At 66.6% G+C, this 56,515-nt stretch carries 53 protein-coding genes (1 of these 53 cut by a window edge); 32 read left to right on the forward strand and 21 right to left on the reverse strand.

The genetic code is table 11. The features are described 5' to 3' along the window. Positions 1-314 precede the first annotated feature (314 nt). Positions 315-1,091 (reverse strand): DUF4352 domain-containing protein, encoded by a 777-nt coding sequence (locus tag BSP109_RS11815; protein WP_101600850.1) that lies wholly within the window; start codon positions 1,089-1,091, stop codon positions 315-317. A 187-nt stretch (positions 1,092-1,278) separates the two neighbouring features. Between BSP109_RS11815 and BSP109_RS11820 the strand changes: the two genes are divergently transcribed. The 4 genes from BSP109_RS11820 (at position 1,279) to BSP109_RS11835 (ending at position 5,685) form a co-directional block, all read left to right on the forward strand. Further along, positions 1,279-2,670: a histidine kinase gene (locus BSP109_RS11820; RefSeq protein ID WP_257944674.1), complete on the forward strand. Its 1,392-nt coding sequence runs from the start codon at positions 1,279-1,281 to the stop codon at positions 2,668-2,670. 93 nt (positions 2,671-2,763) lie between these two features. Then, entirely contained in the window at positions 2,764-3,432 is a 669-nt protein-coding gene (locus BSP109_RS11825) for a response regulator transcription factor (RefSeq protein ID WP_101600854.1), read from the forward strand. Positions 3,433-3,516: 84 nt separating this feature from the next. Beyond that, positions 3,517-4,467 (forward strand): VOC family protein, encoded by a 951-nt coding sequence (locus BSP109_RS11830; protein WP_101600855.1) that lies wholly within the window; start codon positions 3,517-3,519, stop codon positions 4,465-4,467. 39 nt (positions 4,468-4,506) lie between these two features. Beyond that, positions 4,507-5,685 carry a hypothetical protein gene (locus BSP109_RS11835; protein ID WP_180959716.1) on the forward strand — a complete coding sequence of 393 codons (1,179 nt, stop codon included), beginning with the start codon at positions 4,507-4,509 and terminating at the stop codon, positions 5,683-5,685. A gap of 9 nt (positions 5,686-5,694) precedes the next feature. Here BSP109_RS11835 and BSP109_RS11840 read toward each other — a convergent pair whose 3' ends face one another. Beyond that, positions 5,695-6,438 carry a response regulator transcription factor gene (locus BSP109_RS11840; protein ID WP_101600857.1) on the reverse strand — a complete coding sequence of 248 codons (744 nt, stop codon included), beginning with the start codon at positions 6,436-6,438 and terminating at the stop codon, positions 5,695-5,697. Next, entirely contained in the window at positions 6,426-7,805 is a 1,380-nt protein-coding gene (locus tag BSP109_RS11845) for a sensor histidine kinase (RefSeq protein ID WP_101600859.1), read from the reverse strand. Before BSP109_RS11845 ends, BSP109_RS11840 begins: the two co-directional genes overlap by 13 nt. A 111-nt stretch (positions 7,806-7,916) precedes the next feature. Here BSP109_RS11845 and BSP109_RS11850 point away from each other — a divergent pair, with 111 nt between their 5' ends. From BSP109_RS11850 to BSP109_RS11860, 3 genes are read left to right on the forward strand one after another with little or no spacing between them, the layout of a single operon-like run. Continuing rightward, on the forward strand, positions 7,917-8,879 hold the full coding sequence (locus BSP109_RS11850; protein WP_101600861.1) for a CPBP family intramembrane glutamic endopeptidase: 963 nt from the start codon (positions 7,917-7,919) through the stop codon (positions 8,877-8,879). After that, positions 8,872-10,179 carry a dipeptidase gene (locus tag BSP109_RS11855; RefSeq protein WP_101600863.1) on the forward strand — a complete coding sequence of 436 codons (1,308 nt, stop codon included), beginning with the start codon at positions 8,872-8,874 and terminating at the stop codon, positions 10,177-10,179. Before BSP109_RS11850 ends, BSP109_RS11855 begins: the two co-directional genes overlap by 8 nt. A 41-nt stretch (positions 10,180-10,220) precedes the next feature. Beyond that, complete coding sequence (locus BSP109_RS11860; protein WP_101600865.1) at positions 10,221-10,766, forward strand: CPBP family intramembrane glutamic endopeptidase; 546 nt, start codon at positions 10,221-10,223, stop codon at positions 10,764-10,766. 4 nt (positions 10,767-10,770) lie between these two features. On the opposite strand, the gene BSP109_RS16985 is transcribed toward BSP109_RS11860, so the two are convergent. Together BSP109_RS16985 and BSP109_RS11865 are read right to left on the reverse strand one after the other, a co-directional pair. Continuing rightward, the gene (locus tag BSP109_RS16985) at positions 10,771-10,947 is read right to left on the reverse strand and encodes a helix-turn-helix domain-containing protein (RefSeq protein ID WP_143275868.1); all 177 of its coding nucleotides are present in this window, start codon (positions 10,945-10,947) and stop codon (positions 10,771-10,773) included. Positions 10,948-10,982: 35 nt separating this feature from the next. Further along, the gene (locus BSP109_RS11865) at positions 10,983-11,339 is read right to left on the reverse strand and encodes a metalloregulator ArsR/SmtB family transcription factor (RefSeq protein ID WP_087007820.1); all 357 of its coding nucleotides are present in this window, start codon (positions 11,337-11,339) and stop codon (positions 10,983-10,985) included. Positions 11,340-11,422: 83 nt separating this feature from the next. Between BSP109_RS11865 and arsB the strand changes: the two genes are divergently transcribed. From arsB to BSP109_RS11890, 5 genes are all read left to right on the forward strand, one after another. Continuing rightward, the gene (gene arsB / locus BSP109_RS11870) at positions 11,423-12,544 is read left to right on the forward strand and encodes an ACR3 family arsenite efflux transporter (RefSeq protein ID WP_101600866.1); all 1,122 of its coding nucleotides are present in this window, start codon (positions 11,423-11,425) and stop codon (positions 12,542-12,544) included. Continuing rightward, entirely contained in the window at positions 12,541-12,960 is a 420-nt protein-coding gene (locus BSP109_RS11875; protein ID WP_101600868.1) for a low molecular weight phosphatase family protein, read from the forward strand. The genes arsB and BSP109_RS11875 overlap by 4 nt, the downstream gene beginning before the upstream one ends. A 26-nt stretch (positions 12,961-12,986) precedes the next feature. After that, positions 12,987-13,406, forward strand: coding sequence for an arsenate reductase ArsC (locus tag BSP109_RS11880; RefSeq protein WP_101600870.1), 420 nt, complete (start codon positions 12,987-12,989; stop codon positions 13,404-13,406). 76 nt (positions 13,407-13,482) lie between these two features. Next, positions 13,483-14,832 (forward strand): FAD-dependent oxidoreductase, encoded by a 1,350-nt coding sequence (locus BSP109_RS11885; protein ID WP_101600871.1) that lies wholly within the window; start codon positions 13,483-13,485, stop codon positions 14,830-14,832. A gap of 113 nt (positions 14,833-14,945) precedes the next feature. Continuing rightward, positions 14,946-16,109, forward strand: a complete 1,164-nt coding sequence (locus BSP109_RS11890; RefSeq protein WP_101600873.1) for an MFS transporter — start codon at positions 14,946-14,948, stop codon at positions 16,107-16,109. Between the two features lie 40 nt (positions 16,110-16,149). On the opposite strand, the gene BSP109_RS11895 is transcribed toward BSP109_RS11890, so the two are convergent. Next, positions 16,150-17,787 carry an AbgT family transporter gene (locus BSP109_RS11895; protein WP_257944675.1) on the reverse strand — a complete coding sequence of 546 codons (1,638 nt, stop codon included), beginning with the start codon at positions 17,785-17,787 and terminating at the stop codon, positions 16,150-16,152. 70 nt (positions 17,788-17,857) lie between these two features. Continuing rightward, entirely contained in the window at positions 17,858-18,367 is a 510-nt protein-coding gene (locus tag BSP109_RS11900; RefSeq protein WP_101600877.1) for an SRPBCC family protein, read from the reverse strand. A 221-nt stretch (positions 18,368-18,588) separates the two neighbouring features. Between BSP109_RS11900 and BSP109_RS11905 the strand changes: the two genes are divergently transcribed. Beyond that, the gene (locus BSP109_RS11905; RefSeq protein ID WP_101600878.1) at positions 18,589-19,728 is read left to right on the forward strand and encodes a serine hydrolase; all 1,140 of its coding nucleotides are present in this window, start codon (positions 18,589-18,591) and stop codon (positions 19,726-19,728) included. A gap of 67 nt (positions 19,729-19,795) precedes the next feature. On the opposite strand, the gene BSP109_RS11910 is transcribed toward BSP109_RS11905, so the two are convergent. Beyond that, positions 19,796-20,353: an OsmC family protein gene (locus BSP109_RS11910; protein ID WP_101600954.1), complete on the reverse strand. Its 558-nt coding sequence runs from the start codon at positions 20,351-20,353 to the stop codon at positions 19,796-19,798. Positions 20,354-20,456: 103 nt separating this feature from the next. On the opposite strand from BSP109_RS11910, the gene BSP109_RS11915 reads away from it, so the two are divergent. Next, a complete protein-coding gene (locus tag BSP109_RS11915; RefSeq protein ID WP_101600880.1) occupies positions 20,457-21,611 on the forward strand; it encodes an FAD-binding oxidoreductase in 1,155 nt (384 codons plus the stop codon). Between the two features lie 22 nt (positions 21,612-21,633). On the opposite strand, the gene BSP109_RS11920 is transcribed toward BSP109_RS11915, so the two are convergent. The 6 genes from BSP109_RS11920 to BSP109_RS11945 all read right to left on the reverse strand — a co-directional run bounded on the left by BSP109_RS11920 (position 21,634) and on the right by BSP109_RS11945 (position 28,239). Then, positions 21,634-23,025 (reverse strand): amidase, encoded by a 1,392-nt coding sequence (locus BSP109_RS11920; RefSeq protein WP_101600882.1) that lies wholly within the window; start codon positions 23,023-23,025, stop codon positions 21,634-21,636. Between the two features lie 89 nt (positions 23,026-23,114). Next, complete coding sequence (locus BSP109_RS11925) at positions 23,115-23,645, reverse strand: SRPBCC family protein (RefSeq protein WP_146001145.1); 531 nt, start codon at positions 23,643-23,645, stop codon at positions 23,115-23,117. Between the two features lie 84 nt (positions 23,646-23,729). Further along, complete coding sequence (gene dctP, locus BSP109_RS11930; protein WP_146001146.1) at positions 23,730-25,019, reverse strand: TRAP transporter substrate-binding protein DctP; 1,290 nt, start codon at positions 25,017-25,019, stop codon at positions 23,730-23,732. Positions 25,020-25,153: 134 nt separating this feature from the next. Beyond that, entirely contained in the window at positions 25,154-26,308 is a 1,155-nt protein-coding gene (locus BSP109_RS11935; protein ID WP_180959717.1) for an MFS transporter, read from the reverse strand. A gap of 134 nt (positions 26,309-26,442) precedes the next feature. Continuing rightward, entirely contained in the window at positions 26,443-27,234 is a 792-nt protein-coding gene (locus tag BSP109_RS11940; protein WP_101600890.1) for an SDR family NAD(P)-dependent oxidoreductase, read from the reverse strand. A gap of 24 nt (positions 27,235-27,258) precedes the next feature. Beyond that, on the reverse strand, positions 27,259-28,239 hold the full coding sequence (locus BSP109_RS11945; RefSeq protein WP_101600892.1) for a 3-hydroxyacyl-CoA dehydrogenase family protein: 981 nt from the start codon (positions 28,237-28,239) through the stop codon (positions 27,259-27,261). Positions 28,240-28,405: 166 nt separating this feature from the next. Here BSP109_RS11945 and BSP109_RS11950 point away from each other — a divergent pair, with 166 nt between their 5' ends. From BSP109_RS11950 to BSP109_RS11975, 6 genes are all read left to right on the forward strand, one after another. Next, entirely contained in the window at positions 28,406-29,452 is a 1,047-nt protein-coding gene (locus tag BSP109_RS11950) for a LacI family DNA-binding transcriptional regulator (RefSeq protein WP_257944676.1), read from the forward strand. Then, positions 29,445-30,206: an SDR family oxidoreductase gene (locus tag BSP109_RS11955; protein ID WP_101600894.1), complete on the forward strand. Its 762-nt coding sequence runs from the start codon at positions 29,445-29,447 to the stop codon at positions 30,204-30,206. The genes BSP109_RS11950 and BSP109_RS11955 overlap by 8 nt, the downstream gene beginning before the upstream one ends. A 102-nt stretch (positions 30,207-30,308) precedes the next feature. Then, positions 30,309-31,241: a 3-keto-5-aminohexanoate cleavage protein gene (locus BSP109_RS11960; RefSeq protein WP_101600896.1), complete on the forward strand. Its 933-nt coding sequence runs from the start codon at positions 30,309-30,311 to the stop codon at positions 31,239-31,241. 51 nt (positions 31,242-31,292) lie between these two features. Further along, on the forward strand, positions 31,293-32,345 hold the full coding sequence (locus BSP109_RS11965) for a DctP family TRAP transporter solute-binding subunit (RefSeq protein ID WP_101600957.1): 1,053 nt from the start codon (positions 31,293-31,295) through the stop codon (positions 32,343-32,345). Continuing rightward, complete coding sequence (locus tag BSP109_RS11970; protein WP_101600898.1) at positions 32,342-32,977, forward strand: TRAP transporter small permease; 636 nt, start codon at positions 32,342-32,344, stop codon at positions 32,975-32,977. Before BSP109_RS11965 ends, BSP109_RS11970 begins: the two co-directional genes overlap by 4 nt. After that, positions 32,974-34,248 (forward strand): TRAP transporter large permease, encoded by a 1,275-nt coding sequence (locus BSP109_RS11975; protein WP_101600899.1) that lies wholly within the window; start codon positions 32,974-32,976, stop codon positions 34,246-34,248. The genes BSP109_RS11970 and BSP109_RS11975 overlap by 4 nt, the downstream gene beginning before the upstream one ends. Positions 34,249-34,351: 103 nt before the next feature. Here BSP109_RS11975 and BSP109_RS11980 read toward each other — a convergent pair whose 3' ends face one another. Next, positions 34,352-35,098: a hypothetical protein gene (locus BSP109_RS11980; RefSeq protein WP_101600901.1), complete on the reverse strand. Its 747-nt coding sequence runs from the start codon at positions 35,096-35,098 to the stop codon at positions 34,352-34,354. Between the two features lie 321 nt (positions 35,099-35,419). On the opposite strand from BSP109_RS11980, the gene grpE reads away from it, so the two are divergent. The 10 genes from grpE (at position 35,420) to BSP109_RS12030 (ending at position 48,602) form a co-directional block, all read left to right on the forward strand. Continuing rightward, positions 35,420-36,304 carry a nucleotide exchange factor GrpE gene (grpE, locus tag BSP109_RS11985; protein WP_180959718.1) on the forward strand — a complete coding sequence of 295 codons (885 nt, stop codon included), beginning with the start codon at positions 35,420-35,422 and terminating at the stop codon, positions 36,302-36,304. A gap of 63 nt (positions 36,305-36,367) precedes the next feature. Beyond that, a complete protein-coding gene (locus tag BSP109_RS11990; protein WP_101600905.1) occupies positions 36,368-37,966 on the forward strand; it encodes an Hsp70 family protein in 1,599 nt (532 codons plus the stop codon). A gap of 22 nt (positions 37,967-37,988) precedes the next feature. Then, the gene (locus BSP109_RS11995; protein WP_101600907.1) at positions 37,989-40,730 is read left to right on the forward strand and encodes a fibronectin type III domain-containing protein; all 2,742 of its coding nucleotides are present in this window, start codon (positions 37,989-37,991) and stop codon (positions 40,728-40,730) included. A 2-nt stretch (positions 40,731-40,732) separates the two neighbouring features. Beyond that, positions 40,733-41,965 (forward strand): hypothetical protein, encoded by a 1,233-nt coding sequence (locus BSP109_RS12000; RefSeq protein WP_101600908.1) that lies wholly within the window; start codon positions 40,733-40,735, stop codon positions 41,963-41,965. An 11-nt stretch (positions 41,966-41,976) separates the two neighbouring features. After that, complete coding sequence (locus tag BSP109_RS12005; RefSeq protein WP_101600910.1) at positions 41,977-44,010, forward strand: hypothetical protein; 2,034 nt, start codon at positions 41,977-41,979, stop codon at positions 44,008-44,010. A gap of 1 nt (position 44,011) precedes the next feature. Next, on the forward strand, positions 44,012-45,691 hold the full coding sequence (locus tag BSP109_RS12010; protein ID WP_101600912.1) for a hypothetical protein: 1,680 nt from the start codon (positions 44,012-44,014) through the stop codon (positions 45,689-45,691). Then, entirely contained in the window at positions 45,688-46,254 is a 567-nt protein-coding gene (locus BSP109_RS12015; protein ID WP_146001147.1) for a hypothetical protein, read from the forward strand. The genes BSP109_RS12010 and BSP109_RS12015 overlap by 4 nt, the downstream gene beginning before the upstream one ends. 111 nt (positions 46,255-46,365) lie before the next feature. After that, on the forward strand, positions 46,366-46,650 hold the full coding sequence (locus BSP109_RS12020; protein ID WP_101600915.1) for a hypothetical protein: 285 nt from the start codon (positions 46,366-46,368) through the stop codon (positions 46,648-46,650). Positions 46,651-46,839: 189 nt separating this feature from the next. Then, positions 46,840-47,103 carry a DUF3311 domain-containing protein gene (locus tag BSP109_RS12025; protein ID WP_101600917.1) on the forward strand — a complete coding sequence of 88 codons (264 nt, stop codon included), beginning with the start codon at positions 46,840-46,842 and terminating at the stop codon, positions 47,101-47,103. Next, a complete protein-coding gene (locus BSP109_RS12030) occupies positions 47,100-48,602 on the forward strand; it encodes a sodium:solute symporter (RefSeq protein ID WP_101600918.1) in 1,503 nt (500 codons plus the stop codon). The genes BSP109_RS12025 and BSP109_RS12030 overlap by 4 nt, the downstream gene beginning before the upstream one ends. A gap of 61 nt (positions 48,603-48,663) precedes the next feature. On the opposite strand, the gene BSP109_RS12035 is transcribed toward BSP109_RS12030, so the two are convergent. Beyond that, complete coding sequence (locus BSP109_RS12035) at positions 48,664-49,167, reverse strand: DinB family protein (RefSeq protein WP_101600920.1); 504 nt, start codon at positions 49,165-49,167, stop codon at positions 48,664-48,666. A 33-nt stretch (positions 49,168-49,200) separates the two neighbouring features. After that, complete coding sequence (locus BSP109_RS12040; RefSeq protein WP_101600921.1) at positions 49,201-49,968, reverse strand: helix-turn-helix transcriptional regulator; 768 nt, start codon at positions 49,966-49,968, stop codon at positions 49,201-49,203. Positions 49,969-50,102: 134 nt separating this feature from the next. Here BSP109_RS12040 and BSP109_RS12045 point away from each other — a divergent pair, with 134 nt between their 5' ends. Further along, the gene (locus tag BSP109_RS12045; RefSeq protein ID WP_219618540.1) at positions 50,103-51,791 is read left to right on the forward strand and encodes a long-chain fatty acid--CoA ligase; all 1,689 of its coding nucleotides are present in this window, start codon (positions 50,103-50,105) and stop codon (positions 51,789-51,791) included. 33 nt (positions 51,792-51,824) lie between these two features. On the opposite strand, the gene BSP109_RS17320 is transcribed toward BSP109_RS12045, so the two are convergent. Further along, entirely contained in the window at positions 51,825-51,968 is a 144-nt protein-coding gene (locus BSP109_RS17320; protein ID WP_180959719.1) for a hypothetical protein, read from the reverse strand. Positions 51,969-52,189: 221 nt separating this feature from the next. Here BSP109_RS17320 and cutA point away from each other — a divergent pair, with 221 nt between their 5' ends. Continuing rightward, entirely contained in the window at positions 52,190-52,579 is a 390-nt protein-coding gene (gene cutA / locus BSP109_RS12050) for a divalent-cation tolerance protein CutA (RefSeq protein ID WP_101600923.1), read from the forward strand. Between the two features lie 28 nt (positions 52,580-52,607). On the opposite strand, the gene BSP109_RS12055 is transcribed toward cutA, so the two are convergent. The 3 genes from BSP109_RS12055 to BSP109_RS12065 form a co-directional block, all read right to left on the reverse strand. Continuing rightward, positions 52,608-54,035: a TIGR00366 family protein gene (locus BSP109_RS12055; protein ID WP_219618541.1), complete on the reverse strand. Its 1,428-nt coding sequence runs from the start codon at positions 54,033-54,035 to the stop codon at positions 52,608-52,610. Between the two features lie 47 nt (positions 54,036-54,082). Beyond that, on the reverse strand, positions 54,083-55,624 hold the full coding sequence (locus tag BSP109_RS12060) for an AMP-binding protein (RefSeq protein ID WP_101600924.1): 1,542 nt from the start codon (positions 55,622-55,624) through the stop codon (positions 54,083-54,085). Between the two features lie 121 nt (positions 55,625-55,745). Then, positions 55,746-56,515, reverse strand: the 3' portion of a protein-coding gene (locus BSP109_RS12065) for a helix-turn-helix domain-containing protein (RefSeq protein WP_101600926.1). It continues 889 nt past the right edge of the window; the window shows 770 of its 1,659 coding nt (coding positions 890-1,659); its start codon lies off the right edge, out of view; the stop codon is at positions 55,746-55,748.

The raw sequence follows: 56,515 nt of genomic DNA on the forward strand, positions 1-56,515 counted from the left end.
CTTTCGGGTGAGCGGGCCGGATGCCGCCTGCGGTGTGGAACATCTCGTGGAGGACTGAGCGTGGAGCAGCGACTTCTTTGCTGATCTCGCTGTGCGTGGTTCCCATCTGGTAAAGATCCCACGCTTGTTGGGCTCTTGCGGGGAATTTCACAGCCCATCGCAGTTTCCCAGGTCGATTGACAGCCATCGCGCACACCTCCGGGTTCTAGGGGTGTTGCGATCACCCCTAGAACCCGCGTACCGAAAAAGTGCGGATGTTGCGCTCTCGACGTGGGGACGGTCGTTTGCCCCCTGTCCGCGCCCCTGCCGTCCGCTCAGTCCAGCGCGACGGTGGCCGCTTCGTCGAAGATCCCGCCCTGGAACTCCAGCACGTTCGGGCTCACGTCTGCCGGCACGTCGTAGACGATCACACCGGTGGCCGTGTTGCCGGGGTTGATCTCCTCCAGCAGCATGACGTCGTTGTCGGTGGCCGCGTAGATCCCCGCCTCGGAGTCCGGCGAGTACGTGTTGCCGTCCGCGTCCAGCAGGCTCACGTCGCTCTCGAAGAAGAAGGACGGCTCGCTGCCCGTGTTGGCCACGGACATCTCCACGAGGATGAACTGTCCCTGCGCGGTCGTGCCGAGGTACTCGTCGCCCAGTTCGGAGACGCCGGATTCCACGTCGTTCACCGTGACCTCCCAGTCACCGGTCGCGACCGCGTCGCCGATGCTGTATTCGGATGCGGCCTCGGCGGGTGCCTCGCCTTCGTCTCCCGCCGCTTCCTCGCCCGAGGTGCCGGTATCGGCCTCGTCCGAGGTCCCGCTGTCTGCGGAGGCGCCTGCGTCCTCGGCGGAGTCCCCGCCCCCGCTGGCCGAGGAGATGATCACGATCAGCGCGATGACGGCGAGCAGCCAGAACCACCAGCGCTTCCACAGCGGCTTCTTGCGCTTCGCCTTCGCCTGCTGCCCCGGGTGGGGAGGTTGTCCGCCCGGCTGCTGCGCGTAGCCGTGCGGGCCGGGCTGCTGGGTGTAGCCGAACGGCGCCTGCTGGGGGTCATACTGCTGACCGGGGTGCTGGCCGGGTTGAGGGGCGGGGTGCTGGGGGTTCGTCATGATTCTCCTGAAGTGTGACGGTGGTGGCTGCGACGGTCTCGCCGCGACATCACAAGCTTCCAACGCAGGGGTCCGGCGGCGCGTCGACCGATCGGGTGGATCGGACCAGCCGAATGGCTGGATTCCGGCAGCCGATGGGCGCCGAACGGCTGACGCCCGCGTCTGCGCCCCCGGATACCGTGAGGGTGTGAACACAGAGACTTCTGCGACGCCGACCAGGGACGTCGCCCATCGGATGCGCGGCGAACGCCGCCGGCGGGTGCTGCGCACCGTCGGCGACGTCGCGGTCGGACTGGTGCTGTTCGTCGTCGGGATCTTCGTGAGCTCGCTCTCGACGATCGGTGTGCCCGGCGCCTTCGAGGCGAGCGGAGAGCTCTCCAACATCGGCGTGCTCGTCGTGCTGCTCTTCTGGATCCTCTGGGCCACCGTCTTCGTCCGGACGCGGTGGCCGTGGATCCCCCTGGCTGCAGGGGCTCTGTCGGGACTTGTCGGAGGTGATGTCCTCCTCCTGCTCATCGGCATGTTCCACAGCGTCATCCGTCTGCCTCGTCGTGCGGCGATCGTCACAACCTCTGGCGGCACGGTCGTGGTGGTGTGGGCAACCGTCTGGGCGTGTCTGCGTTCCCCCGCGCTCAACCCGTTCGCGTTCCTCTTCGTCCCCGCATCGCAGCCCCTGATGGGCGTGGACGCGCCGGATCCGCCGGCCGGCACGGCGCTGGGGGTCGATCTCCTGACGATAGGGGCCGGTATCGTCGCTCTCGCGATCGCCGTGGGCGTGGGCTATCTCATCCGTCGAACGAAGAGGATGCGGACGGTCGAGGCGGTTGCGGTCCGGCAGACGCAGCGCAGCGAATCCCTGTCGGATGAGCTCGCCCGGCAGTCGGAGCGCCAGCTCCTCGCGCAGGAGCTGCACGACACTCTGTCGCACCGGCTGTCCGTCATCTCCCTGCACAGCGGCGCTCTCGAAGTGGCCGGTGACGACCAGCGGTCGGTGGCCGCGGCAGCGGCGCTGAGGCGTGAGGCGAAGGCGTCCCTCGACGACCTGAGGGACCTCGTGAGCGGTGTGCGTGAGGGGACGCCGGGCGCACAGCGGCCTGCTGCCGGGGGCTCGAGCGCACCGGTGGTCGCGTCCGTCCGCTCCGTGCCGGACCTCGTCGAATCGGTCGCGGCCGCAGGTGTCGACCTCCGCCCGGTGCTCCTGCTGCAGGACATCGACCGTGTGCCGACAGTGCTGGATCGCGCGGTCTACCGCATCGTGCAGGAGGCGCTGACGAACGCGATGAAGCACGCGCCCGGAGTTCCCGTCACCGTCGACGTGCGGGTGAGCGCTCACGACGGGGCACGGATCGTCGTGTCGAACCCGCTCGGAGTGCAGCACCGTGGAGGCGAGGCCCGCGCGGCAGGACACGGCGTCGACCTATCGGGCACCGGAGGAGGCATGGGAGTGTCGGGCATCGAGGAGCGGGCGCGGATGCTCGGTGGCCAGGCCGCGGTGGGTCCTCGCGGGAGTGCCTTCGTCGTCGATGTCCAGATGCCTCCGTTCGCGGATCGGGGAGCGCCGCCGACTCCCGAAGCCTGAGAGCGATCCGCAGTCGGTGTGCGTACGAACGAGTCGTGTCCGCGAGGCGAATGCACGACGAGCTGTGTCCGTCCCCTGTTCTAGGGTGGTGGCATGTCGTCCGAGCAGCCGATCCGTGTCCTCCTCGTCGATGACGACCCGTTGGTCTGCTCGGCGCTCGGCCATATCCTGTCCTACGTGGAGGACATCAAGGTTGTCGGCCATGCGGGAACGGGAGCTGAAGCTCTTGATCAGGTGACTCGCCACTTCCCGGATGTCGTCCTCATGGACATCCAGATGCCGGTGATGGACGGGATCGAAGCAGCGGGCAGGATGCGGAACATGCCGCGGGCCCCCAAAGTCGTCACCCTCACCAGCTTCGACACGGACGACAACCTGTTCCGCTCATTGGAAGCAGGCGCAGCGGGGTTCATCCACAAGGAGATCGCGCCGCAGGATCTTGCAGAGGCGATCCGCACGGTGCACGGAGGCGAAGGCTTCGCGTCTCCGCGGGCGACGACGCGGCTCATCGCCATGCACCGGGGACGTCAGGAGAGCACCCGCCGCTTCGAAGCACGCGAACTCCTGGCCGGGCTCACCGCTAAGGAGCGTGAGGTGGCAGAGCTCGTCACCCGCGGCCTGGGCAACCGTGAGATCGCAGAGGCGACGTATTCGAGCGAAGCGACGGTGAAGACCCACCTCAACAGGGTCATGGCGAAGCTCGACTCTCCCAACCGCGTGGGCGTCGCCGTCACCCTGACACTCGCGGACCTGACGGGCTGACACGACTCGCGCTGGCAGTACTCGCGCTGACAAGGCGCCTCGTGCACTCTTCCCACGACGCCCGGCGAGGAGCACACTGGGTGGATGGACCCCATCGTCCCGAACATCTGGCATGACCGCACGGCAGTGGAGGCCTCGGCCTTCTACACGAGCGCGTTCCGGGAAGCACGCGAGACTGCGCGGTCTCACTACCCGACGGAAGGGCTGCAGGACTTCCAGAAGTCGTTCGCCGGAGAGGTGGTGACGATCGACCTGGAGATCCACGGACGTCCCCTCGCCCTCATCAACGCCGACGACACCTTCCGACCGAATCCATCCGCCGGCTTCATGCTCCACTTCAGCCCGCAGATCGCCGACGACCCGCACGCATACCTGGACGAGGTGCACGACCGCCTGGCGGTCGGTGCCACCACCCTGATGCCGTTGGACGAGTATCCCTTCTCTGCGCGCTACGCATGGATCGAGGACCGATACGGGGTGAGCTGGCAGCTCTTCCTCACCGAGCAGGACGCCCCTGCGCGCCCGTTCCTCGTCCCGGCGCTGATGTTCTGCGGGACCGCTCAGAACCGCGCCGCCGAGGCCGTGGCCGCCTACACCTCCCTCTACCCGGGTTCCGAAGTCGGCACCGTTGCCACCTATCCCGAGCAGACCGGGCCGGCTGCCGCGGGCTCCACCATGTACTCCGACTTCCGCCTCGGGCCCGGAAGCGACGACCCGCGGGCCGACGAGTGGCTCACCGCGATGGATTCGGGGGTGGAACCGCCCTTCACCTTCACCGAGGGCTTCTCACTGATGGTGAGGGCCGACGGGCAGGACGACCTCGACCGACTGTGGTCAGTGCTGTCGACCGATCCGTCCGCGGAGCAGTGCGGATGGTGCCGCGATGAGTTCGGCGTGAGCTGGCAGGTCGTCCCGCGCGACCTCGAGGACCTCATGGCACGACCGGGCGCCTACGCCCGGCTCATGGAGATGAAGAAGATCGACATCGCCGCGCTGCGTGGAGAGACGGCTCTTCCGACCGATCATCCAGACTGATTCATTACCATGGTGACACCGCGTTCGAGGGAGGGACCGATGGCACGTCACCCGTGGAAGAAGCTGTGGCGAGAGCAGTGCGCCGGTCGCATGCCCGCCTACCGCATCCTGGTGCCTGATTCCGTCACGGATTCGGTCCTCCGCGCGTGGGAAGCGCGTGGATACGCGCTGCCGGCGTCGCGGCAGACGAACCCCGCTCGTGTGCTCGGCACTCCGGGGGAGACCCGCAACCTCATCCGCTCGAACGTCCTCTTCCGTGCTCTGACGGGGGCGGGCGCCGCGACGACCGGCGTGGTGGGACTCGGGACCTTCGGGGTCTCATGGCTCGCCGGTGATCCGTTCGCCGGCGGGATCGCGGCCACAGGCATACTCGCAGCGGGAACGGGAGCCACCGGTGCCGTGACCGGCACGAAGTACCTGCGCGACCCCAAGCGGCTCTCGCGCAAGGACCGCGAGGTCGCCCGCACCGCGCGGTGGGTCACCCCGACCGCGCTGGGATTCGTTCCCGGTGTGAAGAACGCACAGGACACGGACGAGCAGCGGCTGTTCCACCTCGCAGTCACCCTCGCGACCCGCATCGCGGCGACCCGCGCGTGGACCCACCCGATCCTCGCGGACCATGTGGCGCGGGTGGACCTGGACGAGATGGTCGCGAGCGTGGGCGTGCGCCTCGTCGAACTGGTCACAGTCCGCACGGAGCTCGACGCGATGAGCAGCGGTACGGAGGCGGTGCGGGTCAAGGCGTACCTGAGCCGGTTGGCGGAGGCTTTCGAATCGATCGCGGACCGGGTCCTCTCGATGCACGAGTACCTCGAGCACCTGCGCGCGCTCGACGCTCAGCTCATCGCACTCGATCATTCGGAGCGCACGCGTGAGGTCGGTGAGCGGGTGCTCGACATCGTGTCGCGCACCGCGGGCGACGAGTCGATCGGTGCGCAGTTCCGGGATCTCAACATGGAAGCGGAGTCCCACGCGGAATCCATCGCGAAGCTCCTCGAGGAGCTGGACGAGACGGCAGACGACTTCGACGACCTGGACTCGCAGATCGCGAAGGCTGCGCAGACCGGTGGTGCGCGGGTCAACGGCGACCGGGGCGAGAACCAGCCTGCCGCGCTCCCGGCAGAGGCCGATCCGGCGACCCGGATCGACGCGTTCCTCGACGGTGAGCGGGAGAAGACGCGCGTCGACGTGCGCAGGCAGCACTCCGACGACGCCTGAGGCGCAGTGTCAGCTGTCGTGCTCGAGGATCCTGATCGCGAGCTGCACCCGGTTCGTCACCAGCAGCTTGTCGAACAGATGGCTCACGTGGGTCTTCACCGTCGGGAGGCTGAGGACGAGGGCGTCGCTGATCTCCGCATTCGTCAGCCCCTGCGCGACGAGCCGGCCGACGTCCCACTCCCGTGGAGTGAGGGCGGACGGCCCCTCTGATTCCCGTGCAGGGGTCGTAGTCCCGTCATGAGCACGGCCCGCCTCATCCGGCCCGGACCGATGTGAACCGCCGGGGAAGGATCCGGCCTCCTCCCTCGAGGCGATGCGGACCAACCGGTCCAGGACAGCAGGAGAGAACTGGGCGTGGCCCTGCACCGCACCGTGGATCGCGTCGACGACGGCTTCCGGCGACGAATCCTTGAGCAGGAACGACACTGCTCCTGCGCGCAGAGCCTCGACGAGGAAGCCGTCGGCGTCGAAGGCGGTGAGCACGACCACCCGCGCCCGCGCTCCCGCTCGGGTGAGTTCCACGGTCGCCTCGATGCCGCTCATCCCCGGCATGCGGATGTCCATGAGGACGACATCGGGATCCAGCACCCGGATCTGGGAGAGCGCCGTGGGCCCGTCGGCGGCCTCGCCGATGACGGTGATCCCGGCGGTGCCGTCGACCATGAGTCGCAGCCCCGAGCGCATGAGGCTCTCGTCGTCGACGATGAGGACGCGGACCGATTCCGTCGGAGGCGCTGTGTTCAGCGGTGCCATGGGAGTCTCACCTCCAGCGTGAAGTCGTCCGCGGTGTGCGCCCACCGCGCGGATCCACCCAGTAGACGGGCGCGCTCCTCGACTCCGGTGAGGCCGAGGTGCGTGCCGGTCGGCGCAGTGGCCGGGCCTGATGCGGCTAACGGGACCGATGCGGCTGCTGGGACCGATGCGGCCACCGCGGCCGAGGCGGTGCGCTGGTCCCTGAGGACGCCGCGGTCGCCGCTGTGGGAGGGGAGCGGGGCACTGAGGGCGGTGTGCCCGCCACTGCGGGCGGTGAGCGGGTTCGTCACGCGGAGGACGACCTCGGCGGCGGTGTCCTTCCGCCTGCCCGTGTCGCGGGCAAGAGTCACGGTGACGGGCGCGCCCGGTGCGTGCTTCCGCGCATTGACCAGCGACTCCGCGAGGATGCGCTCGAGTGCGACGGTGAGGGGTCGCGGGGCCTGCTCGAGTTCGGTCAGGGTGATCCGCTCCCAGACGATGCAGACGTCTGCCCCACGATCCCGTTCGCGTGCGATGAGGGCGTCGAGCGAGGCCGCGTCTGCCAGAGGCGCGGCATCCAGGCCGGGAGTCGGGTCGGCATCGTCCGGCTGCTCGCGGAGTGAGAGGAGCAGCTGACGCAGATCGGCGTGAGCGGACGCGGCGGAATCGCGCAGAGTCTGTCCGACCTCCCGGACCCGGTCCGGCGGCAGGTCGTCGCGGTATGCGAGCGCCCCCGCGTGCATCGAGATGAGGGACAGGTGATGGGAGAGCCCGTCGTGCATGTCCCGGGCGAGCGCGACGCGCTCCTCTGCCAGGACGCGCTGGACCTCCGCCGCCTGCTCGCGGTGGGACGCATCTGCCTGCGCGCGCAGGGAGTCGATGAGAGCCGCCCGTGTCGACCGGACACGGCCCCACAGCAGGAGCGAGACGGTGATCACGACGAGGATCGGCGCTTCGACACCGAGCGTGTCCGCGAACGATCCGTCGAACTGCACCATCACGAGCGAATAGATCAGCCAGGCTGCAAGGGTGAGTGCGACGGCGGCGGTGTCGGTGCGCAGGTCGCGGAGCCGGCCGATCCGGACAGCGGCGACGATGAAGGCCGGCAGTGCCCAGCTGCTGGGCACACTCAGCGGGATGAGGACGAGGTTCCACGCCCCCGCGCGTCGCAGCGGGCCGATCGACACCGCCGCCGCGATACCTGTGAGTGCATCGAGGACGAGGACCGCGGAGACGTGCTGCGGGACCGGAGTTCCGGCCTCGTCGAGTGCGATCCCCGCACTGATGAACCAGCAGCCGGCACCCAGCAGCAGGCAGGCGAGCGAGGTGAGCAGCGCGCGGCCTCGGCGGTGGGACGCAGTGGGAGGAGAGGCAGGACCGGTGGGCACGCGATCAGTCTAGGGATAGCGCCGGGCAGGCAGGATCGTGCTTTCGTATGAGGGCTCAGGTTCAGTCTTCCGCACGATCCTCTGGCCCGCCGCGAACGGAAGCCTGGGGGTATGACATCAACCGCATCACCACTGTTCCTGCCGTACCACCGACTCGCACGACTCCGGCCCGAGGCCGCACGCTGGTGGCGCCCTCTCCTGGTCGTGATCGTTGCAGCCGTGATCGCTCTGGTCCTGTTCGCCATCGTGCTGGTAGGAGGACTCCTCGTCTCGCTGCTCCCCGGGGTGCCCGACCCGAGCCCTGAGCTCGATGATCCCCGCAATCCGATGGACACGGCGCTGGGATTGGCGACCCTCGCGGTGATGACGCCGGCGGTGCTGTGGGCCTACCGGTTCGTGGGTGGCCGTCGAGGCGCTGCCGCAGGCTCGCTGCATTCTGTGGCGGGCAGGTTCCGGTGGTCGCTCGCGCTGCGGGCGGCCGCTGTGGTGATCCCGGTCTTCGCTGTGGTGAACGGCGCGTCGGTCGTGTTCTCCGGAGCCTCATTCGACGTGCCTCAGCAGCGCGGCGCGGTCGTCGCGATCCTGCTCATCGTCGTGGTGGCCGTGCCGCTGCAGTGCGCGGCCGAGGAGTACGTCTTCCGGGCCCTGCCGATGCAGGTGTGCGGCATCTGGCTGCGCTCGCCCCTGTGGGGGATCCTCCTGCCGGTGCCGCTGTTCGTCCTGGGCCACGAGTACGACGTCTGGGGACAGGTCGACATCGCCGTCTTCGCGGTGGCGATGGGCCTCCTCGCGTGGAAGACCGGTGGGATCGAGCTGCCGATCGTCGTGCACACGGCGAACAACCTCACGCTGTTCCTCATGTCCCCGTTCGCGCCGGCGACCGTCGCACAGGGCTCAGTGGATCCGCGCATGCTGCTCATCTCGATCCCCATCACGGTGCTCACCACGCTAGGACTCTGGGCGTGGGTGTCGCGCCGGGAGGGGATCGGCTTCCTCACACCGGTGCGCGGCGCGGGGCGCAGCGAGGCCGCACGCGTTCCGGCCGGTGCCGTCCTACACTCGATGAATGGCTGAACCGACTCCGCAGATACCCGTCCTCGACTGCCACAACGATCTGCCCTTCGCCCTGCGGGAGAAGGCCGGCTACGACGTGCAGCGGTTGGACCAGGTCCGGGAGGAACTGCACACCGACCTGGTGCGCATGCGCCGAGGCGGAGTGGGCGCCCAGTTCTGGTCCGCCTGGGTGCCGTCCTCCATCCCCCAGGAGGACGCGGTCGTCGCCACGCTGCAGCAGATCGATGCGGTCCACCGCCTCACCGCTGCGTACCCGGAGATCCTGCAGCCGGCACGCACGGCGGATGACGTCGACTCCGCGCTCGCCGCTGGTCGCATCGCCAGCCTCATCGGTCTGGAGGGCGGCCAGTCGATCGCGGATTCCCTCGCGGTCCTGCGGCAGATGTTCCACCTGGGCGCCCGGTATATGACGCTCACCCACAACGACGACCTCGCCTGGGCGACGGCGGCGACCGGAGCCGCGGAGGCGCAGGCCGAGGCCGACGGCACCCCCGGTTCTCCTGGCGCCCGCTCGACCCGCGGACTCACCGTCGAGGGTCTGGCGGTGGTCGGGGAGATGAACCGATTGGGCATGATCATCGACCTGTCGCACACCAACGAGCGCACCCAGCTGGATGCGCTGGGTGCCTCGACCGTGCCGACTCTGTTCACCCACTCATCGGTCCAGTCCGTGAATCCGCACCCGCGGAACGTCACCGACCGTGTCCTCGAGCGGATCGCTGCGACCGATTCCGTCCTCGGCCTCACCTTCGTCCCCGCATTCGTCTCCTCCGACGTGCGGCAGTGGATCCTGGACCGGGCGCAGGCGCGGATCGACCTCGGCATCGACGATCCGCACCGGGCGAACAGCCTCACCCGGCCGTACAGCATGGCCGCCGCACCCCGTCCGGGCCAGAGCTGCGAGGATGTCCTGGCGCACAATGCCGCACACCACGCCGGCTTCGACTACGGCGACACCGACGTCGAGGTCTCGCCCTCCGCCGCTGCACGGCTGGCCGGCTGGGAGATCGCGCACCCGGAGCCGCAGGCCACGCTCGAGGACGTCGTCGCCCACCTCGACGCCGCACGTGAGGCCGTGGGCATCACCCGTATCGCCCTGGGCGGCGACTACGACGGGACGGCGACCCTGCCGACGGGGCTTGAAGACGTCTCCCGGTACCAGGACCTGCTGCATGCTCTCGGTGACCGCGGCTGGTCGCGAGAGGACCTCGAGGCCCTCGCGTCCCGCAACGTCCTGCGCGTCATGCGGGCGGCGGAGGACGGTGCCGACGGGAGAGTGGACGCGGCTTGCCAGGTGTGACGGCGGCCGGCGCTCGCCCAGCGGACGAGTAGCCTGAGGCCATGCTCGAGGTCGTGCTGTTCTGCCTGCCGGCGGCGATCTACGTCCTCTTCCAGATGCGCAGGTACGACCGCGCCGCTGCCGACGCATTGGGCCGAGTGGGCGCGACGACCGGGACGGCGCGCGACTACTGGCGCGGCATCCTCCTCTTCGTCCCCCTCCTGATCGTGGCGATCATCGTGGCGTGGGCCATCCCTGCAGATGTCCGGGACGCACCGGGGGTCGCCATCGCCTCGCTCACATCCCTGGGCGCAGTGGTGGGCCTCGTCCTACGGGCGCTGGGGGAGGAGGTCTTCTTCCGGGGCCTCCTGGCCGGCGTGCTCATCCGCCGGCTGGGCTTCGCCTGGGGCAACGTGATGCAGGCCCTCGCGTTCCTCGTGCCCCACGCCGCGCTGCTCGCGATCGACATGCGACTGTGGCCGATCCTGCCGGTGCAGTTCGTGGTGGGCTGGGTGCTGGGCCACCTGCGGCACGTGACGGGGTCGTTCCTGCCGGGCGCACTGGTCCACATTGTCGCGAACGTGGTCGCGGGCATCCTCATGGGGTGATCCCTCAGCCATTGCCGTCACGGTCCCTCTTCGCGTAACCGCAGGGCGTCTCGCCCGTGAAGGTGCGGAAGTCGCGGACGAAGTGCGACTGGTCGAACCAGCCCAGGCCGTAGGCGAGAGCGGCCATCGAGCGCCTCTTCGTGGGGTGACCACTGAGCTGGTCCGCATCGTGCTGGGTCATCACTGGGTCGATAGCCGGAGACTGAGCGGTGATCCTCAGCGCAGGTCGAGGAACCGGCGCAGCTCGTCGAAGGCGTCGCGGATCACGGTGTAGTGCGCCCACTTGCCGCGCTGCTCTCGCGTCAGCAGTCCAGCCTCGACCAGCTTCTTCATGTGGTGGCTGATCGTGGGCTGACTGATATCGAGCACATCGACCAGGTCGCAGGCGCACACCGCTTCGCACCCCTGGGCCGCGACATGCGACAGGAGCCGCAGGCGCGTCGGATCCGCGAGGGCCTTGAGCTTCTGCGCGACCCGACCGGCATCGTCCGCCCCGAGCGGCGCCGCGTCCAGCGTGCAGCACTCGGATGCGACGTCGACACCCGGCTCTGTGCTCTCCACCGAAGTACTCATGGCTCCACCATACATTGACGTTCGTCGATGCATGCGCATACTCTCACCCATAGACGTCCATCGATCTAGAGAGTGGAGTGCTGATGAGCACTACGGCATCGGCTGTCGCGCAGACAGCGTCGCGCCCGGTCGGGCAGGAGATGTCGTTCCTCGACCGTTGGCTGGCAGTGTGGATTCTGGCGGCAATGGCAGTGGGTCTGCTGCTGGGACGGTTCGTGCCCGGTCTCGACACGGCGTTGGACGCAGTGAAGATCGGCGGAATCTCCGTACCGATCGCCGTTGGCCTGCTGGTCATGATGTATCCCGTGCTGGCGAAGGTGCGCTACGACGAGATGCACCGGGTGACGGGCGATCGGAAGCTGCTGGTCCTGTCGCTGTTCCTCAACTGGATCGTCGGCCCGGCCTTCATGTTCACGCTGGCCTGGGTGTTCCTGCCCGATCTGCCGGAGTTCCGCACCGGACTGATCATCGTCGGCCTGGCCCGCTGCATCGCGATGGTGTTCATCTGGAACGACCTGGCCTGCGGTGACCGTGAGGCTGCTGCGGTACTGGTGGCCATCAATTCCGTCTTCCAGGTCGTGGCCTTCGGTGCGCTCGGCTGGTTCTATCTCCAGGTGCTGCCGTCCTGGCTGGGACTGGAGACGACCTCGGCGCAGTTCTCCGTGTGGGCGATCGTGGCATCGGTGCTCGTCTTCCTCGGCATCCCCCTCCTGGCGGGCTTCCTCACGCGCACGCTGGGGGAGAAGGCCAAGGGCCGCCAGTGGTACGAAGAGTCGTTCCTGCCGACGATCGGCCCGTGGGCGATGTACGGACTGCTGTTCACGATCGTTCTGCTGTTCGCCATGCAGGGGGAGGCGATCACCTCGCAGCCCTGGGACGTGGCCCGCATGGCGGTGCCGCTGCTGCTGTACTTCGTGCTCATGTTCGCAATCAGCCTGTTCGCCTCGAAAGCTGTGGGGCTGAACTACGCGAAGTCGACCAGCGTGGCCTTCACCGCCTCGGGCAACAACTTCGAACTGGCCATCGCGGTGTCGATCGGGACCTTCGGAATCACCTCGGGCCAGGCGCTGGCGGGAGTCGTCGGCCCGTTGATCGAAGTCCCCGTGCTCGTCGGCCTCGTCTATGTCGCCCTCTGGCTCGGGCCCAGGCTCTTCCGCGATGACCCGACTGTCCCGACCCGTTCAGGCGCGGGGGTGCGATCATGACCGGCAGGCCGAGTGTGCTGTTCGTCTGCGTCAAGAACGGCGGCAAGTCCCAGATGGCCGCTGCCCTGCTGCGCCACCGCGCCGGGGGTGCGATCGAGGTCCACTCGGCAGGCACCGCGCCGGGCGGCTCTCTCAACAGTCTCTCCGCGGAAGCGGTCGCAGAGTCAGGTGCCGACATGGCGGGTGAGCAGCCCAAACCGATCGACCCGGAGCTCTTGCGTCGCGTTGACCGGGTCATCGTGATCGGGCAGGACGCACGCGTTGAACCGGTCGCGGGAATGACGGCCGCGGTCGAGACCTGGACGACTGATGAGCCATCCCAGCGCGGCATCGAAGGAGTCGAGCGGATGCGCTTGGTCCGTGACGACATCGACGCCCGCGTCCGTGACCTGCAGGCGGAGCTCCGCACCAGTTGATCCCACCCCTGATTGGAAGACCCCCCATGACTTCTGCACCCAAGCCCAGCGTCCTCTTCGTCTGTGTCCACAATGCGGGGCGTTCGCAGATGGCAGCCGGCTACCTGCGCCACCTGTCCGAAGGACGGATCGAGGTTCGCTCCGCGGGATCCGAACCGGCCGACCAGATCAATCCGGTGGCGGTCGAGGCGATGGCCGAGGAGGGCATCGACATCACGGCGAGCTCGCCGAAGGTCCTCACCACCGAGGCGGTGCAGGATTCCGACGTCGTCATCACGATGGGCTGCGGGGACGCCTGCCCGATCTTCCCCGGTAAGCGCTACGAGGACTGGGAACTGGCCGATCCTGCAGGCAAGGGGCTCGACGACGTCCGGCGGGTCCGCGACGACATCAAGGCCCGTATCCAACAGCTGATCGGCGAGTTGGAGCCGACAGCGACCAGCTGACCGGCTCATCCACCTGACGAGCCGCTGATTCGGCCACCACCGACTTCACCACACGACTGACTCCAGGAGACAAGACATGCAGGACAGCGCCGCCGACACCCACGATCTGCCCGTCGTCATCATCGGTGCCGGCCCCGTCGGGCTCGCCGCAGCCGCACACGTCCGTGAACGCGGACTCATCCCGATGGTGCTCGAAGCCGGAGACTCCGTGGCGGCCGCGATCCGCACGTGGGGACACACGCGGCTGTTCTCGCCGTGGCGCTACAACATCGACGAGGCCGCCAGGCGCCTGCTGGAGGCGGGCGGCTGGCAGGAGCCGGACCTGAACGTCCTGCCCACCGGCCACGAACTGGTCGATGGCTACCTGGTCCCGCTGGCAGAGGGACTGCATGATGTCATCCGCACCGACTCGCGCGTCGTCGCAGTCTCCCGGGAGGGCATCGACAAGACTCGCAGTGCGAACCGCGATGCCACCCCGCTCCTCGTGCGCATCGCCCGTCCCGATGGCTCGCACGAGGACGTACACGCTCGCAGCGTGATCGACGCGTCCGGCACCTGGTCACAGCCGAACCCACTGGGGCGGTCGGGTCTGCCAGCCCCCGGAGAGCACCGTGCCGCGGCGCAGGGACTCATCGCTCAGCCCCTGCCCGCGGTCAACGGCACCGACCGCGAACGGTTCGCGGGCCGTCACGTCCTGGTGGTCGGGGCCGGGCATTCGGCGGCGAACACACTGCTCGACCTGGCTGAGCTTGCTGAAGATGTTCCCGAGACCCGGATCAGCTGGGCGGTGCGTTCTGCTGACGTCTCCCGCACGTACGGCGGCGAGGCCGATGACGAGCTCGCCGCACGCGGTGCGCTCGGATCCCGACTGCGAACGCTCGTCGAATCCGGCGCTGTCGACGTCCACACCTCCTTCGTGATCTCAGGTTTCGAAGCCACCGGCGATCGGCTCCGCGTCCTGGCGACAGGAGCAGCCGGTCCAGAAGACCTGACCGTGGACGTGCTCGTGCCCGCCACCGGCTTCCGCCCCGACCTGTCGATCCTGAGCGAGCTTCGCCTCGAGATGGATCCCGCAGTCGAGGCCCCGCGACGGCTCGGGCCGCTCATCGACCCGGAGTTCCATTCCTGCGGCAGCGTCGAACCCCACGGCGAACAGGTCCTGTCCCACCCCGAACCGGGCTTCTACATCGTCGGGATGAAGAGCTACGGCAGGGCGCCGACCTTCCTGATGGCCACCGGGTACGAACAGGTCCGCTCCATCGCAGCGGCACTGGCAGGCGACCGCGCGGCTGCGGACGCTGTGCACCTGGACCTTCCGGAGACCGGCGTGTGCAGCGCCGACTTCGGAGCTTCCTGCGACGCGTCTGACGAGCCTCAGCTGGTGACGGTCGGCGGACCTGCGCCGTCATCGTCCACCTGCTGCTGAGCATTCGGCCTTCCAGCATTCGGCCTTCCGCCCGCGCACGATCGGCACAGACATCCGGCACAGACATACTGGAGCGATGAGACCACCTTCAGGCCCGGCGCGCGATCACTGTCATGACTGATCGTCCTCGCGGTGGGCTCCCCGCGCTGTGCGCCGCACAGGTCGTCAGCTGGGGGCTGCTCTACTACTCCCTGCCGGTCGCGGTCGCTCCGATCTCGGAGGAGACCGGTTGGAGCCACACCGTCATCACCGCGGCGCTGTCCGCAGGACTGATCGTGTCCGCGCTGGCAGGGATCCGGGTGGGTCGGCTCCTGGACAGCCAGAGCCCGCGCGCCGTCATGACGACCGGCTCCCTCGTGGGGGTCGGCGCGATGCTGCTGGTCGCGTGGTCACCGAATCTGGTGATGTTCTTCGTCGCGTGGGTCGTGGCCGGCTTCGCCCAGTCCGCGGTGCTCTATCCATCGGCCTTCGCGGTCATCACCCGCTGGTACGGGCCGCGCAGGGTCGGCCCGCTGACGACGGTGACGCTGGTCGGAGGACTGGCTTCGACGGTGTTCGCGCCACTGGTCGCCTATCTGGTCGACCAGTTCGGCTGGCGGACGAGCTACCTCGTGATCGCCGGCATCCTGGCTGTCACCACGGTGCCCCTGCACGCGCTCTTCCTCAACAGCCGGTGGACCGATACCCCCACATCGCGCTCGGAGGAGAATCCGACTGCGACCATCCGCACGGTGACCAGGTCGCGGCAGTTCATCACCCTGCAGATCACGATGGCGATCGCGACCTTCACCCTCTTCGCCGTCACCATCAACATCATCCCGATGTTCCTGGAGCGCGGCATGTCGTACAGCACCGCCGCCCTGGCGCTGGGACTGATCGGTGCCGGCCAGGTCGTCGGACGCGTGGGATACCCGCAGTTCGCGCGGGTGACCAGTGCAAGGGCGCGAACGGTCGTGATCTTCGCCGCGGGTGCGGCCGGGCTCTGGGCGCTGGCACTGCTGCCCGGACCCGCCTGGCTGCTGATCGCCGTCGCCGTGATGGCCGGTGCAGTGCGCGGATGTCACACTCTGCTCCAGGCGACAGCGGTGTCGGATCGGTGGGGTACCCAGGACTTCGGAACGATCAACGGCGTCTTCACTGCACCGATGACGTTCGTCGGAGCCTTCGCCCCCGTGGCGGGACCCGCAGTCGCCGGTGCGCTGGATGGCTACCCGATGATGGCCGCCGTCATGGCCGTTCTGCTCACCGGGGCAGCCGTCGTCACCTCCCGCACCTGATCTGTGACCCGTTTGCGTCTGTCACCGGATCATGCTTCCGTCACCGGACGGGGGCTCCGGGGCCCAGTGGGATGCCGATCGCGTACCAGAGCAGGAAGAACGCGGTCCACCCTATGAGCACGGCGATGCAGACCGGCAGTGTCATCGACACGAGCGTGCCGATGCCGGCGTCTCTGCGATACCGCTGGAGGTAGGTCAGCATGAGAGCGAAGTACACGTTGAGCGGCGTGATGAGGTGCGAGCCCGAGTCGCCGATGCGGAAGAGCACCTGGCTCACCTCTGGGTTCACATTCAGCAGCATCATCGCCGGCACTATGACCGGCGCCATGAGCGTCCACTGCGCTGAACCGCTGGTGATGAACAGGTTCAGCAGGAACGTCATGAGGATGACGCCGATGAAGAGCAGCGGCGTGGCGACTCCCAGCGCTTCGACGAGGTCCGCTCCGGTGACGGCCAGGACGGCACCGATGTTGGACCATTCGAACCAGGCGATGAACTGGGCGGCGACGAAGAACAGGACCAGGACGGGGGCGACGTCCTTCATCCCGTTCACCATGAACTCCGGCAGCTTCGCCCACGTGACGGTGCCGACGGTCGCCCCGTATGCCACGCCGAGCACGACGAACATGATCGCGATGAGTATGGAGACGTGCATGAGTGCGGGGCCCGTGAGGATCCCGCCGTCCTCGCCGCGCAGGGGCGAGCCCGGGATGGCGACCGCCCCGGCCACCAGCGACAGGAAGGCGAGCAGCGCGATGAGCGCATTGCGGACTCCGCGCTTCTCTGCGGAGCTCAGGTCCATGGATTCCTCGTCCGCTCGTTCGGCGGAGTCTGCAGCGTCGTCCGTGCGCTCTGCCGAACCGGCGGCAGCCGTGCGGCCGGCGGTTCCGACCGAGGACTTCCTGCGGTTCCCCGGTGCCCGAGGCCCGTCCAGCTCCAGCCCCTCGACCCGCGGCGCCACCCACTTCTCCATGACCCACGTGATGAGCGCGGCCAGGAAGATCGACGACGGCACCGTGAAGTAGATGTTCGACAGCGGCGAGACCACGTACTCGGGATCCACCAGCTGGGCGGCGCTCGTGCTGATGCCGGCGTAGAGGGGTTCTGCCGCAGTGATGACGAGGGACGCATTGAAGCCCGCGTCGACGCTCGCGAAGGCCAGGACGATGCCGAGCAGCGGGCTGCGGCCGATGGCGAGGAAGGCCATCGCGGCCAGCGGCGGGAGGACGATGATGACGGCGTCGGAGGCGACGGAGCCGGCGATCCCGGTGAGGGCGACGGCGAAGGTGAGCCACCGGCCGGAGACCGAGGAGACGACCCTGCGCACCGCCGCGGAGATCAGCCCGCTGCCTTCGGCCACGGCGACGCCCATCATGACCACGAGTACGATGCCCAGCGGTGGGAACGCGGTGAAGTTGGTGGTCGCCTCGGACACGATCTGCCGGATGCCCTCCACCGACAGCAGATTGACGACCTCGATCGTCCCCTCGCTGGTGGGCGAGCGAACGCTGACCCCGAGTGCCGACAGCACGAGACTCAGCACCAGGACGACCAGGCCGAGGATCAGGAACAGCCAGAACGGGTGCGGGATGCGATTGCCCGCCCGCTCGATGACGTCGAGCATCCGGGCGGTGAAGCCGCGCTTTCGTGCGACTGGTGGGCATGGTGTCCATGCCACTCCTCCGTGCCACTCTGCAACGGGTGTCTGAAGACCAAGCTACCTTGTGCGAGGGGGAGAGGTGTGGCGACTACGGCTTCCCGTTCTCCTCCAGCTCCGACTGCATCGTGCTGAGCGTGCGCCTGATGTTCCCCCGCTGGAAGTCCGCGAAGGTCGTCCCGCCGGTGGCGACACGATCGAAGAGGGCTGCCACCCAGTTCGGCCACGCGACGCGACCATCGATCCACGTCTCTGTGACACGGGTGCCGCCGGGGATCTCGTCGAAGTCGTAGACCCAGGTCGCGATGCTGCCGCCCACCTGCGGCCTCCGCACGCCGATCCTGCGCACGTGGAACGCGAAACGGCGCCCGGGGACGGACGAGGTCACGACGGATTCCGTCACCCACCGGGCACGACCGCGGAGGTTGGTGCCCTCGAAGGTCTCACCAGCCCGCATCGGGCGGTGCTCCTCCGGGACTGTCGCGCCGGTGTTCTCCGGACTCCACCGCGGCATCTGCGCCGGATCGGCGACCTGCCTCCAGATCGATTCGGCGTCCAGAGCGATGTCCACGTGGTCGCTCACCTGCATCGCGCGTCCCATCCATGCTCCTCTGCTCAAGGCCGGGCTCGTTCGGGAACTTCGTCCGACAGCGCTGACAGTCCGTCCCAACCGTAGTCGTCTCGCTGTGATCGGGATGGCTCGCAGCTCTCGCCGCAGTGTCATCGTGTTCGTCGGTATCTGATGGCGGCGGCGTTTCCGGCCACCCGATTAGACTCTCGTTCATGTGAGGCAACGGGGCCTCGCGCAGAGGAGGCGCCACAATGCAGTCAACAGTCCACGGCACGAGCACGGACCAGTTCGAAGGACTCCGCTCCGCGTTCGAAGCGAACCTCGAGACGGGGGAGGACCTCGGCGGTTCTCTTGTGATCAATCTGGATGGAGAGAACGTCGTCGACCTGTGGGGCGGCTACCGCGACGCCGATCGCACCGTCCCGTGGACGAGCGACACCATCGTGAACGTGTGGTCGACGACGAAGACCGTCACCTATCTGGCTGCACTCATGCTCGCGGATCAGGGGGAGATCGATCTCCATGCCCCAGTGGCTGCGTACTGGCCGGAGTTCTCCGCCAATGGGAAGGCGGATATCGAGGTGCGACACCTCTTGGCCCACACCTCCGGCGTCTCCGGTTGGGACGCGCCCTTCACCCTCGAGGACATGTACGACTGGGAGAAGTCGACGGCAGTGCTGGCCGCGCAGGCGCCGTGGTGGAAGCCGGGAAGTGCAGGCGGATACCACGCCCAGAACCAGGGGCACCTCATCGGTGAGGTCGTTCGACGCACCACTGGCTTGACGTTCAAGCAGTTCGTCGATGACGAGATCGCCGGTCCGCTGGGCGCTGACTTCCAGATCGGAGCCCGTGAGGAGGACTGGGGTCGGATCTCCGACGTCGTTCCCCCGCCCCCACTACAGATGGATCCCTCCATTCCTGCGGACCACCCGATGATCAGAACCTTCACTCAGCCGGTGGCACACGCGTCAGCGGCAAACACGGCGGCGTGGCGCAACGCCGATATGGGGGCCACGAACGGCCACGGCAACGCCCGTTCGGTCGCCCGCATGCTCTCTGCGATCTCCCTCGGAGGAGAAGTCGACGGTGTGCGCCTGCTGTCACCGGACACGATCGAGCAGGTGTTCGAGGTGCAGGCCACCGGCCCGGACCTCGTCCTCAGCGTTCCGATACGCCGCGGCATGGGCTTCGCGCTCGCCGATGCCGAGGCGATGCCATCCTTGCCGGAGGGCCGGATCTGCTACTGGGGAGGATGGGGCGGGTCCGTCATCATCATGGACCTCGACCGTCGGATGACCATCTCCTACATGATGAACAAGATGGGGCCGGGGATCGTGGGCTCCGCACGGAGCGAGCAGTATCTGCGCGAGATCTACGCGGTGCTGCCCTGATCGGTCGCGACCGATCAGGGCAGCTGAAGGACAAGCCCGAGAGCGGCGATTCCCGCCCCGGCAGTGATCAGGCGCGGGTGACGGTGGTCTTGACCGGGGTCGGATTCTGGAAGATGTCGAGCACCGGGCAATGGGCATCGACGGCCTCGCGCAGCTCGTCGTAGCGCTCGTTCGATTCCGGTCCGGACAGTTCGATGTCGAGCCGCACCTCGGAGAACCCGGCGCGCACGGACTCGTCGGCGCCGAACAGTCGCGCCGCGTCCAGATCGGCCTCGGCCCTGATGACGATGTCGTCGAAGGGAATGCCGAGCTGCTGCGCGTACAGGCGGTAGACGACGACCTGGCAGCCGGCCAACGCGCCGAGAGCGTACTCGACCGGACTCGTCCCGGCGTCATCACCGGCCAGCGCTGCGGGCTCGTCGACGACGAAGGAGTGCTTGCCGGCGCGCACTGTCGTAGCCACGGAACCGGCGCCGGCACCTTCGACTCCGTAGGTCAGGTGCGAGTTCGACCGATCGGCATCGATGCGTTCGGCCCACGCACTTCCGGCTTCTGTGAGGCGAGCGGCGCGCTCGTCGCCTGTGATCTGGGGGACGGCGGACTGGGTGATCGCTGTGGTCGTCATGACGTCGACGGTAGGATCGCCTGCGGTCGGCACAAGAACCCAGCGTAATCTTCCGTTATCGAGCGTCATTTCGTGTCATCGGCGCTCCGGAAAGTGAGCAGGCATGAAGGCTATCGTCATCGGAGCGGGCATCCTGGGACTGACCGCCGCGCACTCCCTGTCGCTGCGCGGCCACGAGGTGGTGCTGCTGGAGAAGCAGGCGCCCTTCGCCGGGGCCAGTCACCGGTCGTTCGCGTGGCTGAACGCGAACAACAAGTTCCCGGAGTCCTACTACCGCATCAACCGCGAGGGCCTCGAGGAGCACAAGCGCCTGCAGGCAGACCTGCAGTCGGATCGGACCTGGTTCCACCCGTCGGGCAATCTGCTGGTCGACTTCGGGGAGACCCGTCCGGAGACGTACGCGAAGCGCGTCGCTGACGCAGACAGCATGGGGTATCCGGTCGAGACCGTCGATCTGGCGCGGCTGCGGCAGATCGAGCCTGCTGTGCAGTGGCCGGACGAGCTGGAGTCGGCACTGCTGTACCCGGAGGAGGCCTGGCTCGACAACGATGTGCTGGGCCAGGAGCTGCTGCGTGCGCTCGCGGAGCGCGGAGTGGAGCCGCAGATCGCCGAGGTCGTCCGCATCGATTCCGATGACTCCGGTGCTCGTGTGGTCCTGGCAGACGGCGCCGAGGTCGTAGCCGACTCCGTGGTCGTCGCCACCGGTGCGTGGTCGCGGGAACTGGCCGCGGCCTCGGGCATGTTCGTGCCCGTCGCCGACCTGGCCGAGCAGTCCACCCGCACGCACAGCCTGCTGGGCCTCACCGAGCCGGTCGACGTGCCGCTCCAGCGGCTCATCATCTCCGACCGGGTGAACGTCCGCCCGCGTCACGACGGCCGGATGTGGGTGCAGGTCGCCCGCGTCGAGCAGCGGGTCGACGAGGGGGAGGACCCGCAGATGCTCGCGGAGGTCTCCGCCGTGATGGAGGAGGAGCTGGAGAGGCTGTTCGGGCAGAAGGTGCCGATGGAGCGCGTCATCTACTCCGGCCGCAGCTTCCCCGAGGACGGGCACTCGATCGTCGGGTTCCTGGACGACGCGCGGAAGGTGTATGCGGTCGTCACGCACTCCGGCATGACGCTGGGCCCGCTGTTCGGCAGGCTCACCGCTGAGGAGCTGGAGGGCACAGAGTCGGAGCTGCTTGCCGATTTCCGACCCTCGCGGTTCGCCTCCGGGGAAGTCGAATCAGCCGACTTCGACTACTTCATCGGGCGGCAGTGAGCCGTACAGGGAGGCCGGACCCTCACACCGGTGGGCGACGGAGGTGATGGTCGGTGGCCCGCTGGTAGGCGTCTCCCGCGGCGAAGAGTGCGGCCTCGGCGAAAGCGGGGCCCACGAACTGGACTCCCAGCGGAGTGTCCCGGACCGTGAAGCCGGACGGCAGGGTGAGCGCGGGCAGTCCGCACATGTCGATGGGGGCAGTAGGACCCGTGACCTGCTCGAACAGTTCCGTTCCGGCGGACAGGCCCTCCAGCTCTGCGATGGTCGGTGAGGCTTTCCCGATGGACGGCAGCAGGAAGATGTCGATGTCCTCCATCAGGCGGTTCATCGCGCCGGTGAAATGCCGGCGGCGCTGCGACATCCGCTCCAGATCCACGGCGCTGAGTGAGCGGCCCAGCTCGATGAGACCGCCCAGGACGGGTCCGTACTCGTCCTTGCGCGACGGGTACGTCGCGTCGTGGACGAGAGCGGTCTCCGCACCGCACATCGCGGACCAGTCGGCGGCGACGGTGAGGAAGTCCGGGGCGTCGACGTCGACGATCCGCCAGCCCAGGTCGCGCAGCACGTACTCGACGGACACGAGCATCGACTGCGTCTCCGGGTCGAACCGCGAGTTCAGCTCGCGGTCGACGCCGATGACGGGTGGCCGGTCGAGGCGCAGCTGATCCGCATAGTCCGGGACGGGCTGCGGCGAGGTGGTGGGGTCCGCCGGGTCCCACCCGGCGATGGCGGACAGCATGATGGCCGCGTCCCGCGCGCTGCGCGTCATGGGCCCGAGGTGGTCCAGGCTGGGCGCGAGGTCGAAGATCCCCGCGCGGCTCACCCGTCCCCAGGTGGGCTTCATTCCGGTCACGCCGTTCGCGCCGGACGGCAGCCGGATGGAACCGCCGGTGTCTGAACCGATGGCGCCGAAGGCCATACCTGCGGCGACGGAGACGCCGGACCCGCTCGAGGACACCCCGGACCAGGTGCCCTCTTCCCACGGGTTCACCGGAGTGGGCAGATCCGGGTGGTGAGCGGAGAACGCCCCCTCTGTCATGCGGACCTTGCCCAGCAGGACCGAACCGGCGGCGCGCAGCCGGGTCGCGATCGTGCCGTCCTGGTCCGGCACGAAGTCACCGTGGATCGTCATGCCAGCCGTCGTGGTGATGCCCTCTGTGTGGACGAGGTCCTTCAGCGCGATCGGCACGCCGTGGAGGGGGCCGCGGTAGTGACCGCGGGCGATCTCAGCATCTGCTGCGGCGGCGTCGGACAGAGCGCGCTCGGATGTCACGGTCGCATACGACTGCAGGCGGGGATCGAGCGTCTCGATCCGCTCCAGGAGTGCCGTCGTCACCTCCGTCGACGTGACCTGACGCGAGCGGATCAGCTCTGCGAGTGCGGAAATCTCCAGATATGCGACGTCAGTGTCCACAGTGCCCTCTCGACGACATCAGATGGTTGCCTCTGCCAGAACAGCGCGTGCTCCCGATGCTAGCAGTGACGCCGGACACAGGAGCCGACTCACCTCTCCCGCTCGAGCAGGCGGTAGGCCCGCTGGAGCACGGAGTATCCGGGAGTGAAGGGGCGCGGGCGGACATCCCGCCCGGCCATGCGCGCCTGCGCGTTGTCGAAGAGATCCTCCAGCAGCCCGTCATGCAGACGGACGACCAGGTCCATCACGCGCGGGGGCAGCGACGACGTGATGTCCAGGTGGTGCATCCACTCCACGTACCCGGGCTCCGCCTGCGCGATGAGGAAGGTGTGCTCGCCCTCGAAGGGGCCCGCGCTGGTGAAGACGAACCGCACGCGGTGGGATTCCACGTCGGCCACCCGATAGCGGACGGATCCGTGGCCGCCCAGACTGTCGACCTCGAGGCCGTTGTCCAGGATCAGCGCGGGCCACCGCCACGTGGGCCAGAGGGTGTCGTCACCGCTCGCAAGCTGAGCCAGCAGGGCGGCGGCCTCGGTGAGGTCGCCGCCCGTGACCCGGCGATGGATATTGCACGTCATCGCCGGATCTGTGGGGTGCTGGAGGCTCCACAGTGAGTGCATGCTCCGATGCTACCCACGCATCCCCGTGCTCAGGTACCCGCAGACAGAGGTGCTCGCCCTCCGAGGTGCCCGCGCACCGGTCGATCAGCTGGGACGGTGGGGGAGCATGACCTCTTCGAAGTAGGTCGAACCCACGGGCGCCAGGTACTCCTCGTCGTCCATCGGGTACCACTCGTCGTAGTCCGCGAAGGTGCCCTGGTCCTCGTAGCCGAGCTCCTCGACGGTCCCGCGCCATTCCTCGACCGCTGCGGGGATCGCGTCTGCAGTGCCTTCGGGCAGGTGGCCCTCAGCGGCCGCGTCCTGCACGATCCCCTGTGATGCGTCGAGCAGCGCAGACTGCGCCTCGGGGTCCATCTCCGAGAAGGACCCGCCCTGCTCGCGGATCTGCTCCGCGGTGACGTAGTTCGCATCGAGGTCACCGCGACGCGCCTGCGTGAACTCGTCCTCCATCGAGTCGAAGATCAGCTGCTGGACGGCGAGCGGCCACGATTCCCATGCGCTGCCGGCGTAGACGCCGCCCGGGCCGCGGGCGAACGTCACGTCCGTCGTGTAGGTGACGTGCGGTGCCACCTCCAGTACCCCGGCGGTCTCTGCTGCAAGTGCTGCCGACATCGTGCAGTCGATCGTGCCGCGCTGCAGCGCCTCGAACGTCTCCGTGTACTCGAGCGACACGGGGGAGGCGTCCAGCGCGTTCAGCTGAGTGCTCTGCGCCTGGGACGAGGCCCGCACCTGTCCGCCGGCCCAGTCTCCTGCGTCGACGTGCTCCTCACCGCAGAAGCCCATGATGGCCCCGGCGGAGTTGAAGGGCGTGAGCGGCTCGATGCCCTGGTCGCGGAACTCGTTCAGGAGGTTCTCGTCCTCCCACGTCAGCTGGCCGATCGCGGCGCTGGCCGCCAGCTCGTCGACTAGCGGAGAGGTGCCCGTCAGTGTCGTTCCGCCGACCCACGCGTGGAAGACCGGGAACTGGTCCGGCATGTAGATGGGCAGCATGTACGCGACGTCGACGCGTCCGTCCACCAGCGCGTCCGGCAGCTCGTCATAGCCCGCGATGCCCTGGCCGTATGTCGTCTCGACGGTGATCTTCCCATCGGACAGCGTCTCGAGATTCTCGATGAAGGCCGTCGCGCGGTACGCGTCGATGCCCTCGGAGGACTGAGCGGAGGGCTGGTACGTGATCGTGAGGGGATCGACGTCTGCGAAGGCGGCCTTGATCTCTTCCGGTGAGGCGCCGTACTCGTAGCCGGTACCGCCGCCTCCTCCGCCGCCGCTCGTGCCGCCTCCTGCGCCGCCGGCGCATCCGGACACTGTGACCGCGAGGACTGCGGCTGCTGCGATCGTGCGAGTCGTGCGAGGTGAGATTCGTGAGGGCTTCATCGCGTCTCTGATCCTGTCGGTCGTGGAACCCGTCACTACATCTATGTCGTGACGGTAATAGTGTTCCTGCAGATATCACTTCCAGAAAAGAGTGTGAACGTTCGTTAAGTGAACGTCAAGCCGGTGTTCCCGGCCTACGCCCGTCCGCGCACCGGCACCGTCATGAGGAGCGCGATGGCAGCGGCGATCGCAGCGGCCACCGCCAGGCCCGCGGGCCCCTGGCCCAGCAGCACGGCCGCGCCGATGACGGGCGCCAGTGAGATGCCGACGTACATGCCGGTCGAATACCAGGACAGGATGATCCCGGAGTGCATGGGCCGGAGCGAGGCGAGGCGGTGCTGCAGGGCGACGACGGAGGAGAACCCGGAGGCGCCCCAGAGCGCGAAGACCATCGCCGTGCCCGCCAGCGAGTCGAGGGTGATGAGCATGAGAAGGAACGCGCCGATCTCGATGACGAGCGCTACCCGCATCGTCATGACATCGCCCCACGTGTCGATCAGCCAGCCGCCGAGCTGGTTTCCCACTGCGCCGGAGAGGCCGAACACCAGCAGCAGGACTGCAAGAATCGCGCCGTCGCCGCCGGTCACGCTGAGCGTGACCTCACTGCTGAAGACGTAGATGAGGTTGAACGACATGATCATCATCATGATGGCGATGACGCCCATGATGACGCGTGGATCGGTGAGTACGCCCAGACGTTCGGCGAGGGAGACCCTCGGATTCCGCGGCACGTCACGCAGGAGGGGCGCGATCGCAAGTCCCAGAACGGCGCCGAGCACCGCGAGACCACCGATCGACACTCGCCAGTTCGTGATCTCCGCCAGACCGGTTCCGACGGGGGATCCCAGGGCCACTGCCATCGTGAACCCCAGCGCGACGACCGCCATGGCTCGTCCCTGCTTGCCCGGTTCGGCCAGACGCGGCGCGATGGCCGTGGCGAGGGGGACGAGGCCGGCTGCGCCGATGCCCGCGACTGCGCGGGCGAAGAAGAAGACGGGATAGTTCGGTGCGATGGCCGATGCGCCCGTGCCCACTGCGAACACGACCATCCCTGCCGCCATGACGCGCTCCGGCGGCACATGGGCGAGCAGCGTCGAGAAGACGGGGGCCAGGACCGCGACGAGAACCGCGTAGGCGCTGATCGCATAGCTGACGAGGGTGGGCGTCACGCTGAGCGATTCGCCGATCGCAGGAAGAACCCCGGCGACGACGAAGGCGTTCGTGCCGACGACGAACAGAGCGAAGGCCAAGGTGCCAAGACGCAGCCGGGTCAAGTGGTGGGGATCCACGGTCAGCTCACTTGCGAGTAGAAGGGGCCGGGGCCACGGGATACCGTGACCTCGCCTCTGAGGTCACACCCGGACTTTTCTTCCTATCACGGCTCGCGTCGCGGTGTGCGGCGGTGTCACCGAGGGAGACGCGGTCAGGAGCTCAGCCAGCCGCCGTCGACGTTGAGGATCTGTCCTGAGACATACGCTGAGGCGTCGGACAGCAGGAAGGCGATGGCGCCTCCGAGCTCTTCGGGCAGGCCGAAACGCCGCATGGGGATGCGGGCCATAAGACGGTCATGGTCCGCTTGTGAGCTGAGGAGGCCCTCTGTAAGTGCGGTCCGGTAGTAGCCGGGACCGATCGCGTTCGCGCGGATACTGTACGAGGACCACTCGGTCGACAGTGCCCTCGTCACACCGAGCAGTCCGGTCTTCGACGCGACGTACGGGACGTTGCGCGGCAGGCCGATGCTGCTGTTGAGCGAGCCGATGAAGATGTGTGAGCCCGGGGTGGCGGCGGCGATCTGACGCTTCGCGATCGCCTGGCTCAAGAAGAACGGTGCATCCAGATTGAGGGTGAGCACCTCGCGCCACAGCTCCGGGGTGACGTCGACGGCATCCAAGCGGCGCTGCACGCCGGCCGCGTGGATCACGCCGTAGACCGGCGCGTGTGCGTATGCGTCCTCTGCGAGGCCCTCGAGACCTGCGAGGTCCGAGACGTCTGCGGGCACGCTGCGGACGGACCCCGGCAGGTCTACGGCGGCGTCGGCGGTGGTCTGCAACTGATCGGCGGACCGGGCGACGGCGGTCACCTGCGCGCCGAACGCGGCGGCGGTGAGTGCCATTGATTGTCCGAGGCCCCGGCCAGCACCCGTGACGAGGATGTGCCTGCCCTTCAGGCTGAAGGCGTCGGGGGAGAGGTACCCGGGCTGTTCAGTGGTGGACATCGTGACTCCTGGCGATTGGGAAGGTCAGCGGTCGTGGCGTGGGTGGCGGAGGCCTTCGAGCCCCTCGACTGATTCGAGCAGGGAGGTGAGGCCGCGGAAGTAGCGATTGCGGATCGCTCCCACGACCTCAGGATCGTGTGAGGCGAGCGGGGTGATGCCTCGACCGTTCTTCAGGCCCAATGATCCCGCGGACACCTGGTCCTCCAGCAGGGGAGTGGAGGCGAAGCGATCGCCGTAGTGCTCGGTCTCGACCTCGAGGCACGACTGGTAGACGTCGAGCCCCGCCATGTCCGCGACCTCGAACGGGCCGAAGGCGGCGAGGCGGTAGCCGAAGGAGTTCCGGGACACCTCGTCGACGGTCTCTGGAGTTGCCACACCCTCGTCGACGAGTTTGAGGGCCTCTGCGAAAAGGGCGTGCTGCAGGCGATTCGCGATGAAGCCGGGAACGTCGCCGATCGTCGTGGGGCGCTTGCCCACCTGTGTGTGGAACTCTGACGCGACGTGCACGGCCTCCTCTGCCGTCCCCGTCCAGGGGATGATCTCCACTCCCGGGATCAGCCGCGATGGGTTCATCCAGTGGCAGCCGAGGAAGCGCTCGGGGTGCTCGACTGATTCCGCGAGGGTGCCGATGGGGAGCGTCGACGTGTTCGATGCGATGAGGCACTCAGGGGTTGCGGCGGCAGAGATCCGAGCAAGAGTGGTGTGCTTGAGTGCGAGGACCTCCGGCACAGCCTCGATGACGAGGTCGACCGCGGCAACTGACTCCTCGATGTCAGTGCCTGCGCTCAGGTGCGTGGCGACCGCGTCGACCTCCGCCTGATCGAGCAGTCCATCGGCGGCCCAGTTCGCGGTTTCGCCGATGAGTTCATCGGTGCGGCGTCGGGCTGTCGTCAGGTCCACGTCGATGAGTGTGCAGGGGATCCCGGCCCCGGCGATGGTGGCTGCGATTCCGCCGCCCATATAGCCGCCGCCGACCACTGCTGCGCGTGTGATGGAAGCTGTCATCCTCGACTCCTTCTTCGGCTCTCCGCAGGTTGTTAAGTCACACTAGCGAGTCCACTTAACATCGCTTAACGATGGTCGGTGGGCTTAGATTCGTGTCGTCGCATCCGTTTCAGGGACACGAGGAGGTGGCCCCGTGCCGAACGTTCCGCATCAGGACACTGGTCCCGTGCAGATCTCCCGACCGTCCGCGGCGATGATCGCTCGTGAGCTGGGTGTGTCCGCCGCTACGGTCTCCTACGCCCTCAACGGGAAGCCCGGAGTCTCCGACATGATGCGGAGACGCGTCCTTAAGCTGGCGAACGAGAGCGGAGTGCGGCCGAAGACCTCCGGGAAGCGCTCGCCCGCACTCACGCGGGTGATCGCGCTGCTGGTCCCGAATCTTACGAACCCGATGTTCACCCATTGGTCGAACGAGATCCTCGAGGAGGCTGCGACGGAGGGCTTCGAGGTGCTCGTCGTCGCCACCGATGACGATCCGGCGCGATTCGAGGCGGCCGCGCGGACACTGGTGAATCGGAACATCGACGGCGCTGTCGTCCTCGCCGCGCACCGCGAGGACGCGACGGCACTGCGGATACTCCGTGAGGAGCGCATTCCCTTCACATTCCTCTCCCGACGCTCGGAGTATGTCTCCGCAGACTTCGTGGGCATCGATGACTACGCCGCGGCTCGTGAGCTGGCGAGCCACGTCATCGGGCACTGCCCCGAGCGCCCGGCGACCGTCGTCGGCCCTCGTTTCAGCACCGCGTCCGCCCAGCGGGAGAAGGGTCTGGTCGACGAGCTCTCACGGGCAGGACTTCCGGTGCGAGGCGAAAGGAAGATCTCCACGGACTTATCGCGTGAGGGCGGGCGCAGATCGGCAGAACACCTGCTGGGACTCCACGAGCGCCCCGACGCGGTCCTGTGCGGCAGCGACGAGATCAGCATGGGCCTCATGGAAGTCTTCGCGGAGGCCGGGCTGATCACCGGTGAGGACGTGATCGTCACTGGATTCGATGGACTGCAGCACACGATCTCACCGCTCATCGGACTGACGACGATCGTGCAGCCGCGGAAGCGGATGGCGACGGTAGCCGCCCGTCAGCTTTTCGCCCGGCTGCGCAGCGGCACGCGTGAGGAGCACCGGGCGGTGATCGTGCCGCACAGCATGCACATCGGCCGCACATGCGGATGTACACGGACACCATCACGGAAGGACACCACACATGGGTGAAAGAACAGCCCTGGTCACAGCAGGTGCAGCAGGGATCGGACGCGCTATAGCGGACCGATTGGCAGCAGATGGTCTCACCGTCATCGTCACGGATGTCTGCGAGCGGGCGGTCCAGGACGCGAGGAGCGCAGGCCTGCACGCGTACGTGGCAGACGCTTCCGATTACGCCGGCGTCGCGGCTCTTGCGCAGACGGTGGAGGAGGAGCACGGCCGCTTGGACGTGCTCGTGAACAACGCGGGGATCGCAGGTCCGACCGCCCGTGTCGAGGACACGGTCGTGGAGGCCTGGGAACAGACCGTGTCTGTCAATCTCAACGCGCAGTTCTACCACGTGAAGGCTCTCCTCCCCCTCATGCGACGCAGCGAAGGTGAGGGACGCATCGTGAACATGTCCTCAGCCGCCGGGCGCCTGGGAATGTTCGGCCGTGCCGTGTACTCCGCGTCGAAGGCAGGCGTCATCGGCTTCACCAAGACCCTGGCGATCGAACTGGGGCCGGAGGGCTTCACCGCCAACACGATCTGTCCGGGCGCTGTGGGAGGACCGCGGATCGACGGAGTCATCGAGGCGAAGGCCGCCGTGCTGGGACGCGAGGCGGAAGACGTCGCCGCCGACTACCGCGGGCAGAGCGCGATCGCCGAGTTCATCGAACCGGAGTCCGTGGCAGGAATGGTGAGCTTCCTCGTGGGTCCCGACGGCCGTCAGATCAACGGCCGGGTGCTTGCCGTCGACGGCTATACGCAGAAGCTCTCCTGACCCGCCACTCAACAGCGGCCTCCCGACTCACCAGGCTTTTCGACCAACCCGAACGACACCCGACCGCCGGCGCCCCCAAAGTGCCGACGAAGAGAGGACACCATGGCAGCCAAGCGCAAGATCATCATCACCTGTGCGGTGACCGGATCGATCCACACTCCCAGCATGTCGCCCTACCTACCCGCCACCTCGGACGAGATCTCCGATGCTTCGATCCAGGCGGCTGATGCGGGTGCGGCGATCATCCACCTCCACGCGCGCAAGCCGGAAGACGGGAGGCCATCGCAGGACCCGGAGGACTTCGCGCCGATGATCGAGAAGATCAACGCATCGTCCGAGGCCGTCATCAACCTCACGAGCGGCGGATCGCCCCACATGAGCGTGGAGGAGCGCATGCAGCCGGCGATGACGTTCGCCCCGGAGCTCGCCTCGCTCAATATGGGCTCGATGAACTTCGGACTGTTCCCCATGCTCAAGCGATTCACAGAGCTCGAGCACCAGTGGGAGCGCGATCACCTGGAGAACAGCCGGGACCTCATCTTCAAGAACACCTTCTCCGACATCGAGACGATCCTCACGCGAGGCACGGAGAACGGCACGCGGTTCGAGTTCGAGTGCTATGACACGTCGCACCTGTACAACCTCAAGCACTTCGTGGACGAGGGCATCGCCACCGGCAGGCTCTTCGTGCAGACGGTGCTCGGACTGCTGGGCGGCGCCGGTGCTTCGACGGAGAACCTCATGAACATGCGTCGCATAGCGAACGAACTCCTGGGCGAACAATACGTCTGGTCGGTCCTGGGCGCGGGGAGCCATCAGCTGCCGCTGGGTGCGGTCTCGCTGGCCTCCGGAGGACACATCCGTGTGGGCCTCGAAGACTCACTCTGGATCTCTGCGGGCGAGCTCGCGAAGTCGAACGCCCAGCAGGTCGGCAAGGCAGTGCAGCTCGTCGAAGCACTGGGCATGGAGGTCGCCACACCGGACGAGGCACGGGAGATCCTCGAACTCAAGGGCAAGGAACACATCTCGATCTGAGCCACATCGCACCGCTGCGGTGGGCCCCGACCAGAAGAAGGGAGGTTCATGATGAGAAGACTGAAAGTGCTGACAACGATCGCCATGGCGGCGATCGCAAGCCTCATGCTGTCGTCGTGCGACGCGATCGTCGGGAAGGACGAGAACTACGAAGGCACCATCAATTTCAGCTTGGCACTTGGACCCGACTCCCACCACCACGAGGGTGGGAAGGCGTTCGCGGAGAGGCTCTCAGAGCTCACCGACGGGCGCATCGGCGTGAAGTTCTACTACAACAACGCCTTGGGCGGCGAACGTGAAGTCGTCGAAGGGATGTCGATCAACTCCATCCAGATGGGCATGGCGTCGACGGGGCCGATGGGTGGGTTCGTCCGATCCTTCATGCTCTTCGACATGCCGTACATCTTCGAGGACACGGAGCACGTGTACTCGGTGCTCGACGGGGAGATCGGGCAGGAGCTCGCCGACGAGTTCCTCGAGACGACCAACGTGCGGATCCTGTCGTGGACGGAGAACGGCTTCCGCTACGAGACGAACTCCCAGCTTCCGATCGAGACGCCGGAAGACCTCAACGGCATCAAGCACCGCACCCAGGAGAGCGCCGCGCAGATCGACACATGGGGCGCTCTGGGGGCGGACGCGATCCCCATGGCGTGGCCGGAGGTCTACACCGCACTCCAGCAGGGGGTCATCGACAGTCAGGAGAACCCGATTGCAACGATTGCGGACGTGCGGTTCTTCGAGGTGCAGAAGTACATCGCGATGACGGAGCACGTGTACTCGCCGGCTCCGATGATGATCTCCGAACGGTACTTCGAGACGTTCTCCGACGCGGATCAGGAAGCGATCTTGGAGGCCGGTAGCCATGCGACGGACATCCAGCGCGAAGCGAGCGCCGTACAGGAGGACGAAGCGCTCGAGCTCATGCTCTCCGAAGGGATGGAGAAGACGGAGATCGACCGCGACGCGTTCGTCGAGGCGACGGAGCCCGTGCTCGAATCATGGCGCGATGAGATTCCGCGGAATCTCATTGACCGTGTCATCGACGAGGCTCCCTCGAACCGGGGCGCAGATGAAGCCGCCGCAGTTGGAGGGGAATCATGAACGCCTTCATGACCCGGTACATGCGGGTCGTCGACGGGATGAACGTAGCGATCCGATGGGTGCTCGCAGCCATCCTCATGCTCATGACGGTCCTCATCGGATGGCAGGTCGTCGCACGTTTCGTCGTGGGTGACCCCCTCACCTTCTCTGAGGAGGTCTCGCGCTTCCTCATGGTGTGGCTCGTCATCGTGGGTTCCGCGTACGCGGCCAAGAACGGGCGACTCATGAAGGTCGACATCTTGGAGCACATGCTGAGCGGTAGGGCACGGAAGACGGCGATCACGGTCGCGGGTCTCGTGTCGATCGTCTTCTATCTGGTCCTAGTGGTGTTCGGCTTCATGATCGTGAATGCCGTGTCGTATCAGCTGACTCCGGCGACCGAGGTCAGCATGAGCATCCCCATGGCGGCACTGCCTGTGGGCGGCGTCCTCCTGGTCATGAACACCGTCTATCAGCTGTTCGCCACGGCGAAGGACATCGATCAGGAATCAGAGGTGGAGGAGATCCTCGCGGAAGCGGACGTCGATCCTGACGAGGCGTCGGCTGTGATCTCCGACGCCCTCAAGACAGATGACGACACGACGGACGGCGACGAAGGCAGTGCGCGACGGAATGGAGGGGACCAGTCATGATCGTCCTCGTCATCGTTGCTGTCGTCCTCCTCTTCGTAGGTGCTCCGATCGCTGTTGCGATCGCGGGCTCCACCACGGTGGCGATCGGCACGTCCGGTATTTTCGGGCTCGAAGTCGTCCCGCAGCAGATGTTCATCGCCCTCAACTCGTTCCCACTGATGGCCATCCCGTTCTTCATCTTGGCGGGACACCTCATGCAGGTCGGCGGAATCTCGGAACGACTCATCGAGTTCGGCAGCGCTCTCATCGGTCACGTGACCGGTGGCCTGGCGATGGCCGCAGTCCTCACCTCGATGTTCTTCGCGGCGATCTCCGGATCCGGCGCGGCGACCGTCGCGGCGATCGGATCGATCCTCATCCCTGCAATGCTGGCACACGGGTACGAGAGGGGCTTCACCGCCGCGAACCAAGCGGTCTCCGGAGCACTTGGCGTCATCATCCCTCCCAGCATCCCGCTCATCCTCTACGCGGTCGCGGCAAACGAGTCCGCAGGCGACATGTTCCTCGCAGGGCTTCTGCCTGGCATCGTCGTGACGGCATCGTTGCTGATCATGGCGTACACCGTGTCGCGCAAACGCGGGTACAAGGGTGTGGCGAAAGTGACGACTCGTGAACTCCTCGTGGCGTTCCGCCGCTCACTGCTCGCGATGTTCATGCCCGTGCTGGTGCTCGGCGGTATCTACGGCGGGATCTTCACACCGACCGAAGCCGCGGTCGTCGCCGTGATCTACGCGCTGCTGGTCGGTCTCGTCTACAGGCGCTTCACGCTGAAGAAGCTGCTGGATTCCTTCGCGGATTCTGCAGTCACGTCTGCGATCGTCATGATCGTGATCGCGGCCGCGGGGCTCTTCGCGTTCTACATCAACGTGCTGGGATTCCCCGACCAGATCGTCGAGTTCATGACGTCGATCAACCTGGGATTCATCGGGTTCCTCATCCTCGCGAACCTCATCCTGCTCATCGCAGGCATGTTCATCGAGGCGGCGGCAGCGATCCTGATCTTCGTGCCGATCCTGCTGCCCCTTGCGGTCGGTGTGGGGATGGACCCAGTCCACTTCGGCATGATCATGGTCGTGAACCTGTCTGTGGGTCTGGTGACCCCGCCGGTGGGACTCAACCTGTTCGTCGCGTCCGATCTGTCGAAACTGTCGTTGGCGAGAATCTCCAAGGCGGTCGTCCCGTTCATCGGGGTGCTCATCATCGACATCGCGCTGGTGTCCGCTCTGCCGCAGCTCTCGCTGTGGCTGCCGGAGCTCGTCGCCGGCGGATAGGCGTCTGCTGGTTGGGCACTCGGCCCCAAGCGAACGACGGTGCCGCCGCTCCACAGGGGAGCGGCGGCACCGTCGTCGGTGGTCTCCTCAGAGACTGCCGGGATCAGTGCTGCGGTGGTCCGCCCTGACCGTGCGGCGGCACGTAGGGATCTTCGGTCTCCGGCGGCAACGACTGAGGCGCCGCATTCTGATCCTGCGGTGCTCCCGGTGCTTCCGGTGCTGGCTGCTGCGGCGCCGGCTGGCCCAGCGGTGCGGGCTGCGCCTGGGGAGCCGCCTGCGGGGCTGGCTGTGCAGGCTGGACCCGCGGTGCGGGCTGACCCTCCGGTGCGTGCTGAGCAGGTGGCGGCTGGACCGCTTCGTGCGCCTGGTACGGCTGCTCAGCCGGAGCTGCTGCGGGTGCCTGTGCGCTCCGTGGCGCCGGCGGCTGCCCGGTTCCCTGCGCTGTGTGCTGCGCGCTCCCGGGAGTCGGTGCCCCGCTCACCCGTCCGCCGTGGCGATCGGTCTTGATGTCAGGGTCGATCCGGTCGGCTTCGCGCAGGTTCTCGTCGTGGTCGTGTCGCAGGTGCTCGGCGTTCGCCCCGCTGGCCTGCGCATCCATCTCGAGTCGTTCTGCACGAGCAGCCTTCTCGTCCGCCTCGGCGCGAGACTTGCGAGCTGCCGCGTCGGTCTCCGCTGCCTGTGCCTCTTCACGCCGTAGCTGCTCTTCTCGGTCCTGCGCGGCCGCGCGCTTCTCTTCGGCCTTGACGCGGTCGACCTTCTTGTTCCGGCTCCGGAAGATGAAGGACATCGCGACCAAGACGGCGAGGATCACGACGATCGCGACGATGACCCAGATCAGTATTCCGTCCATGACAGCCTCCCTTGAAGTCAACGATTCGTGTCTCCATCATGTGGGACACAAGCGGAGTCACGGCTTTACACGCCGCTTTGTCAGTGGATTGACAGGGTCACCTGTCAGCGCACGTGGTCCGCCTGCAGGCGGACTCGCAGTCCGCGCACGTCTCCGAGGTGCGGAATCCAGGCGAGTATGAGGACGGTGCGACTGGGTCGGTCGGGTCACTTCTGCAGTCGTCCCTGAAGGAAGGCGCGGCCGGTGATCAGCGCAGCGCATTGTCATGTCCGTGTAGGTGTAGACTGGCCTCGCATCATTGTGGTCTGGAACACTTGGTCATTGCCAGCGGGGCTGTGCACGCGGTTCTCGCGTCAGTCGATTGGCAGACTGGTATTTGCGCTGCGTCGGCAGCCAGGAGGGGTGAGGGCGGTCAACGAAACGGTGGATGACTGGAGTGGTTTCGACGGAGCTTTCAGCGAGACCTCGCCGGGGGACGAGGAGCCCCCTGCGGGAACGGGCCTCGATGAGCGCTCGGTTGCACCGCTCGCGGCAGACTCAGGCCCCGAGGCCGTCGAAGGTGACAGCGGTGATACCCGCGCCCGTGTGGAAGAGGACGCAAGTCCGCTGGAGCTGGATACCATCGGCGACGATGACCTAGCCGGAACGGCCTACGCGCCGCGCGCAGTGCGTGAGACGCTCGTGAGCCAAGCTGCGGAGACGCAAGCATCGCTCATCAGGATCGAGGGCGCGGTCCAGGAATTCCAGGCGAGGACGGCAGCCGCTGAGGATGTGAACCGGAAACTGCACTCCCGGGTCGAGACTCTGCAGAAGGATCAGGTCCGCTCGCTCCTCAAGCCAGTGTTCGAACGTCTTGCGAATCTCCATACCCAGGCTGTCGACGCTGCGAGGAGAATCCACCACGATTCTGATTCCAGCGCGGAGTTCGAGTACTTCGCGGGTTCTATCGAGGAACTGCTGGACCTCTACGACCTCGAATCCGTAGAAGCGGAGGTCGGTCAGCCCCTCGATACGAAGAAGCATCACGCCACTCGACCCCAGGTCACGGACCAGCCGGACCTTGAGGCCACCATCCAACGTGTTCAGCGGCAGGGCTTCGCCTTCCGCGGTGCCGACCGTGTTTTTCTGCCCGCAAGGGTAGGGGTGTACCGCTACGTGGAATCAGATGAAGAGCGTTCCCCTGACGATTCACTTCTGCACCCCTGACAGAGAGTCAGCCAGCTCTCCTCACGTCTGCCAGTGTGTTCCCGAAACAAAGAAAGAGTCACCATGAGCGCGTCCGTCTACGGCATCGACCTGGGCACCACCTATTCGTCCATCGCCAGGATCAGTGACCTGGGTGGTGCAGAGATCATCCCCAACTTCGAAGGGGACCAGACCACCCCGTCCGTCGTCTTCTTCGAGGCGCCGGAATCTGTGGTCGTGGGCGACGTGGCCAAGCGCAGTGCAGTCGCGGACCCCGACAACGCATGCTTGTTGATCAAGCGGCACATGGGCACCGAGTATCCGCAGGATTTCCAAGGCGAGGTGTACTCCCCGGAAGCGATCTCAGCGCTGATCCTCAAAGAGCTGGTCAGGGTTGCCAATCAGGAATCAGGCGGCGAAGCCACCAAAGCGGTCATCACGGTTCCCGCCTACTTCGGTGCACAGGAGCGCGAATCCACGCGCCAGGCCGGTCAGATGGCGGGCATCGAGGTCGTGGGGATCGTCACTGAGCCGGTCGCGGCGGCGCTGTCGATCGGCGCGCGCAGTGACCGCACTGAGACCATCATGGTGTACGACCTGGGCGGCGGAACCTTCGACACCACGGTCCTCAAGCTGGGTGACGGCCAGGTGGAGGTCGTCGCGGTCGATGGCAATCGGAAGCTCGGTGGTGCGGACTGGGACGCCGCCCTGGTCGAGATGATCGTCGAGAAATTCACCGCCACAGCAGATGTGGGTGACGAGGATCCTCGACATGACGAAGAGTTCATGATCGACCTTCGGCTGGAGGCCGAGAGCGCGAAGATCTCACTGACGAGGCGCGAATCCACGAATCTCCGTCTTGCCTTCGACGGCACCAAGTCGACAGTGGAAGTGACGCGCGCGGAGTTCGAGGAGGCCACCCGCCACCTGCTCACGCAGACGGTCGAGATCGCCGAGCGCACTGTCGAGATCGCTCAGCAGAAGGATCCGGGAGTCTCCGTGGATCGAGTTCTGCTGGTGGGCGGATCGTCGCGCATGCCGCAGGTGACTCGTGCGCTGACGGAACAGCTGGGGTGGCAGATCGAGGACACGGAGTTCGATCTGGCGGTCGCGAAGGGAGCCGCGATCTACGGCCAGGCAGCAGTGGACGAGGTCATCATGACGGGCGACGAGTCGTCGCCCGTGGGCCTCTCCGCCGACGCCACGCCTCGCGCCTTCCTGCCGGGAGCATCCGCCACGCTGAATGTGCAGAACGTCCTCTCGCGGTCGATCGGCGTCGGGTTCAGTCGCGGAGTGGACGATGAGGAGGGCTACATCAGGTTCTTCGCGCATGCGAACGACCCGATCCCGCTGGACCCTGATCCGATCGAAGCGCAGACCCTTGTGCCCAACCAGACGACGGTCAAAGTGCGCTTGTACGAGCAGGCAGGCGAGCGCGAATCCGAAGTGGTGGCGGACAACCGATTGATCACCGACGCGCACCTGCAGCTCCCCACCGGTCTGCCGGAGAAGTCCCCCGTGAGTATGTCGGCGCAGATTTCCAGTGAGGGCATCGTCACCCTGGTCGCGACCGACGGAGTCAGCGGCGAATCGATCGAGCTGCGCGGCCATGTCTCAGTGCTGAGTGAAGAGCAGGTGGCAGCGCAGACGAAGGTCGTGGAGTCGTTGGCGCTGCGGTCGTGACGCGCGGGCAGAGGGACCATCGATGAACGAGTTCGATGCGAAGGCGTATCGCAATGACGTTCTGAAGCCCAGTTCCCGCGGTGAGCAGCTGGCACGACTGAAGGCGGTGATCGCCGACCTGCGCCGGGATCCGGCCAGCACCGCGTACGCATCCTTGGACCTGCAGAGGCTCTATGCCCTCCCCTCTGTGTTGACGGATGAGGCGCTGCGGGAGCGCTTCGAGAGGAAGGTGCTCCCCGCGCTCAACAAGGCGAGCGCCATGCCCAGTGCTGCTCTGCTGAAGCAGCTGCACGAACTCATGGCGGCGCAGGGGAAGGACCTGTTCTCACCATCGTTCTGGGAGTCGCTCGCCGTAGTCCGGAGCAAGAGCCTGCGCGCCGAGCTCGATGACGGCATCCAGAAGCTGAGTGTCGAGTATCCTCTGGGGCTGGTGACCGAAGGCGAGCTGGCGACGCGATTGGCGGGGCTCGGACTGAGCGATCTGCCCAAGAGCGAGGTCTTAGCGGCAGCCCGCGCGCAGAAGCTCGACGTGGTGCCAGATCTGGAGCTTCCGGACGAAGGATTGCCGGCGAACCTGCGTCGCCCCTGGGCCGCCGTGACCCGACACAGTGAATTCCGGTCGATCTTCGACATTCTGCTGCTGGACCGGCCCCCGGATGAGGACTCCGCGGGACTCATCGGTCGACTGGCGGTAGGCACGACGGCGATTACGGTCTCCGATATCGAGAGTGCGCGCCAGAAAGGTGAGCAGCTGCGTGATTCTGATCCGTTGCAGGATGCGCGGAAGATGCTGGGCGCGCTCAAGGACCACTGTCGTGACGATGCCGGTCTTCGCGACGTGGTGGTGCTGACGGTCATCGATCTGATCAGTACGCAGCTGGAGCGGGGCATGCCCAGACTGGCAGTCCGCGACGACCTGATACTGCGAGGCATCACCCGCAGCGATGCCGGACGTCTGGTGCACGCCGTGGCAGCCGGTGCAGGTGGAGACGGGGCTGCGAGGGTGGGCTTGGAAGTCGTGCGCGATCTGTTGCGCGACGGACAGCTGTCCGAGGCCGAGCGTACGTTGGTCGCTACGACGCCCGACGCTGAGGAGGCGGGTGACTACTCGACTCTCATCGAACGGGTCGAGCAGCTCAAGGAACGGAAGCGCTCCGGGGTCGCCGCCTACCGCTCGCACCATTCCGCCCGTGACTTCGACGCCGCTGCGGAGGCCCTTCGCAACGCGATCGCCGTGGACCGGGCGGACGAGTCTCTAGACGCCATGCTCGCGGCACTGCCGCCGCTGCCCCCGCGCACACTGAAGATCCGCACGGAGGGCACCGCCGTGGTGCTCACCTGGGCGGGGGACAGCGACGGTGCCACGCGCTTCACAGTGGTCCGCGCCGAAGGCAGAGTGCCGGCAGGACCTGACGACGGCACCCGAGTGGCCGAAGGGGTCACGTCCATGACCGTCACGGACACCGTTGCACCGACAGCGACGCTCCTGGGCTACGCGGTCCTCGCGAGCCGGGACGGAGAGACCTACTCCGACGCCGCGACCGCAGTGACCACGATTCTGGCGCCTGCTAACCGGGTCTCCGCGACGACCGACCTCACAAGCACGGAGGTGAGCTGGGAGCTGCCGGCCAAGGCGGCCGGCACCGTCGTCACCCGGCTCGATCCGGACGGGGCGAGCCGCTCGCACGAGCTTCCCGCCGGAAGATCCCTGCGGATGGAGGACCTCATCACCGGCGCGCGCTACCGCGTCTCCGTCCAGGCCGTCTATCTTCTGAGCTCAGGGCGGCAGGTCTCCGAGGCGGTGTCTGTGGCGGTCGTTCCGCGGGGACCTGCCAGTGAGGTCCGGGACCTCGACGTGTTGGAAGTGCTGGACGGGGATGACCGCCAGGTCCTGGAGGCGACATGGAGTGCCGTCCAGGGCTTCGAGGTGGTGCTCTGGGCGTTTCCCCGTGAGGTCGACGTGCGCGTGGGGCAGATCCTCGATGACCGGCAGCTGGAGCGCAGCGGCGGGGAGCGGCTGGCGCCGCTCCCCGCGTTCGGCGCCCCGTCCGTCGGAGGTAAGGGAGGCATGCGGTTCGCGAGCCTCCCCACGGTGATGAAGATCGTTCCCGTCACGATCGTCGATTCCGGCGGGTTGATCGGTCTGCCGTTGCTTGCGGGATCGGCTCCCACACCGGCCGGGGTGACGGTGGAGACCTTCGGAACGGAGCTGCGGCTGTCCTGGGAGTGGCCAGACGGGAACCACATCGTCGAGGTGGGGTGGAGGAGCGGTCCTCGCCGCCTCAGTCGGCGCATCAGCCGCGCGCGCTACCGAGAGGACGGCGGGGTGAGAATCGCAGATGCTGCGAACGTGGAGGACCTCACACTGGCTACAGTCGTGAAGACCGACGGCGAGGATTGGACGTCACCTGCCGCCGCGGTGCCGCTCGGGGACTCGCAGCGCCGCATCGCACGCGCGCGCTACAGCCTGCGCATGAAGAGATCGCTGCTGTCCGGACGCGTCCGCTGCGTGATCACAGCAGACAACGCAGAACCGGGCAGCATCATCCCTGTGGAGGTAGTTCGCAAGCAGGGCGGTGTTATGCCCTACGGGCCCGAGGACGGGCAGACGGTCGCACGCATCGAACTCGATTTCACCGCCGCCACGAGCGTCCGCCACGAGCTGGCGCTTGAGAAGCAGAGGTCTCCTTTCTGGATCTGCGTGTTCCCCGTCGATCCGGCCGTGCACCTGGAGGCACCACCGACCGCTCAGATGAAAGGGTGACGATGCTCTCCTCACTGTTCGCCAAGCGGAGAACCGCATGCCCGTACTGCTACCAGGACCTCGATGTGAATCAGGTGGCGTTCCGCTGCTCCGGCATGGGAGCTCCGGGACGTCCGGCGTGTGAGCCCGCCCCCGATCCGAAGCGCCGTCAGCTGTTCAACGACACGGAGCCTGTGCTGCCGGCGATCCGGAAGGGTGCTGTCCCGCAGCAGGGAGCGGCAGGCAGCCCTGCCGAATCCGCTGACCTGCTGGGCAGGGAGTCCGTGACCTGTGGGGACTGCGGAGGGCAGAGCGGGGTGCGGCTGTGTCCCGCGTGCCATAGCCTCCTGCCGCGCAGCCTGGCCAATGACTCACCGTTGTTCGGGCTCGTAGGAGCTCCGAACTCCGGAAAGACGGTGCTGCTGTCCCGCCTGCACAAGGAACTCACCAGCAGCGTCGCACGCCGGTTCGATGCGTCGATCGTCGCCCCCGGTGGTGAGAGCGGGTTCGCGGGAGAGCTGGCCCGCTATGAGGAGGAGATGTCGAAGGGGAGGGGAGAACTTCCGCAGAAGACGGGGAAGACCGGGGCGAAGAAGAAGCCGCCGGCCGTCTACGAATGGAAGTACCGTCGGGGCAGGACGACCTCGGCCACCATATTCTCCTTCTATGACTCCGCCGGCGAGGACGTCTCCCGACAGGAGGAGACTATGAAGCAGCAGTACCTCGGTCAGTCGTCGGGGATCATCCTTCTGCTGGACCCGTTCTCCTTCCCGGAGAATATCGCCCGGGCCGAACAGCGGGGAGCGAACCCGGAGGCCGACTCCGATCTGCCGGAAAGTGTTCTCAACGGCATCACATATGTCCTCCAGACAGCGCACAGCATCAAGCGCAGTAAACGGATCAGAGTGCCGCTGGCCGTGGTGATCTCGAAGATCGACGCGTTCTTGGACCAGGTCCCTCAGCATCACCCGCTGCGAAAGCCCGGAGGTACCGACGGCGTCTTCGACGAGGCTGAGTCGCAGGACAATCACGAGCACATCAAGTCGATGGTTGAGCGCTGGGGCGGTGACGGGCTGCTGCGCAAGCTCGAACACGAATACGCGAACTACCGGCTGTTCGGAGTCTCCGCACTCGGCGCAGAGCCCGACTATCGCGCCCGCACTGTCAATGCACGCGGGGTGCTGCCGCACCGCGTCCCGGATCCTCTGCTGTGGCTGATGGCGACCCGTGGCTTCATTCCTTCCAACGGGAAGTAGGGGATCGGAACATGGTGTTCGACACGACGATCTTCACGGACGTGGCCCGGGCCGAAAGCGTCGACGGCGCTGCCGGGTTCGGCTTCCAGGCCGTGTCCGTAGGCATCGATGGAGCGGACCGGTCCGTCATCACGGAGACGTTGCAGCACGGGATCAGCCACCGGTGGCCCAGCGGCGATGACGAGCTGGAGCATCCGCCCACCGCCGCTTACCACCACAAGCACGGCAGGCATTACCTGTCCCGAGGGATATCGACCGGGCGGACTGTGTCCGGCAGGCGCGGGAACCAGCTCACCCAGACGATCGTGACCAGGGATGCGTCCGACATCCTGCCCTACCGGCCTGCCCAGCTCTACGCTGCAGGGAGTTGGGCACTGCGGCATGCAGCCAGCAGGGAATGCGAGCAGTGGTACGCACCGCTGGAGATCGCACCGGAGTTCGAGGCGCAGTCGCTGCTGGAGTGGGTGTGCGAGGACCCGTGGATGCTGAAGGTGCTGCCGGCGTATCTCAGCATGCTCGAGCAAGTGGCTGACGAAAGCTCTCGCATCGTGGTGCTGGTGCACGATGATCTCGATGTGGTCATGCGCTGGTTCGCGCTGGGCACGCTCCTCCTCGATGAGGAGGCGGCGCTCTCGCTCGACTACCGGGCGTTTGCAGCGGAGCCATTCCGCGCGGGCGGTGCGCGGCTGGTGGGTGCTCATCCGGCACTGATGAACCTGCACGGCACCTCATTGGCCGGCACTCACTCCATTGACCTCGTGGCGCGCACTGTGAGTGATATCGATATCACGGAATCGGCAGCGGCCGTCTGCCAGTGGGTGCGCAGGCTCGAGTCCTTCGAGGCACTCGAGGTGATCAGCATCGCGCGACGGTGGATGCCCCTCATCGGTGTGCGTGGGGGATGTTTGGGTGCGGAAATGGTCACAGGCACCAGGGAGACCCATCCGGGGCGTGAGGAGTGGGACCTGGGCATCGCGGTGATCGAGGAGCTGGCAAAGCGCGGTCAGCGCGATGACCTGGAGCTCTATCTCGATGAACTGGCGGATTCAGTCGCCAGCTACCGTCTGACGGGGGCCGAGGACTTCAGCCGCGCTGCGCGTGCGGCGCGCTTTGCCGCAGGGACCGGGATACCGGGGCTGGCGCAGGCTATCCTCGACCCCGCTCTCGAATCGCTGTCGCGCGAACCGCAGCACGCGGGGGTCTGGGCCCGGGAGCTGAACGCAGACCGTGCGTGGAACTGGCAGCAGCAAGGGGACCCTAAGCGGAACGCAGACCTGCTCACCTCAGTCGCTCTGGGAGCACCCGACGATGCGCTGGACGAACTCCTGCTGCTCGCCGCGCCGCTGACGCAGGCACTGTCCTCGGAGCAGCTGGAGCCCGCCGTGGACCGCGCTCTGCGCGCAGCGCTCCTGGACCCCCGGCGAGTTCGCAGAGAGTTCAACCGGTGGTACTCGGCGGGAGCGCTGCGCACCCGGCTGCGGCGGATGGCCCTGGAAAGATTGGCCGACGCTCAGCACACAGACACCGTGTGCGACCAGTTCTCTCAGGGCCTCTGGGACTTCCTCGAGCCCGGACGGAACGAAGTGTCGCAGGGGGCGCTGCACTTCTACTCGTGGATCCTCGCAGGCCGCCTGGCGAGGGTCGGGATCGACGATCGTGGGACCTCGCTGCGCAACCAGCAGGAGCGGCCGGGGCCGGACACGTGGCAGTTGGCGCTGCGCGGCCTGCAGCTGCCTGATGACGTGTCGCTGTTGCGCACCTGGTGCAGCGAGGTGGGAATGTCCGCCTCGTTGATCGATCACCTGCTCGAAGAGCTGGAGTTCGTCCTGCGCCAGGTTCCGCGCACGGCCAGGGCGAAGGACCTGGAACCGTGGCTGGCTCTCGTGGAGCTCCTGGAGGAGGCCGCTCCCCAGGATCCGCGCGGTCGGCAGGCGCACGTGGAGCTCCGAGACATCCTGAATGACATCCCGACGATGAGGGACCGCGTGACATCCGCCGCCGATTCCGTGCGCAGCCTGTTCGGCAAGGACCGGAGGGACGTGTGACATGCATTATCTGGTGATCGCACTCGTCGTGCTCGCACTCGGCATCGGGGCGGTCGTACTGGTCGCCATCGCGGTTTGGATCGTATTCGTCCTCACGATGCGGTTCCTCGCGGTGGGACTGGGCATCAGCATCATCACCGCCTTGACCACATTCGCCGCGGGAGTCGTCTGGGGGATCTGGCTCCCCCTCCGCGCGATGCGCGGCAGCAGCGGCACTGCCGTGACGGTCGTGAGCCCTGCCGCGGTGCAGTCTGGCCAGGTGTTCACCGCTCGGCCCACCGGAGCAGCAGAGCACTTCGGCTGGGACCGCGCTTGGCCCCTGTACGCGCCGTATCAGTTGAGAGCGGACATGACGGCGGTGCGGACAGAGGCGCGGCGCGTCGTCGTGAAAGTCGTCGCTGCGATGTGGCGGACGTGGCCGTCGTCTGCGACGTGGTACCTCCAGCTCGTCCTCAAAGGGCTCTGGATACTGGTGCTGGGCGTTCCGACGTTCGGACTGGCGGCGGGGATCAGCGCCGCGACAGGGTTATGGCTCCTGCTGGTGTGGTGCGTGCGTGGCCTGGTCTCCGGATTGCAGCGTTCAGTGATGCTCGCGGTGCGAGGGCGCGAAGCGTGGAGGATGAAGCGGAAGAACGCTTCAATCCCCTGCGCGCACTGCTACCGCAGGACCACGATGCCCAGCTACGTCTGTTCCGACGCGGAGTGTTCCGAGGTGCACAGAGATGTCTCGCCGGGGCCTCTCGGTCTGCGGAGCCGGATCTGCGTGTGCGCAGAGGTCCTGCCGATGACTGTGAGCGAAGCAGCGAAGACGCTGACGGCCCTGTGCCCCTACTGCGACAAGGTTCTGCCACCCGGCAGCGGCGGGCGACGTGTAGTGGTCGCACCGGTCTTCGGCTCCGTGGGCGCCGGGAAGACCCAATTCCTGGCGGCATCGCTGGCCGCACTCCGTCGGCGCTCGCGGCAGGATCCTGGCGACGTCACCGTCGCGGCCCTGTCAGACGCGGCTTCTGACATGCTCGCGACAGCGGTGAATGCGGTCGAAAGCGGCGGCATGGTGCACAAGACTCCTGTGCAGGCACAACCCTCCGGTGCGCCCTTCCTCATTGAGCGCGCCGGTGAGGATCTCGAGCTCCACCTCATGGACGCGTCGGGGGAGAAGTTCGTGCGGTCCGAGGAATCGCGCTCTCTGGCGTATCTGGACATCGCAGATACTTTGATCTTCTTGCTGGATCCCCTCGCTCTGCAGGAGATGCGGGAGAAGCTGGTGATCAGCGGCCTGCCGCGTGAGATCCAGGTGGCTCAGGGAACGGCCGACGGCGCGTACGGGAGTGTGGTGGATCGTCTGCGCGACAGCGGTGATGATCTGCGGAAGAAGCGTTTGGCGATCGTCCTCACGAAGGCGGACGTGGTGAATGCGGTAGTTCCCGACACGCCGATCCCTGGCGAGAGCGAAGGCATCCGCGATTGGTTGCATGAGCACGGCGGCGATGCCCTGGTCCGGCGCAGTGAACTGGACTTCGCGCAGCGGCGGTTCTTCGCCGTTGATTCCGCCCACGTCCTGGGTCCGGATTCGCCGTTGCAGCCGCTTCGGGTGATGGACTGGGTCGTCTCCAACCACGGCGGTGCACCGCTGACCCACTCTGAGAAGTTGCCGCCCGCGGAGAAGGGGCCTCGAGGATGAGTCGCAAATCTTCGATGAAGAATGGCCAGCCGACGAAATACTGGGCGGTGCGCAATGCGGTCTCCGTTGGGCAGCTGTGCATCACCGCGGCGGTGATCGGGGGGATCTCCTGGTGGCTCGCGGTCGACGGGAACGGCAGCAGGCTGTGGGGCGCCTACTACGGCTTCTCGCAGCAGGCTTCTGAGTGGGCAAAAGAGGATCTGTCATATCCCTGGGAAGGGTTGGGCGGTGCTAATGATGCGGAGGTCGCGCAAGAGGACACGGAGCTGGAGTGGCTCGTGGGCGAATACTGCGAGGCTGATGCGCGGACTGTGCTCGAAGGCGAGACAGAGCGGTTCCAGATCGTCATCTGTGAGGGCCCGGACGGAGACCTCAGCTATGTGGGATGGAACGAGGAACTAGGGGGAATCGCCCTGCCTGCCGACGATGCGGGTGGGCACTGGACTGCGGAGAACGACGTCTTCCAGTACCGCGTGGATACCGACTCGCTCATGGTGTTCGAGGCGGGTGAGGGCGCTGATCCTGTCATCGAAGAGGACCTCCTCTGGTCGGAGACCTACTGACGCTCACACCCCAATCGTTCTCTCCGCGGCGAATCCACCGCTACGCCGGCCGGTGGCCACGGCTGAGTCCTCCCATCCGCCCGGCGGTCGTGCGTCGGTAGACTCACCTGCATGTTCGGAGACAGGCATGCACACGAACGCATCGACGCACTCACCAGGCGCGTGGCGACTCTCGAGGCGCTGGTCGAGCGGCTTGCGGTAGCTGCGGGTCTGACTGAGGCGGAGATGAAGGAACTCCGCGATACCTCCGTCCCGGGGCTCACCGACGACGTCCGCCGACTGGTCACCGAGGGCCGCACGATCGAGGCGATCAAGGAGTACCGCAGAGCCACCGGCGCGGGACTGATCGAGGCGAAGCGCGCTGTCGACGAGTACGCCGCACGCGGACACCAGTAGGAGGCGCGCGGGCTTTCCGGGCTTTTCATCGGCGCCTGCCCAAGCGGCGCCTTCCCGTTGACGGTTCACGTACGCTGATACCACCCCGTCAACGAACACAGCGCAGTGTCCGCTCTTCGGGTCTGAGCTCGTCAGGTCAAGGCTCACAGGGGCGTCACTGCGTCGTACCTCACCGAAGGACCTCGACTCATGGCCAGAAAGACGCCGACGCCTCTGACCATCACGTACTGGGCGATCATCATCGCCGGTCTCGCCGCACTACAGTTCCCCGGAATCCTCTTCTACCACGATGTGGCGGAGCCCCGGATCTTCGGAATGCCGTTCATCTACGGCTTCAACGCACTGATCTGGCTGATCCTCTGCGTGGTGCTGTTCATCGCCTACAGAACGAGGTGGGGACGCCCACGCCCTGAAGAACTCGCCGACGAGTTCGATGAGGAGGCCGCATCATGACCACCACAGAGATCCTAGGAGTCGTGGTCATCGGCTTCTTCCTCCTGATCCCGCTCGTCCTCGGAACGATCGCCTCCCGCTTCTCGAAGTCCACAACGGCCGACTACTTCGTCCAAGGGCGGGCGATGGGATCTGTGGCGGTGTTCTTCACCGTCACCGCCACGTGGTGGAGCGCGTTCGCGTTCCTGGGCTCGAACGCGAGCTTCTACCTCGACGGCCCTCTCTTCTGGACCGCTCTGGTCTGGAACATCTTCTTCGGCGTCTTGTACTACTGGATCGGCAAGCGCGTCTGGTTCCACGGCAAGCGCGGTGACTACCTCACCGCGCGGGACTTCTTCGCGGACCTCTTCGGATCATCGAAACTCGCGACGTTCATCGCGATCGTGCTGCTGGTCTTCACCGTCCCGCACCTGCAGATCCAGCTCACCGGCGGTGCGTACCTCATGGAGGTGGCCTCCGGCGGAACGGTCCCGTTCTGGCTGGGCGGCCTGCTCTTCTATGTCGTCATCATCGTCTACGTGTGGGCAGGCGGTGTCCGCGCCATCGCGTGGACCGACATCTTCTACGGCGTCTCGATCTTCCTCGGGCTGATCATCTCGGGCATCTTCGTGGTGGGCCACGTGGGCGGGATGGGCACGATGTTCGATGAGATCCAACAGGTGAACCCCGACCATCTGCTGCTGGGCGACGGCGTCTGGATGACGTGGATCACGATGTTCCTCATCACGCCGCTGGGTGCACTCATGGGGCCGCAGATGTGGACGCGCATGTACGCGACGAAGAGCCCCCGACTGTTCGACATGATGCCGTTCCTCGTGGGCCTCATGGCGCTCGCATACCTGGGTTCGATGCTGGTGGGCAACGCCGGCACTCTCCTCATGCCCGACATCGAGAACCCCGACCAGGTCCTTCCGCTCGTGCTGCTCGACTACGCCCCGCTGCTGCTGGCACTCGTCGTGGTCGCAGCCGGCGCGGGGGCGGCCATGTCGACGGCGAACTCGCAGGTCCATGCGATGGGCGCCAGCTACACGATCGACTTCCACGATCGATACTTCCAGAAGGATCTTCCGGAGCGGAAGAAGGTCTGGGTGGGCCGCTGGGCGATCCTGGTCTTCTCCGCGCTCGCCTACATCGCAGCGCTGTACATCCCCGGGCTGCTCGTCACCATTGGTCTGGTGGCTTTCGGCGGGCTTGCCCAGGTCATCGTCCCGACCGTCGGCGCACTCTTCTGGAAGCGCGCCAGCGTCGCCGGATCCACCGCCGGGCTGATCGTCGGGCTCACGGTCCTGGTGGTGTTCACCGCGTTCCCGCAGTGGGCGCCCGGGCCGTTCGCGGAAGGCGGCGTCGAACTGCTGGCGCTGCTGCTCAACATCATCGTCTTCGTGGCGGTCAGTCCCTTCACGAAGCCCAGGGACTCGCGACTGCTGCTCAAGATCCGCCGTCGTCACCACGACTTCGCGCGGGAGCGGTGGGACGACCCCGACGAGGCCGAGGCCTGAGGCAGCCGAGGCCGGAACCTGGCTCCTCGTGTGGAGTCGGGCTCCGGCCTCGGGAGACGTGTCAGCCCTGCTGGGTCCCCGTCACGTATGCCGCCTGGCCCATGTGCTGGAGGGCATCGGCGTAGATGCTCACCAGACGCGCGCCGCGGGTGACGGGCGGGTCCCAGCTCTCGTCGATGACCGCAGACAGATCATCGGGGCTGAGCGTACTGATGTAGTCGAGCGACTCGTCGGTCACTGCAGAGAGGTACCCGCGCAGCAGGTCTTTGTTCTCGATGACGATCGCGCGGGCCTCGTCCTCCGTGTGGCCGAGGCCGATGTCATCGTCCGACACACCCAGGTCGAACCGCGCGGACCAGCCCTGGGCCCAGATCTCTTCACGGCTCGAGGCGTGAGCCACCTGCACGTCGATCTCCCGACCCGTGTGCCAGACGAGCCACGCTATCGAGTTGGGGTGACCGGCAGGATGGCTGTTGAGCATCTCCGCGGTGACCGAGTCCCAGAAGTGGTCGAGTTCCTGCAGGGGGCGGTTGGCGAGGTCTGTGAGGAGTTCTCGTGCGTCCATGTCTTCAGTGTGCGCCCTGCGCTGCCAGCGCGGCTAGTCCTGTGGGGGATGCGCTCGGAGTACGCCAGCCTCTGCGGCGCGGGACGCGACGCCGGCCCGACTGCGGGCATCCAGCGCGGTGACAATGCGGCTCACCCGGTCCTTCACCGTGTGGACGCTGAGGTGCACACGTTCGGAGATCTCCTGGTTGGAGTAGCCGTCGGAGACCAGCCGGATGATCTCCAGGTCGTCCTGCAGCCCCAGCGAGCGCGCGGTCTCCAGCTGGAACGAGTCCTCGACCGCGTCCAGCGCACGTCCGGCGCGGGCCGGGTCGCTGACGACCTGCCCGGCCACGAGGTTGAGCCGGCGGTACACGTCCATGGCCGCACGCTGCTGGTCCTCGAGGAGCGCTAGACGGCTGGTCTTCTCCGCGAGCTCCTCCTGGAGTCGGCGCAGTTCCGTGATGTCGCGGCCCACTCCCTGCCGTCCGACCAGACGGCCGCGCCGATACAGGCTGCCGGCGTGGATCTCGAGCTCCCGCACCTCCCCGTTCGGGCGGAGGATCCGCGTCTCGAAGAAGGGATTCGTCTCCGGTCCCTCGATCCCGCGGCGGAAGTGCTCCGCCGTGTCAGCGAGCGCGCCCGGTTCGATGACGAGGGAGAAGTGCGCTCCCACGATCTCGTCGGGCTCACGGCCGAAGACCCGTGACCCGGCGGGGTTCACATAGGTGAAGCGACCGCCGACATCGACGGCGTAGACGACGTCGGCCAATCGGGCCAGCAGATCCTCGAAGTCGAGCGCTGAACGGTCTGAGGCAGTCACACCCGCCAATCTATCCGGCACCTCCGCGAACCACCCGTTCGGGTGCTCACCGACGAGGTCCAGGGGTGTTCGACAGGGTTCCCGCGCCCCAGGATGGGAGGCAGACACCACTCTCGAGGAAGCGAGTACCCCCAGTGACCCACATCGACGTGCCCCACTCCAGCGCCTTCACCGCCGACGCGATCGCAGATCGTCTCCGCACCGCGACCAGCATGGCCGACCTGCTGATCACCACTGCGCACGCGAGCCCCGCTCAGATCGCGCTCCGCTCCCACGAGACGGGCCTGGAATGGACGTATGCGGAGACGTTGAACCGCATCGGCGCAGTGGCGCAGGCTCTGCATGAACAGGGGATCCGCCGTGGTCAGACGGTCGCCCTCATGCTGCGCAACCGTCCTGAGTTCCACGTCGTGGACGCCGCTGTCATGATGCTCGGCGCAGTGCCCTTCAGCATCTACAACACCTCAGCTCCGGAACAGATCGCCTTCGTCCTGGAGGATTCCGGCGCCGAGGTCGTCGTTGCGGAAGCGGGCTTCCTCACGTCGCTGGAGGCCGCACGGAAGTCAGCTCCGTCCATCGAGCGGATCCTCCTGATCGACCAGGAGTCTCCTGTTCACGGCAACCTGGTGGCAGAGCTGTCCGCCGCCTCGACGGACTTCGACTTCTCCGCAGCCGCCGATATCGCACCCGACGACCTGCTGACGCTGATCTACACGTCCGGCACCACCGGGGCGCCCAAGGGAGTCGAGCTCACCCATCGCGGCATGCTGGTCCAGCTGCAGGGGGTTCACTCAGCGGTTCCGCTGCCGGGGCAGGGGCGGCAGGTCTCGTTCCTCCCGGCCGCGCACGTCGCGGACCGCTGGACGTCGCACTACTCCGCCTTCATGACCTATGCGAACACGCTGATGTGCGTCGAGGACATGAGCGCGGTACCCGCTGCCGTGGCGCGCACCAGGCCCACCCTGTTCGGTGCTGTTCCGCGAGTGTGGGAGAAGTTCAAGGCCGCACTCGAGGCGGGGTATCCGGGCGATCTCCTGGAAGATGCGCGCAGGGATCCCGCGATCGGAGAGGCACTGCGCGTGAAGCTCGGCCTGGATGAAGCTGCCTGGGTGGTCACCGGTGCTGCACCCACTCCGATAGCCGTCGTCGAGTTCTTCGGTGCGCTGGGTCTTCCTCTGTGCGAGGTGCTCGGCATGTCCGAGGTCTCCTGCTGTGTCGCTGTCAACACTCCGGATGCGCTGCGTGCGGGCAGCGTCGGTCGGCCGCTGGACACCGTGGAGGTCGCGCTCGCCGAGGATGGTGAGGTCCTGGTGGGCGGGCCGCAGGTGATGAAGGGGTACCACGGAGCTCCGGATAAGACCGCGGAGGCCGTCGACGCATCAGGCTGGCTGCGCACTGGGGACATCGGTCGGATCGACGAGGACGGCTTCCTCTGGATCATCGACCGCAAGAAAGAGCTGATCATCAACGCGGCCGGCAAGAACATGTCGCCCACTGCCATCGAGATGGCGATCCGCTCTGCCGGGAACCTCGTGGAGCAGGTCGCCGTGATCGGGGACCGTCGCCCCTATAACGTGGCGCTGGTCGTCGCGGACCCCGCACAGGCAGGGGAAGCGGGACTCGCTGACCCGCACCTGAAACGCCGGGTGCAGGAGCAGATCGACCGGGCGAACGCGGCGCTGGCCCGGGTCGAGCAGATCAAGAAGTTCACGCTGCTGCCGAGCGCATGGCGCCCCGGGCATGAGCTCACGCCGACGATGAAGCTGCGCCGGCGAGTGATCGACGATCTCTACGCATCGGAGATCGACGATCTGTACGTCTGAGCACGACGATCTCCGAATCGACTGACGACTGAGTCAGTCCCGTGTGGCGTTCTCCAGGCGCTTCTTGTTGTGCGACTTACCAGCGGTCGGAACCACCAGGAGCGCGATCAGCGGAGAGAACATCAGTGCCGCAAGACCGAGGACGGAGATGATGGTGTTGATGTCGGCGTCGCCCATGGAGCCGCTCCTTCCAGACAAGTGTGGATGCCACTCGCCGCGGAGCGGCGGGAGGCTCGAAAAACGCATCTCCATCCTATCGAGTCTGCGACGACAAGCGAAGTCGCATCGCGCTGCATCTGATGCGACCCGGACCGGGGCCTGACAGACTGGAGAAGCCCGAGGATGAGCAGCCTGGTGCAGCCAGGTTGGGAACATCCCGTCGAGGAAAGGACCGAGTCATGACCGGCAGTCCACACCAGCCCGACACGGAACCCGAGGCGGAACGCGCGACGGAACTCGGTTCCCAGCCCGCCTGCGTCGCCGCGGAGACGACGACGGATTCCCGCGAGGTCGCGGAGCACCTCGCCTCCACCGCCGTCGACCGGGGAATCGCCGCCTGCGTGCAGATCTCCGCTATCCGCAGCTACTACCGCTGGGAGGGCGAGGTGCAGAACGACCCGGAGTTCCTGCTGACCTTCAAGACGACCGCGGCTGCCGCTGACGGTCCGCTGAAGGACTTCCTCGACCGCGAGCACCCCTACGACGAGCCGGAGCTCATCATCCTGCCGATCACCGGCGGCAGCGACTCCTACCTCGCGTGGATCGCTGAGAGTGTCGACGTTCCCTGACCTCGATGGCGGTGGTTCCTGACCCCGTTCACGTGAGTGCCGCCATGCCGAAGAGGTAGAGGCACGTCACGATCAGGAAGATGACGACCGGCGGCACGGTGTACCCGACGACCTCACTGAACTTGAGCTTGTAGTTGGCCAGGTAGGGGAGTGCGAAGAACGGGATGATGAGGTTCGTGACGCCGTCACCCATCTGGTAGGCCTGCATGATCAGACCGAGGTCGGCATCCAGATCCAGCGTCGTGGGCACGATGTACGGAGCTTCGATGACGAACTTCGATCCGCCGGACGGCACTGCGATGTTGAGGAGGCCCGAGTACAGGAAGGCGATGACCGGCCACGTGGTGGCGGTCGAGATCGCGGTGAACGCATTCGAGATGACGACGCCCAGCCCAGTGGCGCCGATGAGGCCGAAGATCCCGGCGTAGAACGGGAACTGGAGGATGAACCCCCAGGTGCCCTTGATGCCTTCGCGGACGAGGCCGGCGTAGTACTCCGGACCCCAGTTGGCGCACAGGACCATGCCCAGCGTGAGGAAGAGGAAGTTGTAGGCATTGAGATCCAGGCCCGCGGCGCCCACGGATGCGATGTGGAGGATGCTGAAGATCAGCCCGACTCCGCCCACCACGTACATGATCCAGCGGCTCGCATTGGCCTTCTGCGCCGGAGAGTTCCGTTCGACGGTGACCTTGGCATCGGCCTCGGCAGCGGCGAGCACGTCCGGCTCCACCTGCTTCATCTTCGCCGCATCCTTCGGATGCATAACGAGCATGAAGACGATCCCGATGACCAGACAGACCAGCAGGAGCAGACCGTAGTCGAGGCGGACCACGGTGTCCGTGAGAGGGACGGAGACAGGTGTCTGCTCCTTGTGCGATTCCGGCACGAGGCTGCGGAGGTAGTCAGGAGTCGCGGCGTACAGCACTGCTGCGCCGGACATTCCTGCTGAACCGGGCAGCAGCGACAGGAAGAGTGTCGCCACGAGGACGGGCGCATGGATCTTGATGCCCTTGCGCTTCGCCTGTGCAAGGAGTTCCTTGCCGATGACGATGCCGCCCATCATCCCGAGTCCCCAGTGCACGAAGCCCAGCGCAGCGGCGACCACTGCGCCCAGGATGATCATCTGCGAGCGGGTGCGGGGGATGCCCGCGATCCGGGACAGCACACGCTTGGCGGGTGGTGACGTGGCGACCGCACTGCCCGTGGCCAGCAGCACCACCATCTGCATGGTGAACTCCAGCAGGTCCCAGAACGATCCGGTCCACGCGGATACGAGGGACGTCGTCTCCGCATCAGCCGACCACAGCGGGGTTCCGGTGAGGAAGAAGGCGAGGATGCCGACGAGGAGTGTGAGTGCGAGGCAGATGACGAAGGAGTCCGGCATCCACCGGATGAACCACGCGAGGTACCTGTCCATGAAGCGCTGCTTCTGCGGAGCGCCGGTTGTCTGTGACATGAGATCTTCCTAGTTCGTTGTGGATCGTGCAGCGGTGAGGCTCGTGCTCACGTCTCTGCCATGTGCCGAAGGTGCTTCTTGTCGATCTTTCCCACAGCAGTCACGGGAAGGGCATCCGTGAAGACCACCTGCTTGGGGCGCTTGTATCCGGAGAGGAGCGGACGGATGTCCTGGAGGACCTTCTCTTCCGAGGCCGTTGACGAGGACGGGACGACGAAGGCCACGACGGCCTCGCCCCAGTCCGGATCGGCAATGCCCACGACCGCGGACTCCTTGACGGCGTCCAGGCCCGCCAGAGCCTGCTCGACCTCGCTGGCGTAGACGTTGAAGCCGCCGGTGATGATCATGTCCTTCATCCGGTCGACCAGGTAGAGGTACCCGTCATCGTCCAGGTAGCCCAGGTCTCCGGTGAACAGCCAGCCGTCGCGCAGTGTGGAAGCGGTCGCGTCCTCGTTGCCCAGGTACCGCTGCATGACGTACGGCGCGCTCCCCGCGACCTCGCCGACCTCTCCCGGATCGCAGTCGCTGCCGTCACTGCGCACCGTGCGTACACGTGCCAGGAGGGCGGCCTGCCCGCAGCTCCTCAGCCGCTCCGGATGCTGTTCCGCTGTGTGGTCGTCGCGGCGCAGTCGCGTGAGGAAGTTCGGCGCCTCCGTCTGCCCGTACAGCTGCACGAAGACCCTCCCGAAGAGCCGCAGCCCCTGCTTCAGGCGCTCCTCTGTGATGGGCGATGCTCCGTAGAGGATCGTGCGCAGTGAGCTCGAGTCGAAGCCGGGTCGCGATTCGACCTCATCGAGCATCCGATAGATCATCGTGGGGACCATGAACAGGAAGCTCACCCTGTCGTTCTCGATGCGGTCCAGCACGACATCCATATCGAAGCGCTCCTCGACATGGACCACCGCCCCCTGGAGAAGGCCTGTCAGCGCCAGGAACCCGGCGCTGTGCGGCAGGGGCGATGACAGGAGCATGCGGTCCTCAGCGGTGATCTCCGATTCGAGTACGTGGGAGATGAGGTTCGTGGTGTATCCGCGCTGATAGTGGACCACGCCCTTCGGCCTGCCCGTCGTGCCGCCGGTGTACATGATGAGCGCGACGTCGTCGGGGTGGATCTGTGGCAGCCGTCGCACGATCTCCGAGAGCTCGGCAGAACCCTCCGATGCGCCCGAGTCGCCGGCCGCGCGCCAGCCTTCGGCCTCAGGTGTGATGACGACGGGGTCTGAGCTCCCAGCCAGGCCCTCGTCCACTGCAGACTGACGACTGCCGGAGGTCAGGACGACTCGAGCCCGGGAGTCGCGGAGAATGTAGCTCACCTCGCCGTCGGAGAGCATCATGTTGACCGGGACCTTCGCACCGCCCACAGCGATGATCGACAGATCTGCGATGAGGTACTCCGCGCGGTTCTCCACCACGATCGCAACGGGATCGCCCGGCTGGACCCCCGATTCCATGAGACGGGCCGCAAGGTGCAGCGCGGAGGCTCGCAACTCCCTGAACGACCACCCCCGCCCGTCTGCGACGACTGCGCGACGATCGCCGTGCCGCTCGATCGCAGGGAACACCAGGTCTCTGGCCACATCAACCGCCATAGTGCGGGTACCTCTTCCTCATCGTTGAGATCCTCGTCGCCGAGGTAGTCAAGAGGTCAGATTGTCGTAGTTGTGCCGTGCTTCACAGGGCACGTCACGACAGTCATCCGCTGGATTGATGTCACGGCGCGACAGCGTATGTCGCTCTTCGTGACAGTGCGCGGACGACGGACTCCATGCGGAGGGCGGTCTCCACACGGAAGCGATCATCGACATCGTCGAGGTCGACCGCCAGGAGCGCTTCGATCCTCGCGACGCGGTTCCGCACGGTGTTGTAGTGCACGCGCAGATCGGCCGCCGTACCAGGGATGTGACGGTCGTGTGCGAGGTACGTCCGGAGTGTGGCGAGATGCTGCGTTCCTCGGCGGTGGTCGGAGTCGAGGAGCGGTCCGAAGGTGTCTGCGACTGTGGTGCGCAGCTGGGTCAGGGGGAGACTCGCGAGTCCTTGGATGCCGAGGCTTCGAGCACTCAGAACGTCGTCCTCGGTGCGGTGGTCCCCACCCAGGCCGACTTCGCACGCTGCACGCGCTTCGTCGTATGACATCGAGATGTCGATGAGTTCCGTGCTGGCACGTCCGATCCCGATGACGATCGGCCCGGCAGCATCTCCACGCCGCTGTCGTTCGCGCCCGAGCAGATCAGACAAGCGGCGCTCCAGCTCCTCGGACGGCGCCGGCTGCGAGGCGAAGAGCACGACGAGGCGGTCGTCGCGGTGCTCGACCAGACAGCGGGGGAACGTGGAACGGATATCGTCGATGAGACGAGCTGAGATCACGGCCTCCTGGTCATTGGTGCCGATGACCAGCGCGCGAGCACCGCGAGCAAGGTCGACCATCCCGATGGCGGCGAGCCGTCGAATGAGGCTCTGCGGGTCGACGATGCGGCCGGTGA

The sequence above is a fragment of the Brevibacterium sp. Mu109 genome (genome assembly GCF_900169375.1).
In the GTDB taxonomy this organism is placed as follows: Bacteria; Actinomycetota; Actinomycetes; order Actinomycetales; family Brevibacteriaceae; genus Brevibacterium; species Brevibacterium yomogidense_A.

Bases quoted from the DNA above. Each gene is read 5' to 3' on its own strand.
- BSP109_RS11815 (WP_101600850.1), bottom strand. From the start codon at position 1,091: ATGACGAACCCCCAGCACCCCGCCCCTCAACCCGGCCAGCACCCCGGT.
- BSP109_RS11825 (WP_101600854.1), top strand. From the start codon at position 2,764: ATGTCGTCCGAGCAGCCGATCCGTGTCCTCCTCGTCGATGACGACCCG.
- BSP109_RS11830 (WP_101600855.1), top strand. From the start codon at position 3,517: ATGGACCCCATCGTCCCGAACATCTGGCATGACCGCACGGCAGTGGAG.
- BSP109_RS11835 (WP_180959716.1), top strand. From the start codon at position 4,507: ATGGCACGTCACCCGTGGAAGAAGCTGTGGCGAGAGCAGTGCGCCGGT.
- BSP109_RS11840 (WP_101600857.1), bottom strand. From the start codon at position 6,438: ATGGCACCGCTGAACACAGCGCCTCCGACGGAATCGGTCCGCGTCCTC.
- BSP109_RS11850 (WP_101600861.1), top strand. From the start codon at position 7,917: ATGACATCAACCGCATCACCACTGTTCCTGCCGTACCACCGACTCGCA.
- BSP109_RS11855 (WP_101600863.1), top strand. From the start codon at position 8,872: ATGGCTGAACCGACTCCGCAGATACCCGTCCTCGACTGCCACAACGAT.
- BSP109_RS11860 (WP_101600865.1), top strand. From the start codon at position 10,221: ATGCTCGAGGTCGTGCTGTTCTGCCTGCCGGCGGCGATCTACGTCCTC.
- BSP109_RS16985 (WP_143275868.1), bottom strand. From the start codon at position 10,947: ATGACCCAGCACGATGCGGACCAGCTCAGTGGTCACCCCACGAAGAGG.
- BSP109_RS11865 (WP_087007820.1), bottom strand. From the start codon at position 11,339: ATGAGTACTTCGGTGGAGAGCACAGAGCCGGGTGTCGACGTCGCATCC.
- arsB (WP_101600866.1), top strand. From the start codon at position 11,423: ATGAGCACTACGGCATCGGCTGTCGCGCAGACAGCGTCGCGCCCGGTC.
- BSP109_RS11875 (WP_101600868.1), top strand. From the start codon at position 12,541: ATGACCGGCAGGCCGAGTGTGCTGTTCGTCTGCGTCAAGAACGGCGGC.
- BSP109_RS11880 (WP_101600870.1), top strand. From the start codon at position 12,987: ATGACTTCTGCACCCAAGCCCAGCGTCCTCTTCGTCTGTGTCCACAAT.
- BSP109_RS11885 (WP_101600871.1), top strand. From the start codon at position 13,483: ATGCAGGACAGCGCCGCCGACACCCACGATCTGCCCGTCGTCATCATC.
- BSP109_RS11890 (WP_101600873.1), top strand. From the start codon at position 14,946: ATGACTGATCGTCCTCGCGGTGGGCTCCCCGCGCTGTGCGCCGCACAG.
- BSP109_RS11900 (WP_101600877.1), bottom strand. From the start codon at position 18,367: ATGGGACGCGCGATGCAGGTGAGCGACCACGTGGACATCGCTCTGGAC.
- BSP109_RS11905 (WP_101600878.1), top strand. From the start codon at position 18,589: ATGCAGTCAACAGTCCACGGCACGAGCACGGACCAGTTCGAAGGACTC.
- BSP109_RS11910 (WP_101600954.1), bottom strand. From the start codon at position 20,353: ATGACGACCACAGCGATCACCCAGTCCGCCGTCCCCCAGATCACAGGC.
- BSP109_RS11915 (WP_101600880.1), top strand. From the start codon at position 20,457: ATGAAGGCTATCGTCATCGGAGCGGGCATCCTGGGACTGACCGCCGCG.
- BSP109_RS11925 (WP_146001145.1), bottom strand. From the start codon at position 23,645: ATGCACTCACTGTGGAGCCTCCAGCACCCCACAGATCCGGCGATGACG.
- dctP (WP_146001146.1), bottom strand. From the start codon at position 25,019: ATGAAGCCCTCACGAATCTCACCTCGCACGACTCGCACGATCGCAGCA.
- BSP109_RS11940 (WP_101600890.1), bottom strand. From the start codon at position 27,234: ATGTCCACCACTGAACAGCCCGGGTACCTCTCCCCCGACGCCTTCAGC.
- BSP109_RS11945 (WP_101600892.1), bottom strand. From the start codon at position 28,239: ATGACAGCTTCCATCACACGCGCAGCAGTGGTCGGCGGCGGCTATATG.
- BSP109_RS11955 (WP_101600894.1), top strand. From the start codon at position 29,445: ATGGGTGAAAGAACAGCCCTGGTCACAGCAGGTGCAGCAGGGATCGGA.
- BSP109_RS11960 (WP_101600896.1), top strand. From the start codon at position 30,309: ATGGCAGCCAAGCGCAAGATCATCATCACCTGTGCGGTGACCGGATCG.
- BSP109_RS11965 (WP_101600957.1), top strand. From the start codon at position 31,293: ATGAGAAGACTGAAAGTGCTGACAACGATCGCCATGGCGGCGATCGCA.
- BSP109_RS11970 (WP_101600898.1), top strand. From the start codon at position 32,342: ATGAACGCCTTCATGACCCGGTACATGCGGGTCGTCGACGGGATGAAC.
- BSP109_RS11975 (WP_101600899.1), top strand. From the start codon at position 32,974: ATGATCGTCCTCGTCATCGTTGCTGTCGTCCTCCTCTTCGTAGGTGCT.
- BSP109_RS11980 (WP_101600901.1), bottom strand. From the start codon at position 35,098: ATGGACGGAATACTGATCTGGGTCATCGTCGCGATCGTCGTGATCCTC.
- BSP109_RS11990 (WP_101600905.1), top strand. From the start codon at position 36,368: ATGAGCGCGTCCGTCTACGGCATCGACCTGGGCACCACCTATTCGTCC.
- BSP109_RS11995 (WP_101600907.1), top strand. From the start codon at position 37,989: ATGAACGAGTTCGATGCGAAGGCGTATCGCAATGACGTTCTGAAGCCC.
- BSP109_RS12000 (WP_101600908.1), top strand. From the start codon at position 40,733: ATGCTCTCCTCACTGTTCGCCAAGCGGAGAACCGCATGCCCGTACTGC.
- BSP109_RS12005 (WP_101600910.1), top strand. From the start codon at position 41,977: ATGGTGTTCGACACGACGATCTTCACGGACGTGGCCCGGGCCGAAAGC.
- BSP109_RS12010 (WP_101600912.1), top strand. From the start codon at position 44,012: ATGCATTATCTGGTGATCGCACTCGTCGTGCTCGCACTCGGCATCGGG.
- BSP109_RS12015 (WP_146001147.1), top strand. From the start codon at position 45,688: ATGAGTCGCAAATCTTCGATGAAGAATGGCCAGCCGACGAAATACTGG.
- BSP109_RS12020 (WP_101600915.1), top strand. From the start codon at position 46,366: ATGTTCGGAGACAGGCATGCACACGAACGCATCGACGCACTCACCAGG.
- BSP109_RS12025 (WP_101600917.1), top strand. From the start codon at position 46,840: ATGGCCAGAAAGACGCCGACGCCTCTGACCATCACGTACTGGGCGATC.
- BSP109_RS12030 (WP_101600918.1), top strand. From the start codon at position 47,100: ATGACCACCACAGAGATCCTAGGAGTCGTGGTCATCGGCTTCTTCCTC.
- BSP109_RS12035 (WP_101600920.1), bottom strand. From the start codon at position 49,167: ATGGACGCACGAGAACTCCTCACAGACCTCGCCAACCGCCCCCTGCAG.
- BSP109_RS17320 (WP_180959719.1), bottom strand. From the start codon at position 51,968: ATGGGCGACGCCGACATCAACACCATCATCTCCGTCCTCGGTCTTGCG.
- cutA (WP_101600923.1), top strand. From the start codon at position 52,190: ATGACCGGCAGTCCACACCAGCCCGACACGGAACCCGAGGCGGAACGC.
- BSP109_RS12055 (WP_219618541.1), bottom strand. From the start codon at position 54,035: ATGTCACAGACAACCGGCGCTCCGCAGAAGCAGCGCTTCATGGACAGG.
- BSP109_RS12060 (WP_101600924.1), bottom strand. From the start codon at position 55,624: ATGGCGGTTGATGTGGCCAGAGACCTGGTGTTCCCTGCGATCGAGCGG.